48 protein-coding genes are annotated in these 51,950 nt (G+C 51.8%); 13 read left to right on the forward strand and 35 right to left on the reverse strand.

Features of this window, described 5'->3' with window-relative positions; genetic code table 11:
* The 4 genes from D6029_RS18575 to D6029_RS18590 all read left to right on the forward strand — a co-directional run.
* A partial coding sequence (locus D6029_RS18575) for an RHS repeat-associated core domain-containing protein (RefSeq protein WP_147365250.1) occupies positions 1-1,000 on the forward strand: 1,000 nt, incomplete at its 5' end.
* Between the two features lie 30 nt (positions 1,001-1,030).
* Complete coding sequence (locus D6029_RS18580; RefSeq protein ID WP_167456030.1) at positions 1,031-1,720, forward strand: ankyrin repeat domain-containing protein; 690 nt, start codon at positions 1,031-1,033, stop codon at positions 1,718-1,720.
* A gap of 322 nt (positions 1,721-2,042) precedes the next feature.
* Positions 2,043-2,423: a hypothetical protein gene (locus D6029_RS22435; protein ID WP_147365251.1), complete on the forward strand. Its 381-nt coding sequence runs from the start codon at positions 2,043-2,045 to the stop codon at positions 2,421-2,423.
* Between the two features lie 360 nt (positions 2,424-2,783).
* Positions 2,784-3,464, forward strand: a complete 681-nt coding sequence (locus D6029_RS18590; protein ID WP_120066211.1) for an ankyrin repeat domain-containing protein — start codon at positions 2,784-2,786, stop codon at positions 3,462-3,464.
* A gap of 92 nt (positions 3,465-3,556) precedes the next feature.
* On the opposite strand, the gene sucD is transcribed toward D6029_RS18590, so the two are convergent.
* From sucD to sdhC, 8 genes are all read right to left on the reverse strand, one after another.
* Positions 3,557-4,429, reverse strand: coding sequence for a succinate--CoA ligase subunit alpha (gene sucD / locus D6029_RS18595; RefSeq protein ID WP_034458762.1), 873 nt, complete (start codon positions 4,427-4,429; stop codon positions 3,557-3,559).
* Positions 4,429-5,595: an ADP-forming succinate--CoA ligase subunit beta gene (sucC, locus tag D6029_RS18600; protein ID WP_034497176.1), complete on the reverse strand. Its 1,167-nt coding sequence runs from the start codon at positions 5,593-5,595 to the stop codon at positions 4,429-4,431. Before sucC ends, sucD begins: the two co-directional genes overlap by 1 nt.
* 112 nt (positions 5,596-5,707) lie before the next feature.
* Positions 5,708-6,934 carry a 2-oxoglutarate dehydrogenase complex dihydrolipoyllysine-residue succinyltransferase gene (gene odhB / locus D6029_RS18605; protein ID WP_120066212.1) on the reverse strand — a complete coding sequence of 409 codons (1,227 nt, stop codon included), beginning with the start codon at positions 6,932-6,934 and terminating at the stop codon, positions 5,708-5,710.
* A 14-nt stretch (positions 6,935-6,948) separates the two neighbouring features.
* The gene (gene sucA / locus D6029_RS18610; RefSeq protein ID WP_120066213.1) at positions 6,949-9,756 is read right to left on the reverse strand and encodes a 2-oxoglutarate dehydrogenase E1 component; all 2,808 of its coding nucleotides are present in this window, start codon (positions 9,754-9,756) and stop codon (positions 6,949-6,951) included.
* A 206-nt stretch (positions 9,757-9,962) separates the two neighbouring features.
* Positions 9,963-10,679 carry a succinate dehydrogenase iron-sulfur subunit gene (locus tag D6029_RS18615; RefSeq protein ID WP_034458770.1) on the reverse strand — a complete coding sequence of 239 codons (717 nt, stop codon included), beginning with the start codon at positions 10,677-10,679 and terminating at the stop codon, positions 9,963-9,965.
* A gap of 15 nt (positions 10,680-10,694) precedes the next feature.
* Positions 10,695-12,461 (reverse strand): succinate dehydrogenase flavoprotein subunit, encoded by a 1,767-nt coding sequence (gene sdhA, locus D6029_RS18620; RefSeq protein ID WP_120066214.1) that lies wholly within the window; start codon positions 12,459-12,461, stop codon positions 10,695-10,697.
* Complete coding sequence (gene sdhD / locus D6029_RS18625) at positions 12,461-12,808, reverse strand: succinate dehydrogenase membrane anchor subunit (RefSeq protein WP_120066215.1); 348 nt, start codon at positions 12,806-12,808, stop codon at positions 12,461-12,463. Before sdhD ends, sdhA begins: the two co-directional genes overlap by 1 nt.
* Complete coding sequence (sdhC, locus tag D6029_RS18630) at positions 12,802-13,206, reverse strand: succinate dehydrogenase cytochrome b556 subunit (RefSeq protein ID WP_167456031.1); 405 nt, start codon at positions 13,204-13,206, stop codon at positions 12,802-12,804. The genes sdhD and sdhC overlap by 7 nt, the downstream gene beginning before the upstream one ends.
* Before the next feature lie 278 nt (positions 13,207-13,484).
* On the opposite strand from sdhC, the gene D6029_RS22885 reads away from it, so the two are divergent.
* Both D6029_RS22885 and D6029_RS18635 read left to right on the forward strand, forming a co-directional pair.
* On the forward strand, positions 13,485-13,643 hold the full coding sequence (locus tag D6029_RS22885) for a hypothetical protein (RefSeq protein WP_418230277.1): 159 nt from the start codon (positions 13,485-13,487) through the stop codon (positions 13,641-13,643).
* Between the two features lie 209 nt (positions 13,644-13,852).
* Complete coding sequence (locus D6029_RS18635; protein ID WP_120066216.1) at positions 13,853-15,139, forward strand: citrate synthase; 1,287 nt, start codon at positions 13,853-13,855, stop codon at positions 15,137-15,139.
* A gap of 62 nt (positions 15,140-15,201) precedes the next feature.
* On the opposite strand, the gene D6029_RS18640 is transcribed toward D6029_RS18635, so the two are convergent.
* From D6029_RS18640 to lrhA, 20 genes are all read right to left on the reverse strand, one after another.
* A complete protein-coding gene (locus tag D6029_RS18640; RefSeq protein ID WP_244212429.1) occupies positions 15,202-15,825 on the reverse strand; it encodes a hypothetical protein in 624 nt (207 codons plus the stop codon).
* A 92-nt stretch (positions 15,826-15,917) separates the two neighbouring features.
* Positions 15,918-16,709, reverse strand: coding sequence for an endonuclease VIII (nei, locus tag D6029_RS18645; RefSeq protein WP_120066217.1), 792 nt, complete (start codon positions 16,707-16,709; stop codon positions 15,918-15,920).
* A gap of 15 nt (positions 16,710-16,724) precedes the next feature.
* Positions 16,725-17,657, reverse strand: coding sequence for a 5-oxoprolinase subunit PxpC (gene pxpC / locus D6029_RS18650; protein WP_120066218.1), 933 nt, complete (start codon positions 17,655-17,657; stop codon positions 16,725-16,727).
* Positions 17,651-18,307 (reverse strand): 5-oxoprolinase subunit PxpB, encoded by a 657-nt coding sequence (pxpB, locus tag D6029_RS18655; protein ID WP_120066219.1) that lies wholly within the window; start codon positions 18,305-18,307, stop codon positions 17,651-17,653. Before pxpB ends, pxpC begins: the two co-directional genes overlap by 7 nt.
* A gap of 20 nt (positions 18,308-18,327) precedes the next feature.
* Positions 18,328-19,071, reverse strand: coding sequence for a type 2 GTP cyclohydrolase I (locus D6029_RS18660; RefSeq protein ID WP_120066220.1), 744 nt, complete (start codon positions 19,069-19,071; stop codon positions 18,328-18,330).
* A complete protein-coding gene (gene phrB, locus D6029_RS18665) occupies positions 19,061-20,497 on the reverse strand; it encodes a deoxyribodipyrimidine photo-lyase (RefSeq protein ID WP_120066221.1) in 1,437 nt (478 codons plus the stop codon). The genes D6029_RS18660 and phrB overlap by 11 nt, the downstream gene beginning before the upstream one ends.
* A gap of 139 nt (positions 20,498-20,636) precedes the next feature.
* Positions 20,637-22,094: an NADH-quinone oxidoreductase subunit NuoN gene (gene nuoN, locus D6029_RS18670; RefSeq protein ID WP_034497210.1), complete on the reverse strand. Its 1,458-nt coding sequence runs from the start codon at positions 22,092-22,094 to the stop codon at positions 20,637-20,639.
* Positions 22,095-22,100: 6 nt separating this feature from the next.
* Positions 22,101-23,630 carry an NADH-quinone oxidoreductase subunit M gene (gene nuoM / locus D6029_RS18675; RefSeq protein ID WP_120066222.1) on the reverse strand — a complete coding sequence of 510 codons (1,530 nt, stop codon included), beginning with the start codon at positions 23,628-23,630 and terminating at the stop codon, positions 22,101-22,103.
* Positions 23,631-23,847: 217 nt separating this feature from the next.
* The gene (nuoL, locus tag D6029_RS18680; RefSeq protein ID WP_120066223.1) at positions 23,848-25,689 is read right to left on the reverse strand and encodes an NADH-quinone oxidoreductase subunit L; all 1,842 of its coding nucleotides are present in this window, start codon (positions 25,687-25,689) and stop codon (positions 23,848-23,850) included.
* Positions 25,686-25,988 (reverse strand): NADH-quinone oxidoreductase subunit NuoK, encoded by a 303-nt coding sequence (gene nuoK, locus D6029_RS18685; protein WP_034458791.1) that lies wholly within the window; start codon positions 25,986-25,988, stop codon positions 25,686-25,688. The genes nuoL and nuoK overlap by 4 nt, the downstream gene beginning before the upstream one ends.
* A complete protein-coding gene (nuoJ, locus tag D6029_RS18690; protein ID WP_120066224.1) occupies positions 25,985-26,542 on the reverse strand; it encodes an NADH-quinone oxidoreductase subunit J in 558 nt (185 codons plus the stop codon). The genes nuoK and nuoJ overlap by 4 nt, the downstream gene beginning before the upstream one ends.
* A 12-nt stretch (positions 26,543-26,554) precedes the next feature.
* Positions 26,555-27,097, reverse strand: a complete 543-nt coding sequence (gene nuoI, locus D6029_RS18695) for an NADH-quinone oxidoreductase subunit NuoI (protein ID WP_034458795.1) — start codon at positions 27,095-27,097, stop codon at positions 26,555-26,557.
* A 14-nt stretch (positions 27,098-27,111) separates the two neighbouring features.
* The gene (nuoH, locus tag D6029_RS18700) at positions 27,112-28,089 is read right to left on the reverse strand and encodes an NADH-quinone oxidoreductase subunit NuoH (RefSeq protein ID WP_115627735.1); all 978 of its coding nucleotides are present in this window, start codon (positions 28,087-28,089) and stop codon (positions 27,112-27,114) included.
* A complete protein-coding gene (nuoG, locus tag D6029_RS18705) occupies positions 28,086-30,809 on the reverse strand; it encodes an NADH-quinone oxidoreductase subunit NuoG (RefSeq protein WP_120066243.1) in 2,724 nt (907 codons plus the stop codon). Before nuoG ends, nuoH begins: the two co-directional genes overlap by 4 nt.
* A 186-nt stretch (positions 30,810-30,995) precedes the next feature.
* Positions 30,996-32,336, reverse strand: coding sequence for an NADH-quinone oxidoreductase subunit NuoF (gene nuoF, locus D6029_RS18710; protein WP_120066225.1), 1,341 nt, complete (start codon positions 32,334-32,336; stop codon positions 30,996-30,998).
* The gene (nuoE, locus tag D6029_RS18715) at positions 32,333-32,833 is read right to left on the reverse strand and encodes an NADH-quinone oxidoreductase subunit NuoE (protein ID WP_120066226.1); all 501 of its coding nucleotides are present in this window, start codon (positions 32,831-32,833) and stop codon (positions 32,333-32,335) included. Before nuoE ends, nuoF begins: the two co-directional genes overlap by 4 nt.
* 2 nt (positions 32,834-32,835) lie before the next feature.
* On the reverse strand, positions 32,836-34,647 hold the full coding sequence (nuoC, locus tag D6029_RS18720) for an NADH-quinone oxidoreductase subunit C/D (protein WP_120066227.1): 1,812 nt from the start codon (positions 34,645-34,647) through the stop codon (positions 32,836-32,838).
* Positions 34,648-34,737: 90 nt separating this feature from the next.
* Entirely contained in the window at positions 34,738-35,412 is a 675-nt protein-coding gene (nuoB, locus tag D6029_RS18725) for an NADH-quinone oxidoreductase subunit NuoB (RefSeq protein ID WP_034458804.1), read from the reverse strand.
* A gap of 15 nt (positions 35,413-35,427) precedes the next feature.
* On the reverse strand, positions 35,428-35,871 hold the full coding sequence (gene nuoA / locus D6029_RS18730; RefSeq protein WP_034497229.1) for an NADH-quinone oxidoreductase subunit NuoA: 444 nt from the start codon (positions 35,869-35,871) through the stop codon (positions 35,428-35,430).
* A 629-nt stretch (positions 35,872-36,500) separates the two neighbouring features.
* Entirely contained in the window at positions 36,501-37,436 is a 936-nt protein-coding gene (lrhA, locus tag D6029_RS18735; RefSeq protein ID WP_120066228.1) for a transcriptional regulator LrhA, read from the reverse strand.
* A 1,007-nt stretch (positions 37,437-38,443) separates the two neighbouring features.
* Here lrhA and alaA point away from each other — a divergent pair.
* A complete protein-coding gene (gene alaA / locus D6029_RS18740; protein ID WP_034497233.1) occupies positions 38,444-39,658 on the forward strand; it encodes an alanine transaminase AlaA in 1,215 nt (404 codons plus the stop codon).
* Positions 39,659-39,737: 79 nt separating this feature from the next.
* Complete coding sequence (gene yfbR / locus D6029_RS18745; RefSeq protein ID WP_120066229.1) at positions 39,738-40,337, forward strand: 5'-deoxynucleotidase; 600 nt, start codon at positions 39,738-39,740, stop codon at positions 40,335-40,337.
* A 137-nt stretch (positions 40,338-40,474) separates the two neighbouring features.
* Here yfbR and D6029_RS18750 read toward each other — a convergent pair whose 3' ends face one another.
* The 4 genes from D6029_RS18750 to yfbV all read right to left on the reverse strand — a co-directional run bounded on the left by D6029_RS18750 (position 40,475) and on the right by yfbV (position 44,088).
* Positions 40,475-42,307 (reverse strand): SLC13 family permease, encoded by a 1,833-nt coding sequence (locus D6029_RS18750; RefSeq protein WP_120066230.1) that lies wholly within the window; start codon positions 42,305-42,307, stop codon positions 40,475-40,477.
* A gap of 79 nt (positions 42,308-42,386) precedes the next feature.
* Positions 42,387-43,067 carry a sugar phosphatase gene (locus D6029_RS18755; protein ID WP_120066231.1) on the reverse strand — a complete coding sequence of 227 codons (681 nt, stop codon included), beginning with the start codon at positions 43,065-43,067 and terminating at the stop codon, positions 42,387-42,389.
* Positions 43,060-43,554: a YfbU family protein gene (locus D6029_RS18760; RefSeq protein WP_120066232.1), complete on the reverse strand. Its 495-nt coding sequence runs from the start codon at positions 43,552-43,554 to the stop codon at positions 43,060-43,062. The genes D6029_RS18755 and D6029_RS18760 overlap by 8 nt, the downstream gene beginning before the upstream one ends.
* A gap of 78 nt (positions 43,555-43,632) precedes the next feature.
* The gene (yfbV, locus tag D6029_RS18765; protein WP_120066233.1) at positions 43,633-44,088 is read right to left on the reverse strand and encodes a terminus macrodomain insulation protein YfbV; all 456 of its coding nucleotides are present in this window, start codon (positions 44,086-44,088) and stop codon (positions 43,633-43,635) included.
* A gap of 335 nt (positions 44,089-44,423) precedes the next feature.
* Here yfbV and ackA point away from each other — a divergent pair, with 335 nt between their 5' ends.
* The gene (gene ackA, locus D6029_RS18770; protein ID WP_120066234.1) at positions 44,424-45,626 is read left to right on the forward strand and encodes an acetate kinase; all 1,203 of its coding nucleotides are present in this window, start codon (positions 44,424-44,426) and stop codon (positions 45,624-45,626) included.
* Between the two features lie 81 nt (positions 45,627-45,707).
* Positions 45,708-47,849, forward strand: coding sequence for a phosphate acetyltransferase (gene pta / locus D6029_RS18775; RefSeq protein ID WP_120066235.1), 2,142 nt, complete (start codon positions 45,708-45,710; stop codon positions 47,847-47,849).
* 77 nt (positions 47,850-47,926) lie between these two features.
* Here pta and yfcD read toward each other — a convergent pair whose 3' ends face one another.
* The 3 genes from yfcD to yfcF are packed head-to-tail and all read right to left on the reverse strand — an operon-like array spanning position 47,927 to position 49,782.
* Positions 47,927-48,472, reverse strand: a complete 546-nt coding sequence (yfcD, locus tag D6029_RS18780) for an NUDIX hydrolase YfcD (protein WP_120066236.1) — start codon at positions 48,470-48,472, stop codon at positions 47,927-47,929.
* A 57-nt stretch (positions 48,473-48,529) separates the two neighbouring features.
* Positions 48,530-49,081 carry a phosphodiesterase gene (gene yfcE, locus D6029_RS18785; protein WP_120066237.1) on the reverse strand — a complete coding sequence of 184 codons (552 nt, stop codon included), beginning with the start codon at positions 49,079-49,081 and terminating at the stop codon, positions 48,530-48,532.
* Between the two features lie 56 nt (positions 49,082-49,137).
* Complete coding sequence (gene yfcF / locus D6029_RS18790) at positions 49,138-49,782, reverse strand: glutathione transferase (RefSeq protein ID WP_120066238.1); 645 nt, start codon at positions 49,780-49,782, stop codon at positions 49,138-49,140.
* A 151-nt stretch (positions 49,783-49,933) separates the two neighbouring features.
* On the opposite strand from yfcF, the gene yfcG reads away from it, so the two are divergent.
* From yfcG to D6029_RS18805, 3 genes are all read left to right on the forward strand, one after another.
* Positions 49,934-50,563 (forward strand): GSH-dependent disulfide bond oxidoreductase, encoded by a 630-nt coding sequence (gene yfcG / locus D6029_RS18795; protein ID WP_120066239.1) that lies wholly within the window; start codon positions 49,934-49,936, stop codon positions 50,561-50,563.
* A gap of 80 nt (positions 50,564-50,643) precedes the next feature.
* Complete coding sequence (folX, locus tag D6029_RS18800) at positions 50,644-51,012, forward strand: dihydroneopterin triphosphate 2'-epimerase (RefSeq protein ID WP_120066240.1); 369 nt, start codon at positions 50,644-50,646, stop codon at positions 51,010-51,012.
* A 22-nt stretch (positions 51,013-51,034) separates the two neighbouring features.
* A complete protein-coding gene (locus D6029_RS18805) occupies positions 51,035-51,928 on the forward strand; it encodes a TIGR01777 family oxidoreductase (protein ID WP_120066241.1) in 894 nt (297 codons plus the stop codon).
* The last annotated feature ends 22 nt before the right edge of the window (positions 51,929-51,950 follow it).

The raw sequence follows: 51,950 nt of genomic DNA on the forward strand, positions 1-51,950 counted from the left end.
CGGCAGCTTTGTGCCGCTGTTGCGGGTGGAGCAGATGAGAGCCGAAGACCGCCACAGCCCACTGGCCGAAAAGCTCGAACGTGACGCGGAAGTCACCTTCCCGCCGGTATTGCATCAGCGGCTGAACGTCATTGAACAGGAGTTGCGCAAAAACCAGCTCAGTGACGACACGCTACAGTTCCTCAACTCCACCGGTCTGAAGGCGGAAAACCTCGCCCTGTGGCTGGAGCCGGAGCCGGAAAGTGACCGCCAAATCCATCTGTACCACTGCGACCATCTTGGCACGCCGCTGGCACTGGTCAGCACCGCAGGCAGCGTCGACTGGCACATCACCCTCGACCCGTGGGGTAATGTGCTCAGTGAACACAATCCGCAGAAACTGCACCAGCCGCTGAGAATGCAGGGCCAGCAGTATGATGAAGAGTCGGGGCTGCACTACAACCGCCACCGTTATTATGATCCGCTGCAGGGAAGATATATTACGCAGGATCCGATTGGGTTGGCAGGGGGGTGGAATGTTTATAGTTATCCACTAAATCCTTTACAAGGATTCGATCCAAGAGGATTAAATGGGTTAGGTATATTTGTTAGTCAGCCCGGAATCCAGACTTCAGCTTCTGGTGTAATGTCCGACTCCATGGATAATATCGATCCTCCGGTATCTCTGCGCCCTGATGGTAAACCTTGGGGAGCCGGCTGTGGTGACGTAAAAACAGATGCATATGTCCCTGATGTTCTTTATGGCGTTGACTTCGCGGCAGCCTGTCAAACTCATGATGAATGCTATGGAGAACTAGGTAAGAATAAAGCAATCTGTGATACCCAATTAGGAAATAACATTGCACTAGCATGTGATAATCAACTCCACGGAATACCCCACTCCGAAGAGGTGCTACCAAGTTGTCATATGGCGGCAGGCATTTATCAGTCCGCAGTAAAAAATTTAGGTGGTCCGGCTTATGAAGCGGCACAGAAGGCAGCTACAGTAAGCACCAAATAATCTCAACTTGCCACAACTGAGGTCAGTATTTTGCCAAAATGGATTGTAATACCGTTGCTATTGGTAGCTATTACCATTTCCGTACTTGTCGTAAATGTCGGTAAAAGATATTCGAATTATTTCTTGAGTCCGTGGGCCAGTTCAGCCAAATCGATAAATGGATTAAAAAGAACATGGTATTTTTGTGAGCGATGTCTGAGTACTGGAAAATGTGAGGATGATGATATCAAACAATGCAAAACTGTAACTCTACCAGACAGAAATAATGCCCTTGATGTAGCAGTAGGAACAGCTAACATTGAAGCTATTTTTTTCCTGGTTAATGTAGCTAAAACGGATGTAAATATTTCCACAGGAGATTCACATAGAACCCCTTTAATGAGTGCAGCTTATTATGGAACTAAAAAACACCAAGAAATTGCTGAGTTTTTACTTCTACACGGAGCAAATATTAATGCAGTAAGAGAAGAGTCCCCGATTAACACTGCATTATTGGTTGCAATTTGGAAAAACAATCTCGAATTTGCAAAGCTCCTCATACAAAAAGGTGCAGACCCTTCGCTAATATCGACAGGAAAAAAAGAACATGCTGCATGTAAGGTTGCATTGGGATATAACCGCCGTGAAATTGCACCCATAATCCCTGGTTGTTGTTCATTGATAGCTCAAAATCCTGAGTTGATGATCGGAGCTAAAAATATATGCCTATACCCTAAATAACTCGAGTTGCAGGAAAACCAACACACATGCAACTTGAAGTATATTTTAAACAGACGCAATGTTAGGACTGAACACGAACGGTATAAGTATTTTGGCCGAAATTAAAGGGGGTAATTTATAGAATAAATAGTAAAACCAGAAGGGTAGTAGCTTAATAATCTAGGGCCAGAAGGTTTATGAAGAATCGGGCCTGCATTAAAACCGCCATCATTATTACAATCCGCTGCAGGGACGGTATCACATAGGATCCAATTAGGGTAGAGGGGGGCATTGATATACAAGCAATCCAATTCGACAGGTCGATCCATTAGGATTGGAGGGTATGGATGGATTCGGAACTGGGTTTGGGGATTATTGTCGTGGAATTGAGAGTGCAGGTTCTTATTTGCCACGCGAAGATGCAGAGGGTTATATACACAATGCTGAAACAATGCACAATGTATATAACCTTCTCGGGGGAATTTATCTTGAAGGGGGCAAGGGATTCCCACAGGATTATCAACAATCTTATGCCTGGTATGCAGTGGCAGTAGCAAATGGATCGCATAAGGCAAAGGAAATGCGAGAACGTGTTGTGAAAAAATTAACAGATGAAGAACTCAAGCAAGCTAAGTTAATTGCAGAAACATATATTAAAAAATACCCATCACCTTTAGATGAAAATGATACAAATAAATCAAATACTGACTGTAAATATCCATAAGTATTATCAGCGATCTTGGCACATCATTGCCTCAGCTCTGCCAGTATTGGGTAGGGCTGGATGCGTGGGTAAAACGGTGGACGGTAGTATACCGATGCAGATTAATCGGCTTCAGAAAATCCACGATAAAGAATCGGGGTTGCACTACAACCACCACCATTATTATGATCCGGTTCAGGCTAGCATGTGATAAAGAACTCAAAGGAATACCCCACTCCAATGAAGTTCTTTCAAGCTGTCATATGGCGGTAGGTATTTAAGAGTCAGCGATACAAAATTGGTTGGTTCAGCTTATGAAGATGCCCAGAAGCAGCTAAAGCTAATCAAAATTAGTTACGGCATACCACATGAGGGGCAAGTATGTTACCAAAATGGATTGTCATCCCATTACTTTTGGCAGCGATCACAATATCCGTGCTTGCCGTATATGGTGGAAAAAGATATTCAAATTATTACTTGAGCCCACTAGCTAGCTCCCCACAATCAATAAATGGATTAAAGCGGACGTGGTATTTTTGTACTAAATGCTTAAATGGAGAAAAATGTGAAGCTGAGGATATCAGGCAATGCAAGACAGTCACGTTCCCAGACCGAAATGATGCTCTGGATGTTGCTGTAGGTACAGCTAATATCGAAGCCGTTTATTTTCTTGTCAACATTGCCAAAACAGATGTCAATGGAGTTAGTGGATATTTTCAACAACCACCACTTATGGCTGCAGCCTATTACGGGACTGAACAACATCAGAAAATTGCTTCTTTTTTAATTTCACATGGAGCAAATATTAATGCCACTGATTTAACTGGAAGCTACACTGCGTTACTCAAAGCCATTTGGAAGAATAATATTGAGTTTGCAAAATTTCTTCTTGAAAATGGAGCAAATCCGAACCAGCTATCTCCACATATAAGGGCTCGAAGCGCCTGCACGTCTGCAATAGTTTATGGTAGGAAAGAAATAATACCGTACATCCCAAATTGCTGCTCAATAGCAAAAAATAGCCCAGAGTTTATCTCCGGCCCAATATTCGAGTGTGAATAGAATTTTTAAGATCTTAAAAACTGAAGGTATTAACAAAAAAAGGCCACCCAAACGGATGGCCAACCATGTCGAACATTTATTATTAGTTCTGCTTACTGAGGCAAAATAGCTTTCAGTGCGTCACCGATGTCAGCCAGGCTGCGTACGGTTTTCACGCCTGCGGCTTCCAGCGCTGCGAATTTCTCGTCCGCAGTTCCTTTACCACCCGCGATGATGGCGCCCGCGTGGCCCATACGTTTGCCTTTCGGCGCGGTAACACCCGCGATATAACCCACAACCGGCTTGGTCACGTGCTCTTTGATGTAGGCTGCCGCTTCTTCTTCTGCGCTACCACCGATCTCACCGATCATCACGATAGCTTCAGTTTTCGGATCTTCCTGGAACATCTTCAGGATATCGATGAAGTTAGAGCCAGGGATCGGGTCACCGCCGATACCAACACATGTCGACTGGCCCAGACCGATATCAGTGGTCTGTTTAACCGCTTCATACGTCAGCGTACCAGAGCGAGAAACGATGCCCACTTTGCCCGGCAGGTGAATATGACCCGGCATGATGCCGATTTTGCACTCGCCTGGGGTGATAACGCCTGGGCAGTTTGGCCCAATCATGCGCACGCCAGCTTCGTCCAGTTTCACTTTCACAGTCAGCATATCCAGTGTCGGGATGCCTTCGGTGATGGTGATAATCAGTTTAATGCCTGCGTCGATTGCTTCCAGAATGGAGTCTTTGCAGAACGGTGCCGGGACGTAGATAACAGACGCCGTTGCGCCCGTCGCTTCTACCGCTTCGCGCACGGTGTTAAATACTGGCAGGCCGAGGTGCTCGGTGCCGCCTTTGCCTGGCGTCACACCGCCAACCATTTGCGTACCGTATGCAATCGCCTGCTCGGAGTGGAAAGTCCCCTGGCTGCCGGTAAAGCCCTGGCAAATCACCTTGGTGTTTTTATCGATCAAAATGGACATTATTTCCCCTCCACGGCAGCAACAACCTGCTGTGCTGCATCCGTCAGACTTTTCGCTGCAATAATATTCAGGCCGCTATCAGCCAGTTTCTTCGCACCCAGTTCCGCGTTGTTACCTTCCAGACGAACAACCACTGGAACGTTAACTCCCACTTCTGCCACCGCGCCGATGATGCCGTCTGCAATCAGGTCGCAACGCACGATGCCGCCGAAGATGTTCACCAGAACCGCTTTCACTTTGTCGTCAGACAAAATGATTTTGAATGCTTCGGTCACGCGCTCTTTGGTTGCGCCGCCGCCCACGTCCAGGAAGTTAGCCGGTTCACCACCGTGCAGTTTAACGATGTCCATGGTGCCCATTGCCAGGCCCGCACCGTTAACCATGCAACCGATGTTGCCATCAAGTGCGACGTAGTTCAGTTCCCACTGTGCAGCCTGAGATTCACGCGCATCTTCCTGGCTTGGGTCACGCATTTCACGCAGCTCTGGCTGGCGGAACAATGCGTTGCCATCAGCGCCCAGTTTGCCATCGAGGCACACCAGGTCACCCTGCTTAGTGATCACCAGCGGGTTGATTTCGATCAGCGCCAGGTCGCGGTCCAGGAAGATGTTCGCCAGACCCATAAAGATCTTGGTGAACTGCTGAACCTGTTTACCTTCCAGACCCAGTTTGAACGCCAGTTCACGGCCTTGATAAGGCATTGGGCCTGCCAACGGATCGAGGGCAACTTTGTGGATCAGGTGTGGGGTTTCTTCCGCCACTTTTTCAATTTCAACGCCACCTTCGGTGGACGCCATAAACACTACGCGACGCGAGCTACGATCAACCACCGCGCCGAGATACAGTTCTTTATCAATGTCAGTGGCAGCTTCAACCAGAATCTGGTGAACCGGCTGGCCATTGGCATCTGTCTGATAGGTCACCAGGCGTTTGCCCAGCCAGTGTTCAGCAAAAGCACGGATGTCTTCTTTGCTGTTAACCACTTTCACGCCGCCCGCTTTACCGCGGCCACCAGCATGAACCTGACATTTTACCACCCACGGACCTGCGCCAATTTTAGAGGCTGCTTCTTCCGCTTCACGTGGAGTGTTGCAGGCGTAACCGACTGGAGCCGGCAGGCCATATCGAGCAAACAACTGTTTCGCCTGATACTCGTGTAAGTTCATGAGTTCTATCCATCCTTCAGGGTAATCGTTATTCAAACCTGTAGACCGGTGCGGTTTTCGTGCCGGATGGCGCTACGCTTATCCGGCCTACAGTGCAGGTGATGCTTTTAAACTAAACGTCCAGCAACAGACGAGTTGGATCTTCGAGCAATTCTTTGATTGCTACCAGATAACCCACTGACTCGCGGCCATCAATCAGACGGTGATCGTAAGAGAGCGCCAGATACATCATCGGCAGGATCTCAACTTTACCGTCAACCGCCATTGGGCGATCTTTAATGGCGTGCATGCCAAGGATCGCGCTCTGCGGCGGGTTGATGATCGGAGTCGACATCAGGGAACCGAACACACCACCGTTGGTGATGGTGAAGTTACCGCCAGTCAAATCTTCAACGGTCAATTTACCGTCACGGCCTTTCACAGCCAGTTCTTTGATGCGTTTTTCGATGTCAGCCATACCGAGGGTATCGACGTCACGCAGGACTGGGGTTACCAGGCCACGTGGAGTAGAAACCGCGATGCTCACGTCGAAGTAGTTGTGGTAAACCACGTCTTCGCCATCAATAGATGCGTTCACTTCCGGGTAACGTTTCAGCGCTTCTACTACCGCTTTAATGTAGAAGGACATGAAGCCCAGACGCACGCCGTGGCGTTTCTCGAAGGATTCGCCGTACTGCTTACGCAGTTCCATGATTGGCTTCATGTTCACTTCGTTAAACGTGGTGAGCATGGCGGTAGAGTTTTTCGCTTCCAGCAGACGCTCAGCAACGCGTTTGCGCAGGCGAGTCATTGGAACGCGTTTTTCGCTACGGCCAGCCAGTGGCGCAACCGGAGCTTTGGTTTCTTCTGCCGCTTTAGCTTGTGCAGGTTGAGTCGCTTTCGCCTGAGTCAGATGTTTATCCACATCTTCACGGGTGATACGACCGCCAACACCGCTGCCTTTGATGGCGTTGGCATCGAGAGAATGTTCTGCAATCAGGCGGCGAATCGCCGGGCTGAGTGCGTCATTGTTCTGCTCTTCCAGAGAAGCCTGCTGGCGCTGCGCCGGGGTAGATTCTTTAGCGTCTGCTTTCGCAGAAGTCTCTTTACCCGCGCTATTACCTTCACGCAGGCGGCCCAAAATTTGACGAGAAGTGACGGTTGTCCCTTCATCTTCCAGTACAGCATCCAGGATACCATCTGCAGACGCCGGTACTTCCAGTACCACTTTGTCAGTTTCGATTTCCACCAGCACTTCGTCACGGGTCACGGTGTCACCCGGTTTTTTATGCCAGGTGGCAACAGTCGCATCGGCAACGGACTCAGGCAGGTCAGGAACTAGAATATCTACGCTACTCATTTTTTATCCTTTAATTAATCGACGTTCAGCGCGTCATTAACCAGATCTTGCTGCTGTTTCTGGTGAACGGACAAGTACCCTACCGCAGGTGATGCGGAGGCTGGACGACCTGCATAACGCAGGGCGGATCCAAATGGAATCACTTCACGGAAATGGTGCTGGCTACAGTACCATGCGCCCTGGTTAAGCGGCTCTTCCTGGCACCACACAAAATCATGTACGTGAGCAAATGGTTTTAATGCTTCCTGCATCGCTTGATGCGGGAAGGGATAAAGCTGTTCGATGCGCACAATCGCGACATCTTTTTGGTCGTTTTTGCGACGCTGTTCCAGCAAATCGTAATAAACCTTACCAGAACACATCACCACACGTTTCACCGCTTTAGGATCCAGCTCGTCAACTTCGCCAATCGCAGGCAGGAAGGTGCCGTTCGCCAGTTCTTCCATCGTGGAAACAGCCAGTGGATGACGCAACAGAGATTTAGGTGACATCACCACCAGCGGGCGACGCATACCGCGCAGCGCCTGGCGACGCAGCATGTGGTAAACCTGCGCTGGCGTTGAAGGCACACATACCTGCATGTTCTGTTCAGCACACAGCTGGAGGTAACGCTCCAGACGCGCGGAGGAGTGCTCTGGGCCCTGGCCTTCGTAACCGTGCGGCAGCAGCATTACCAGGCCACACATACGGCCCCATTTCTGCTCGCCGGAGCTGATGAACTGGTCGATAACAACCTGAGCGCCGTTGGCGAAGTCGCCGAACTGAGCTTCCCAGATAGTCAGCGTACGAGGTTCCGCAGTGGCATAACCGTATTCAAACGCCAGAACCGCTTCTTCAGACAGCACGGAGTCCCAAACTTTGAACTCGCCCTGGCTGTTGTGAACGTGTTGCAGCGGGGTGTAAGTCGAACCGTTGGTCTGGTTGTGAATCACAGCGTGGCGGTGGAAGAAGGTGCCACGGCCCACATCTTCACCAGAAAGACGCACAGAAACGCCTTCATCAACCAGCGTTGCGTACGCCAGATTTTCTGCCGCGCCCCAGTCGAATTTCTTCGCGCCATTCGCCATTTCCATACGGTCGCTGTAGATTTTCGCTACGCGTGACTGCATTTCAACGGTATCAGGTGCGCCGCTGATGCGTTTCGCCAGTTCCTGCAAACGCTTCATTTCGACCTTGTTCGGGTAGCTCTCATCCCACTCGTGGTTGAGGTACGGCGACCAGGTGAAGGAATGCATGTTCATTGGGCGGTATTCTTTCACCACACATTCGCCAGCATCGAGCGCGTCACGGTAGAGGTTCACCATTTCGGTGGCATCTTCCAGCGTGGCGATTTTTTCCTGCTCCAGACGGTCGGCGTAAATTTTACGCGGCGTCGGGTGCTTTTTGATTTTCTGGTACATCACTGGCTGAGTGGCACTTGGCTCATCAGCTTCGTTATGACCGTGGCGACGGTAGCAAACCAGGTCGATAAACACGTCGCGCTTAAAGGTGTTACGGAAGTCCAGCGCCAGACGAGTCACAAACGCCACCGCTTCCGGGTCATCTGCATTGACGTGGAAAATCGGAGCCATCACCATCTTACCGATATCGGTACAGTACGGCGTGGAACGCGCATCCAGCGGGTTGGAGGTGGTGAAACCAATCTGGTTGTTGATCACGATACGAACCGTACCGCCCACTTCGTAACCGCGCGCTTTGGACATGTTCAGGGTTTCCTGAACCACGCCCTGCCCGGCAACCGCTGCGTCACCGTGAATGGTGATTGGCAGAACCTGGTTGCTGCCTGGTTTATCCAGACGATCTAAACGAGCGCGTACAGAACCGATAACCACCGGGCTAACGATTTCGAGGTGCGACGGGTTAAACGCCAGCGCCAGGTGAACCAGGCCGCCTTCAGTTTCCACGTCAGATGAGAAGCCCATGTGGTACTTCACATCACCGGTGCCAAGGTGTTCTTTATGTTTACCGGCAAATTCGTCGAACAACTCCTGCGGTTTTTTACCCAGGACGTTGATCAGCACGTTCAGGCGGCCACGGTGCGCCATGCCCAGAACCACTTCGCGCGTGCCGCTCTTACCCGCATGGCGAATCATCTCTTTGAGCATTGGCACCAGTGCATCACCGCCTTCCAGCGAGAAGCGTTTCGCGCCCGGGAATTTCGCACCCAGGTAACGCTCAAGGCCTTCTGCTGCGGTCAGTTCACTCAGGAAGCGCTTTTTCTCATCCAACGTAAAGGTTGAATGCCCCACCACCGATTCGATGCGCTGCTGAATCCAGCGTTTTTCTTCGGTGTTGGTGATGTGCATATATTCCGCACCGATCGAACCACCGTAAGTCTGCTTCAGCGCACTGATCAAATCAGACAACTTCATGGTTTCTTTGCCGCTGGCAAAAGAACCCACGTTGAAGGTTTCCTGAAGATCGGCGTCCGTCAGATTGTGGAATGCGGGATCCAGATCGGGAACCGCGTCCTGTTTCCACAGGCCAAGTGGATCAAGGTTTGCAGCCTGATGCCCACGGAAACGCCAGGCGTTGATCAGCTGCAATACTTTGACTTGCTTGACGTCGGTGTCAGGGTCGGTGATTGCGGTGGAATAACGTGAGGCATCCTTCGCCAGACGACGGAAATAATCACGTGTTTTGGAATGGAATTGATCCGGTCTGGCCCCGGTTCCAGGTAATTGCTGGAACATTGAGCGCCAGTGCGCATCAACAGAGTCAGGATCGGTTAAGAAGTCTTCATAGAGCTGCTCTATCCAGGACTGGTTTGCACCTGCCAGGTAAGAGGAATCCAGCCAGGCTTTCATTTCGCCGTTCTGCATCGTGATCCCTTAAGCATTTATATGCTTATTTCGCCGTGAATAACTATTGCGTACACATCTGGTACACATTACCGGGGTTCACAACTACGAGCCTTTTTCCTTTCCAGGCGGCTCGAGAAGGAACCTTTAAAAACTGTCGCAACAGGGCAGTTTTTAAAGGTTTCCTGCATTGAATCCCCTCTCCCATCGGGAGAGGGAACGAAAAGCTAGGCACTCTTTTGCAGCAGCATCGACTTAATGTGGCCGATGGCTTTCGTCGGGTTCAATCCCTTAGGACAAACACTGACGCAATTCATGATGCTATGGCAGCGGAATACGCTGAAAGCATCACTCATACCGTCCAGACGACTTGCCGTTTCGGTATCACGGCTGTCAATCAGGAAGCGATACGCCGCCAGTAAACCTGCCGGGCCGATGAATTTGTCCGGGTTCCACCAGAACGACGGGCAGGAGGTCGAGCAACACGCACAAAGAATGCACTCGTACAGACCATCCAATTTCTCACGCTGCTCAGGAGATTGTAAATGCTCGCGAGCCGGTGGATTTTGCCCATTATTCAACAGGTAAGGCTTAATCTTCTCATATTGGGCATAGAATTGTCCCATGTCTACCACCAGATCCCGCACAACCGGCAATCCAGGCAGTGGACGGATCACAATCTTCTGCTTTCCGTTACCCAACGCGGAGATTGGCGTGATGCAAGCCAGGCCGTTTTTACCGTTCATGTTCACGCCATCGGAGCCACAAACCCCTTCACGGCATGAGCGACGGAAAGAGAGCGTCGGGTCTTTTTCTTTCAGTTGCATCAGCGCGTCAAGCAACATCATGTCGCGCCCTTCTTCCCCTTCCAGGGTGTACTCCTGCATACGCGGAGCATCGTCAACATCCGGGTTGTAGCGATAAATAGAGAATTCGAGTTTCATCACTTTGCTCCGCTATTAATAAGAACGCACTTTCGGTGGGAATGCCGGACGCAGTTTCGGCTGCATGTTCACCTCACGGCGCGTCATGCTTTCCGACTCAGGCAGATACAGGCTGTGGCACAGCCAGTTGGCATCGTCACGTTCCGGATAGTCGAAGCGGCTATGCGCGCCACGGCTTTCGGTGCGGAAGTTAGCGGAAACAGCGGTTGCGTAAGCGGTTTCCATCAGGTTATCAAGCTCCAGGCACTCAACACGCTGGGTGTTGAACTCGCTTGAAGTGTCATCCAGACGGGCGTTTTTCAGGCGTTCGCGGATTTGCTTCAGCTGCTCAAGGCCTTTCGCCATCGCATCACCTTCACGGAATACCGAGAAGTTGTGCTGCATACATTCCTGAAGCGCTTTACGGATTTGCACCGGATCTTCGCCGTTACGGTTGCCGTTCCAGCGGTTCAGGCGCTCCAGAGCGGCATTAATTTCGTCTTCGGTTGCGTCACGCAGCTCGCCCTGTTCCTGGATAGACTCCAGCAAATGCATGCCCGCAGCACGGCCAAACACCACTAAATCCAGCAGCGAGTTGCCGCCCAGGCGGTTGGCTCCGTGGACAGATACACAGGCGATTTCACCGACGGCAAACAGGCCAGGAATCAGAACGTCTTCGCCCTGCTCATTGACTGTCAGCGCTTGACCAGTCACTTTGGTCGGAATACCGCCCATCATGTAATGGCAAGTTGGGATAACCGGAATAGGCTCTTTAATCGGGTCAACGTGAGCAAAGGTACGAGACAGCTCAAGGATGCCCGGTAGACGGGATTCCAGAACTTCTTTACCTAAGTGGTCAAGTTTCAGTTTGGCGTGTGGACCCCATGGGCCATCGCAACCGCGACCTTCACGGATTTCAATCATGATGGAACGCGCAACAACGTCACGACCCGCCAGATCTTTCGCGTTCGGCGCGTAGCGCTCCATGAAACGCTCACCGTGTTTGTTCAGCAGATAACCGCCTTCACCACGGCAACCTTCTGTGACCAGAACGCCCGCGCCAGCAATGCCGGTTGGGTGGAACTGCCACATTTCCATATCCTGAACTGGCACGCCAGCACGCAGCGCCATGCCAACACCGTCGCCGGTATTAATGTGGGCGTTGGTGGTGGATTGATAAATACGGCCCGCACCACCGGTTGCCAGAATGGTCGCTTTCGCTTTGAAGTAAACCACTTCGCCGGTTTCGATACACAGCGCGGTGGTACCGACTACTGCGCCATCGGCGTTTTTCACCAGATCGAGTGCATACCACTCGGAGAAAATGGTGGTTTTGTTTTTCAGGTTTTGTTGATACAGCGTGTGCAACAACGCGTGACCGGTACGGTCAGCCGCTGCCGCAGTACGTGCCGCTTGCTCGCCGCCGAAGTTCTTCGACTGGCCGCCAAACGGACGCTGATAAATAGTGCCATCTTCAAGACGGGAGAACGGCAGACCCATGTGTTCCAGTTCCAGAATCGCTTCCGGGCCGGTTTTACACATATATTCAATGGCGTCCTGGTCACCGATGTAATCGGAGCCTTTTACCGTGTCATACATATGCCATTCCCAGTTGTCTTCGTGGGTGTTACCGAGTGCTACGGTAATACCACCCTGCGCAGACACGGTATGGGAACGGGTTGGGAAAACTTTAGACAGCAAGGCGCAAGTCTGGCCGCCTTGTGAAATTTGCAGTGCGGCGCGCATACCTGCACCACCCGCACCGATGACGACTGCATCAAACTCTCTGACTGGTAAACTCATTACACACCCCACACCACAACGAATCCATAAATGACGTAAACCAGCAGTGCCACAACAATCACGAGTTGCAGGCCAAGGCGAATCGCCACTGGTTTAACGTAGTCGGTCAACACCTGCCACATGCCAATCCAGGCATGGATCAAAATTGAGAACAGTGTCAGCAGGGTGAATACTTTGGTGAAGGCAGAGCCGAAGAAACCACTCCAGATCTCATAGGTTAACTCGCCGGAGGTGGCGAAGAACCCAATCATATAAATGATGTACAGGGTGATTACGATGGCGGAGGCACGAACCAGAATATAGTCATGCACACCATTGCGACCTAATGCGGAGGCATTGCTTACCATACGAGGACTCCTGCGAGAATTGAAAGCACGACAGTAATAACAAAGGAAATCATTGCGGATCGTTTGCCCGCTATAAAGGTTTCTTCCAGCAAACCGGTGTCCATCATGATGTGGCGGATACCCACAACAACGTGATAAGCCAGCGCGGTGAGGATGCCCCACATAATGAATTTAACAAAGAAGCCACTCATTATGGAGTGAGCAACGAGGAAGCCTTCTGGAGAGGAGAGTGACTGGCCTAACAACCACAATAGAATGCCAACAGCCACAAAGGTGATCACGCCGGATACACGATGGAGGATGGAAGCGATTGCAGTGACGGGGAACCTCATCGTTGTGAGATCGAGGTTTACAGGCCTTTGTTTTTTCGCATTTTTTATCATGAATAGCGCCCACATGCTGTTTTTATTGTTTCCTTCCTCCGGGTCTGCAGGCGGGGTCAGACAGCGTGAACTTTCTATAACTGTGCGTCATGCAAAAACAGCTACATCCAGATGCCAAAAAACTGGCTACAACGCTGGGTGGCTCCCGGTGGCAGGGTATTCCGGAGACCTGGCGGCAGTATAGGCGCTTCACAAATTCATTACAATTAACCTACATATAGTTTGAAGGGTTTTGTCCGGAACAGTGAGCAGGATCACGATAACAACATTATTTTAAATTTTAATCATCTGATTTGACAAAACTTAAACATTCTTGTTACAAACAAGGCCAGAAAAGCCGTATAATTCGTAAAAGTTATAGGGTCAGCCTTTCACCTGAGAATAAGTTATGTAACAGTGTGATGGTATTGACCCAGCCGATAAGGGCAAGTATTAGTGGTACACAGGTTTGAATGATATGGACTGCTAACACCTTGATTTGCTAATTTTTCGTCTGCATGACTTGAGTTACCTGCAAGCGCCCATTGCTCTGTACCCTGCTTTACATTGATATCCAAACAGAGCTGAGAGCCAAATAAAAAACTGGTAGAGAGTCGCGGTTGGTTTAAAAGCAAATCGGGCATCCCGCAGTCTGATGAATAAGGCGCTAAGGAGACCGTAAATGTCTGATAAAAAAGCAACCCTCACCTACAATGGTGATGATGCTCTGGAACTGAATGTGCTAAAAGGCACGCTCGGTCAGGATGTAATTGATATCCGTAGTCTTGGTTCTAAGGGTGTATTTACTTTTGACCCGGGTTTCACCTCTACCGCATCATGCGAATCAAAAATCACTTTTATCGACGGTGATGAAGGTGTTTTATTGCACCGTGGTTTCCCGATTGATCAACTGGCGACACACTCCAATTATCTCGAAGTCTGCTACATCCTGCTGAATGGCGAAAAGCCCACTCAGGAGCAGTACGAAGAATTCAAAACTACTGTCACTCGCCACACCATGATCCACGAACAAATTACCCGTTTGTTCCACGGTTTCCGTCGTGACTCTCACCCGATGGCAGTAATGTGCGGCGTGACCGGTGCTCTGGCAGCGTTTTATCATGACTCCATGGACGTGAATAACCCACGTCACCGCGAGATTGCCGCGTTCCGTCTGCTGTCCAAAATGCCAACCATGGCGGCGATGTGTTACAAATATTCCATCGGCCAGCCGTTCGTTTACCCACGTAACGACCTGTCTTATGCCGGTAACTTCCTGAATATGATGTTCTCCACACCGTGCGAAGAGTACGTGGTGAACCCAATTCTGGAACGCGCAATGGACCGTATTCTGATCCTGCACGCCGACCACGAACAAAACGCTTCCACTTCCACAGTGCGTACCGCTGGTTCTTCCGGCGCTAACCCGTTCGCCTGTATCGCAGCTGGTATCGCATCCCTTTGGGGACCTGCACACGGCGGCGCAAACGAAGCTGCACTGAAAATGCTGGAAGAAATCAGCAGCGTTGAGCACATCCCTGAATTTGTCCGTCGTGCGAAAGACAAGAATGACTCTTTCCGCCTGATGGGCTTCGGTCACCGCGTCTACAAAAACTACGACCCGCGTGCCACTGTAATGCGTGAAACCTGCCATGAAGTGCTGAAAGAGCTGAATCTGAAAGATAACAGCCTGCTGGAAGTGGCGATGGAACTTGAGCACATTGCGCTTAACGACCCGTACTTCATCGAGAAGAAACTCTACCCGAACGTGGACTTCTACTCCGGTATCATCCTGAAAGCGATGGGCATCCCATCTTCCATGTTTACCGTGATCTTCGCGATGGCGCGTACCGTGGGCTGGATTGCACACTGGAACGAAATGCACGACGACGGCATCAAAATTGCCCGTCCACGTCAGTTGTATACCGGCTACGAGCAGCGTGATTTCAAATCAGATTTGAAAAAATAAGTTCGTTTATGGAAACAAAAAACGCGCCAAATGGCGCGTTTTTTTATGCTTAATTTTTGACGCTATGCCTGCGGGTTTTCCGTCAAATTAGTAATGCTCACGCCCTGCGGTGCCGGTGTTTGCGTGTCAGTCTGCGGCGGAGTCGTTGGCGACAACTCGGTGACTGTTGGCGTTTCCTGCGTGGCGACTGGCGCAGCAGGTGCTTCAGCCTGCGTCTGTTCGGTTACGGCAGGCGTTTCAATTTGATTAGGCATAACCGGAACGGGTTCTGCCGGAATCGATTCTGCCTTCGGTTTCGGAACCGGGGTTGACGCGCGGACCATAAACGTCGGTTTGCCGCTCGTCACCGAATAGGTCACATGGCTGATAACATCGCGCGATGTCGACACTTCAACAGGCGCTATCGTCACGCGGCCAATCAGCGTGCGGGCATAACCGCCAACTTTATGTTTGCCTTCTGGCAGTTGTACCTCAAGGTTCCCTCCCGTCCCCAACGTACCGGCATCCTTGCTATCAATAGTCACGTAAATTGCAGTGCCATCGTCGGTTTTCGTCGGGATATGCGTCACGGTCACTCGCGAGGAACCGAAATCGAAAGCGGGTGCCGGCTCGGCAGTTTTCGAATTTGTGCATCCTGTGAGGGCCAGAACGGCTGCCACGGCAGCAAGGGCGAAACGATAACTCATAGTGCAACGTCTTCCTGTAAGATTTTTTTGTGATCTGCGTCCCAATATACCCGATCTCTGCCCGGTGAGATAAACGCATTCTTCGGGATTATTTAATGCTGGCAGCCAGGGCACCAGTAAAACGGCCTCGATGAAAGCATCGTTTTCTCGATTATCCCGCCGCAGCGCTCGCACTTCTCCCCTGCCCGATGAAAGACTTTGAAGCTAAAAATCGCCCCGTGATGTCTGTTTTCATCCACGTGTCCACGCGTATTGTAGGAATGTCGCGGAATATCCAGCAGCGCGTGAGACAGGTTTTCGAGCTGTTCCGGCGTTAAATCCTGTGCTTTATGCTGCGCCAACAACCCCATCGCCCAAAGAATTTCAACGCGCAGATAGTTTCCTAATCCTGCCAGAAATGCCTGGTCCAGTAACAGCCCGCTGAACTGGCGCTTGCGAAATCTCGTCGACAATAAACGCTCTTTCACCTGTTCAGCGCTCAGTGTGAGATCTAAAACATCCGGCCCGACACGCAACAAAAATGGATGTTTCGCCAGGCCGTCTGCGTCGAGCATTTCAATATCCGAAGCGCTATACAGCAAAATGGCTTTATCGGCTGTCTGCAATTTCACGCGCAACACTCGCGTGGTTTCTGGCACTTTCCCTGCGTTTACTACGCGCCACACGCCATAAAGCTGGTTGTGGCTATACAGGGTTAAACCGCCAGAAAAATGCGTCAGCAGCGCTTTGCCGCGCGTTTCGATACGCTCAATTTTTTGCCCCACAAGCGCTTGTTCAAACACTTTTAATTCAGGGAAAGCGAACCACGCCGCAGTTAAAGGTTTATCTAAAACTGCGGCCTCAAGTTTATCTGCGGCTCGTCTTATTTCTGGGCCTTCTGGCATCCCTTTTCCCTAAGATCAATCTTCGTTATTGAGTCGCCAGGCCAGCTGCTCGAGATAGATATGCTGTTCGCGACGCGCTTTGAGCGCCTCTTCCAGCGTACATTGCACAAAATGCACCGCTTCGCCGAGTCGGATTTGCGCGAGGTTAAACATATCGGCTTCAATCACGCAGGCAATTCTTGGATAACCACCGGTAGTCTGGGCGTCGTTCATTAGCACGATAGGCTGCCCATTGTGCGGCACCTGCACCACGCCAGGTAATAAACCATGGGACAGCAGCTCGCGGTCGGTGGTGCGCTCAAGGCGTTGCCCCTGCATGCGATAGCCCATGCGGTTACTCTGCGGGCTTAACTGCCACGGCAAACGCCAGAATTCATCTTGTGAGGTTTGCGTAAATTCATGGTATTCCGGCCCCGCCAGTGCGCGAATACGATTTCCCCATAACAACTGTTTCACGCCTCGTGCTTCGCGGAACTGGCGTGTTGCCGGCAACATCGAGATTTCATCGCCATCTTTTAGTAAACGCCCTTCAAGGCCACCGACTTGTGCTTTAAGGTCGGTGCTGTACGAGCCTAAAACTTCAGGCACATCCAGGCCACCCGCCACCGCAAGATAACTACGCATACCGCGTTCAGGGTTTTTAAGCTTCAGTTGCTGGCCTGCTTTCACCGGCAAGCGCCAGCCTGTCCACACTGCGCGGCCATCCAGTTCGGCATGGCAACCCGCACCGGTTAAGGCAAACCAACCATCTTGCGTAAACTCAACGACGCAATGGCCCAGTGTGATTTCCAGCGCCGCACTTTCCGGGGAATTACCCACCAGCAAATTGGCAATCTGTAATGCGGGTGCATCAAGCGCACCGCAACGGCTAACACCCAACTGGCGATAGCCATAGCGCCCGGTGTCCTGCACTGACATGTGCATTCCAGCACGAATAATTTTCAGCACACGCCCTCCTTTTGAGGCACAAAGCGCACGGTATCACCCGGTGTCAATAATGTTGGTTTCTCTGCGGTCGGGTTGAATAATTTCAATGATGTCTGGCCGATGATTTGCCAGCCGCCCGGCGTTGCCAGCGGATAAATTCCGGTCTGACTACCGCCAATTCCCACCGATCCAGCGGGAACCATCAAACGCGGTTCCGCACGGCGCGGGGTAACAAGCGTTGGCGCAAGCCCTGCGAGATAAGCAAAGCCCGGCTGGAAGCCGAGGAAATAGACTATGTATTCCGCCGCTGAATGTTGCTCCACTACCTGGCTTACGGATAGGCCGCAGTGTTCAGCGACTTCCGCCAAATCCGGGCCGTGGATGCCGCCGTAAATCACCGGAATTTCCACGGATCGCGACGCAGGAACCATGGCTTCGCTCTCTTCCCACCAGCGTTGAATCCGTTCGATGCCATCCAGTGCCAAGCTCTGCGGCTCGCGCAGCACCACGGTGATGTTGTTCATCCCAGGAATGACTTCCGAAACAGCAGGCGATTCCAGCAGGCGTTGGGTTAATCCCCAGATACGTTGCTGACTTTCTAACGATAAAGGCGGTTCCAGCTCGAGAACAACTGCGCTTTCGCCTAACAGGTAACACCGTGCTCTTTGCACTTTTTCTCCTCGGTCTTGCGTTATGCCGGGTTCGGAATATCAATAAAGGTGACGTCTAAATCAGTTTCGCTGTTCAGCCAGTCACTCAGTGCCTGGATGCCGCCGCGCTCTGTGGCGTGATGCCCTGCCGCATAAAAATGCAGGCCTTGTTCACGCGCAGAATGAATAGTTTGTTCGGAAACTTCGCCGCTAATAAACGCATCCACGCCAAAGCGTGCTGCGCTATCAATAAAACTTTGCCCACCGCCAGTACACCAGGCCACGCGACGAATCTGATCCGGGCCGGTATCGCCAGACCACAATGGTGTGCGCCCAAGGCGCATTTCAATCCACGAAGCCAGCTCAACGCCAGAAAGCGGTGTTGGGAACTCGCCCCACGGCACCAGCGGCTCAATTTCACCTTTGGTTTCAATGCCCAGCAGCGCGCCTAATTGCGCGTTATTACCCAGTTGCGGATGCGCATCCAGCGGCAAATGCCAGCCAAAGAGGTTGATATCGTTAGCCAGCAGCGCTTTCAGGCGGTTGCGTTTCATGCCGCGGATCACCGGCGACTCACCTTTCCAGAAATAACCGTGGTGAACAATAATCGCATCGGCCTGTTGGCGTATTGCTTCATCAATCAGCGCCTGGCTTGCCGTCACACCCGTGACAATTTTGCGGATTTCTTCGCGGCCTTCGACCTGCAAACCGTTCGGTGCGTAGTCGCTTATCGCAGCACTGTTGAGTTTCTCGTTAATCAGGCGTTCGAGTTCACTATTTTTCATTTTCTTTCTCTTCAGATTTACGTGCCGCTTCATAGGCGGCGAGTGTCGCGATACGTGCTTGTTTATGTTCGACAATCGGGCGCGGATAGTCCAGCGGCAATTGTTCTTTATCTGCCCACAGCCATGGGGTGTGAACATATTTATCAGGCACATCGCCAAGCTCTGGCAACCACTGGCGTATAAACGCCCCTTTCGCATCAAAACGCTCACCCTGAGTGGTCGGGTTGAAGATACGGAAATAAGGCGCGGCGTCAGTGCCTGTCGACGCTGCCCATTGCCAGCCGCCGTTGTTAGCCGCCAAATCGCCATCTATCAGCTGTGACATAAAGTAGCGTTCACCCGCGCGCCAGTCGATAAGCAGATCTTTTACCAGAAAACTGGCGACAACCATACGCAAGCGGTTATGCATCCAGCCCGTCGTATTCAGTTGGCGCATTGCCGCATCAACAATCGGATACCCCGTTTTCCCTTGCTGCCACGCATCCAGTAGCGCTTCATCTTGTTGCCAGCGCACGTTGTCTGTCCATAGGATAAACGGCTGATGGCGGCAAAGTTTCGGGTACGCCACCAGCAAATGACGATAGAACTCTCGCCAGATTAATTCGTTTAACCACACGCTTCCGCTCCCTCCGTCCAGTACCTGCGGATGCTCTTTCAATAAACGGTGTAAACACTGGCGCGGCGAAAGCACGCCAAGTGCCAGATACGGCGACAAACGGCTGGTGCCTTCGATCGCCGGGAAATCACGCTGCTCGGGGTAATCCGCAGCAGGATGCTGGCAAAACTCACGTAATTTCGCGATAGCGGCCCGTTCACCGATGGGAAACAGCGAGGAGTCGATCTCCACACAGGGATAATCAAACGGTTCTACTGGCATCACTGAAAGTGCCTCACCACGCGGACGTGGAGCCACAACGCATTCCGGTAAGCCTTCGCGCAGCCTCTTAATAAACGCTTTGCTGAACGGGGTAAACACTTTGTACATTTCGTGATTACCCGTCGTCACGCTGCCAGGCGGCAGCAAAACGCTGTCATCAAAACCCTGGCAAATCACTTTTTTACCGAGACCACGTTCAACCGTAAGGTCGCGTTGGCGTTCGTTCAGTTCGTATTGATAGTTGTAAAACAGCGCGTCGATATTTTCGTTCTCACAGAACTGCACGAGGCATTCTACGGAAGCGGCAAAATCAGGCACCTGCCTGATACAAAGTTCGATGCCGCGCTCCGCCAGCGACGCTTGTAGCGCGTCTAAATGGCTATGAAGAAACTGCGCCTGGCGTGGCGACATATCGTGTTGCCGCCATTGTTCAGGTGTGGCGATAAACAGCCCCACCACCCGAGCGCCAGGGTCACGACAGGCTGCCGCCAGCGCCAGATTGTCATTGATACGGAGATCATTACGAAACCAGACCAGATGCGTGGTCATACAACTCCATTTTTATTTGCCGAAGCTAAAAGTTTTCTTAAGTGTAGCAATTCATTGAAATAAAAAAGGCTACCCATTTGAGTAGCCTTCAAAATGGTGGATGACGCTTGCGCTTATCCACCCGACCTACAAAACCCACTTACATCATCGGTGTCGCCATTCGCACCAGCGTAATCAGCGGTTGTGGGTAAACACCCAGCAACAGCACCAGCACGGCGGAGATCAGAACCACCACGCCGCCCGCTGTGAACGCCCAGTTAGTTGGCGCATCACGGCCCGGCTGTTGCGGTGCGTTCAGATACAAACTCACCGTCACACGCAGGTAGTAGTAAAGACCAATCGCACTACCCAGCACCACAGCGCCCGTCAACCACCACAGGTGAGACTGCACGCCGACGGCGATGATATAGAACTTGCCGATGAAGCCCAGCGTCATTGGAATACCCGCCAGAGACAGCATCATCACGGTCATTACCGCCGACAGAATCGGCTTGTGCCAGAACAGGCCACGGTACGAGTACAGTGAATCTGCATCCGGGCCACGGTACGGGCTGGACATCAGGCTAACCACACCGAACGCGCCGAGGCTGCTGAACAGATAACCGGCCAGGTAAACGCCAACGGATTCCATCGACATATCGCCGCTTTGCAGCGCAATCAGCGCCACCAGCAAATAACCGAGGTGCGCGATGGACGAGTAACCGAGCAGACGCTTGATGTTGGTCTGGCTCAACGCCATCAGGTTACCGACGATGATCGAGGCGAAGGCGATAATGCCCAGCACCACACGCACTGCTTCGCTATCGCCGACTGGCGCGTAGAGGAACAGACGCATCACCACACCAAAGATGGCGATTTTGCTGGCGGTCGCCAGGAAAGTGGAAACCGGAGCAGGTGCGCCCTGGTAAACATCTGGCGTCCACAGGTGGAATGGAACCAGTGACAGTTTAAAGCCGAGGCCAACAATCATCAGGCCCAGACCCGCCAGCAGCAGCGGCTCGTGCAGCATGTTGTCTGCCAGGCTCTTACCGAGGCTCACAAACGACAGGTCGCCAGATTCCGCATACACCAGCGCCATACCGAACAGCAGGAACGAAGACGCTGCGGCAGACAAAATAGTGTACTTGATGCTGGCTTCCAGCGAGCGTTTCTGGCGGAAAGCGTAACCAATCAAGCCAAACAGCGGCAGAGAAATCAGTTCGATACCGAGGAACAACGCCGCCAGGTGGTTAGCGTTTGCCAGCAGAATACCGCCCAGTGCCGCAATCAGCACCAGCAGGTAAAACTCTTCGCGGTTGTCGGTGTAACCCTGTAACCACGGATAAGCAAACGTACAGGTTGCCAGGCTCGCCAGCAAAACCAAACCGGTGTACAGCATCGCGTAGCCGTCAACGCGCATCAGCGGCGTGACATCCATCGCGCCCGCCTGGCCGACAAACCACAGTGAAACCAAGGCGGCGTTAAGGCCGATTACTGCCAGTGTTGCATTGACAAAATGGTCGCGTCGCCACGCTATGGAGAGCATCACAACCACCACCGTCAATCCGACGACGAGCAGCGGTAGCAGCGCGATCAATTGTTGAGGAGTTATAGTCATGGCGAATTACGGCCTTGTAGTTGGAATTGAACTGGTAAACCACTGCTGAATATTGCTCATCGCGGAATGCGAAGTATCCAGAATTGGCTGCGGGTAGAAGCCCAACAGGACTAACAACACCACCAGCAACAGGATGATAAAGAACTCGCGCAGCGACATGCCTGGCAGTTGTTTATCACTGATTTCACTTTTCGCTTTCCCGAAGTAAGCACGATGCAGCATCGCCAGGGAATAAACCGAGGCAAACACCAGACCGAAGGTCGAGATAATCGTGATCACCGGCACCACATGGAAGCTGCCGAACAGAATCATAAATTCGCCAACGAAGTTACCGGTGCCCGGCATACCCAGTGTTGCCACTGCGAAGAACATCGACAAACCTGGCAGCCATTTGATTTTGTTCCACAGGCCGCCCATCAGGCGCATATCACGCGTGTGCAGACGCTCGTAAATCTGACCACAGATGATGAACATACCGGCCGCAGACAGACCGTGAGCAATCATCTGAATCACCGCGCCCTGGTACGCCAGTTGGCTGCCGGTATAAATGGCAATCAACACGAAGCCCATGTGGGAAACGGAAGTGTAAGCAATCAGGCGTTTGATATCGGTTTGTGCGAAGGCCATCCACGCGCCGTAGAAGATACCGATCACACCCAGCCACATGGCGATTGGGGCAAATTCAGCGGAAGCTTCCGGGAACAGCGGCAGTGCGAAACGCAGCAGGCCGTAAGCCGCGGTTTTCAGCAAGATACCGGCGAGGTCAACAGAACCCGCGGTTGGTGCCTGCGAGTGCGCATCTGGCAGCCAACCGTGCAATGGAACCACTGGCATTTTCACCGCAAACGCAATGAAGAAGCCCAGCATCAACAGCCATTGAACACTGCTCGACATTTCAGTGTGCAGCAGTTGCTCGTAGTTGAACGTCCAGACGCCGGTTGAGTTGTAATGCACGAACACCAGGCCAAGAATCGCAATCAACATCACCAGGCCACTTGCCTGGGTGTAGATGAAGAACTTGGTGGCAGCGGTGATACGCGTCTTCCCGTCGGAGGCTTTGTGGCCCCACAGTGCAATCAGGAAGTACATCGGCACCAGCATCATTTCCCAGAAGAAGAAGAACAGGAACATGTCGATGGCAAGGAACACGCCGATAACGCCACCGAGGATCCACATCAGGTTGAGGTGGAAGAAGCCCTGATATTTTTCGATTTCATTCCAGGAACAGAGTACCGCCAGCACGCCGAGCAGACCGGTGAGCACCACCATCAGCAATGACAGACCGTCAATGGCTAAATGGATTTCAATCCCAAAGCGTGGGATCCACGGCAGGATAAATTCAGACTGCCACTGCGGCAAACCTGCGGATTGCGTCAGCGTGTAGCCACCCTGCAACCACAGTTGCAGCGAGAGCGCCAGTGTCAGTCCCATCGTTACCAGCGCAATCCAACGCGGCACTTTTACGCCGAAGCGTTCAGTCTGCCAGCAGAAGAAGCCGCCAATAAAGGGGATCAGTATCAGCCAAGGTAATAACATAGCTCAGTATGTTCCTTATCTTTGCTCCTGCTCAGGCTATCTTGCTCGCCATACTGAACCCCGGCTGTGCTCGCAATCCTCACGTACTTGAGTACGCTCCGGTTGCTGTGCGCAGGCGGTGTCCAGTCTGGCTTCGCCGATGACGCCTGTCCTTCAGGAACAGTTACTTAAAATTCATTTTTATTGTGAAACGATCTTCACTCAAAAATTACAATACTCAACGCAAGACCAGCAGCAAGCCCAGAACAACCACCGCGCCGATGCTCATTGATGCCACATACCAGCGCAGATAACCGTTCTCGCTCACCAGCAGGCCACGACCTGCGAAGCGGGAAAGCACTGCTGGAATGTTCATCAGTGAGTTCAGCGGGTCGCTCTTAATCAACCAGGCGATACCCAGGAATGGCTTCACGAACACTTTGTCATACAGCCAATCGAAGCCCCAGGCATGGAACCACCAGGTGCCGAAGAAGCGGCCCGGCGCGCTGTTCGCAATGGCAGTAACCAGAGTGCGCTTGCCAAGCCACAGCCAGGCGGCAATCAGGATACCGGCGATAGCAACAACGCCTGAGGTAATCTCAAGAGTCAACACGCTACCGTGCGCAAGCTCAGTGGTGGCTGGCAGAACGCCCGCTAATGGCGGAACAATCATTGCGCCCACGAAGGTGGACAGCACCAGCAGCACAATCAGCGGTAAGTGGTGAGTAATGCCTTTCAGCGCATGGGCGTGAATCTGCTCTTTACCGTGGAAGACGATGAAGATCATGCGGAAAGTATACAGCGAGGTCATAAACGCACCGACCAGACCTGCAACCATCAAATTCACATGACCATTCGCCATCGCACCGGCCAGAATCTCATCTTTACTGAAGAAGCCCGCAGTAATGAGTGGCAGCGCAGACAACGCGGCACCGCCGACCAGGAAGCAGATATACACCAGCGGAATGGACTTACGCAGGCCACCCATTTTGAAGATGTTTTGTTCGTGGTGGCAGGCAAGAATCACCGAACCAGACGACAGGAACAGCAGCGCTTTGAAGAACGCGTGTGTCATCAGGTGGAAGATTGCCGCATCCCACGCTTGCACGCCGAGTGCCAGGAACATGTAACCAATCTGGCTCATGGTCGAGTACGCGAGTACACGTTTGATATCGGTTTGAACCAGTGCCGCAAAGCCTGCCATCACCAGCGTAACCGCACCCACGATGCCGACTAAATGCAGCACTTCCGGCGTTAACAGGAACAAACCGTGAGTACGTGCAATCAGGTAGACACCCGCAGTAACCATGGTGGCTGCGTGGATCAGCGCTGAAACTGGCGTTGGGCCAGCCATCGCATCCGCAAGCCATGTTTGCAATGGCAACTGTGCAGATTTACCGACCGCACCGCCTAACAGCATCAGGGTTGCCCACATTAGCATCTGGTTGCCCGCCGCAAAGTGCTGCGGAGCCAGTTCAACCATTTCGCGGAAGTTCAGCGTGCCCAGTTCGTTGTAAAGAATGAACAGTGCAAAAGCGAGGAACACGTCGCCCACACGGGTCACCACAAAGGCTTTCATGGCAGCCGCGCCGTTCTTCGGATCGGTGTAGTAGAAACCAATCAGCAGATACGAGCACAGGCCCACGCCTTCCCAACCGAGGTACATCAGCAACAAGTTGTCGCCGAGCACCAGAACCACCATGCTGGCGATAAACAGGTTGGTGTAGGCGAAGAAGCGCGAATAGCCCTCTTCCCCACGCATATACCAGGACGCGTACATGTGGATCAAGAAGCCAACGCCGGTCACCACTGACAGCATGGTCAGTGACAAGCCGTCGAGGATCAGGTTGAAGCCGATATTAAAATCGCCAACCGACATCCACGTCCACAGCGGTTGAGTGAACGCCTGTTGCCCGTTGTTGAAGAAATCAACACCGACAATCGCCGTCACTAACGCGGTAAGGCCAATCGAGCCCACGCCAACCGTGGCAGAAAGGTTTTCTGACCAACGGCCACGAGAGAACGCCAACAATAAAAAGCCAATAAACGGCAAAAGAATGGTTAACCAGAGAAGGTTCATCCACGCATCTCACTTACTGAATCGATATTCAGGCTCTGGCGACGACGATGGAGCTGCAATAACAGCGCGAGGCCAATACTGGCTTCGGCGGCAGCTAAGCTAATCGCGAGAATATACATCACCTGGCCGTCAGCCTGGCCCCAATAACTCCCGGCGACCACGAACGCGAGCGCCGCGGCGTTGATCATCACTTCCAGGCTAATCAGCATGAAAAGCAGGTTGCGACGAATCACCAGCCCGGTCAGCCCGAGGACGAACAAAATGGCAGCAAGGATTAGTCCATGTTGCAGCGGAATCATACGTGCTCCTCCGTTTTTCTTTTCGCAGCCTGGTCAGCCTGGCGATTGCTCAGCACTTCACCCGGACGGTCTTCACGACCCAGGTGGAAGGCTACAACCAGACCCGCCAACAGCAGCATTGAGGCTAATTCCACTGCCAGAACGTAAGGTCCGAACAGCGCGATACCCACTTGTTTAGCACTGACGGAAGTGCCGTCGATTCCCTGGTCATTCAGACCCAGAATCGCGTAAACCAGCACCGCCAGCAGGACAGCAGACAAAACGCCAGGGCCAATCCACAGTTGTGGTTTCAGCCATTGGCGCTCTTGTTCAACAACCGAGCCACCAAGGTTAAGCATCATGACCACGAAGACGAACAGCACCATGATGGCACCGGCGTAAACGATAATCTCAAGCGCTGCGGCGAAGTAAGCCCCCAGGGAGAAGAACACCCCGGAGATCGCCAGCAGCGAGATGATCAGATACAGCAAGGCATGCACCGGGTTGGTATGGGTGATCACTCGAAGAGTGGTCCCGACCGCGATGATTGCGCAAATATAAAAAGCGAATTCCATTGCCTTGCTCCTTTAAGGTAATAGGCCTTTGACGTCGATAGGCTTGGCTTCGTTTTCCGCTTCGCCCTTATCTTTGCCGTCGATTGCCATACCTGCCATCCGGTAGAAGTTATATTCCGGGTATTTGCCCGGACCGGAGATCAACAGGTCCTCTTTTTCGTACACCAAATCCTGGCGCTTAAACTCACCCAGCTCGAAGTCTGGAGTCAGCTGAATTGCCGTGGTTGGGCACGCTTCTTCGCACAGGCCACAGAAGATGCAGCGCGAGAAGTTAATGCGGAAGAATTCTGGATACCAGCGGCCATCTTTTGTTTCTGCTTTTTGCAAAGAGATACAGGCCACCGGGCAGGCTACCGCACACAGGTTACAGGCTACGCAGCGCTCGGAGCCGTCCGGATCGCGCGTTAACACGATGCGGCCACGGTAGCGCGGCGGTAAATAGACTGGCTCTTCCGGATACATCTGCGTTTCGCGTTTGGCAAACGCATGCAAACCGATCATCCAGATACTGCGTACCTGGGTGCCGAAACCAACCGCTAACTCTTTCAATGTCATGGTTTTTTCACCCCTTATGGTGCCTGATACAGAATGACCGCGGCGGTCACCAGCAGATTGACCAGTGTCAACGGCAGGCAAATTTTCCAGCCGAAGGACATCACCTGGTCATAACGCGGACGAGGCAATGAAGCACGAATCAAAATGAACATCATCATGAAGAACGCAGTTTTCAGTGCGAACCAGATGAACGGCGGTAACCACGGGCCATGCCAGCCACCAAAGAACAGGGTCACGATCATCGCTGAAACGGTGACGATACCGATGTATTCACCAACGAAGAACAGGCCGAATTTCATGCCTGAATATTCGATGTGATAACCATCGGCCAGCTCTTGCTCTGCTTCCGGTTGGTCAAACGGGTGACGGTGACAAACCGCAACGCCTGCGATAGCGAATGTGATAAAGCCAAAGAACTGCGGAATCACGTTCCACAAGTTCGCCTGGTTATCGACGATATCGCCCATATTGAACGAACCCGCTTGCGCCACAACGCCCATCAGCGACAGACCGAGGAACACTTCATAGCTCAGCGTTTGTGCCGAAGCACGCATCGCGCCGAGCAGTGAGTATTTGTTGTTACTTGACCAGCCAGCGAACAGCACGGCGTAAACCGCCAGACCCGCCAGCATCAGGAAGAACAAGATACCAATGTTCAGGTCGGCAACCACCCAGCTCGGGCTGACTGGCACAATCGCAAAGGCCAGCAGCATCGAGGTGAAGGCAATCATCGGTGCCAGGGTAAAGATGACGCGGTCCGCAAAGCGCGGCGTCCAGTCTTCTTTAAAGAACATCTTGATCATGTCTGCGACTAACTGGAGCGAACCGCCCCAGCCAACACGGTTAGGCCCGTAACGGTTCTGGAACAGGCCCAGCAAACGGCGCTCACCAAAACTCATGAACGCGCCGCAAGTCACCACGACCAACAGGATCACGACCGCTTTGAGAATGCTCAGCAGAATGTCGATAACATCCGGTGTTAACCAACTCATTGGCCAGCCTCCTGGAGATTTTCAAGACGCGCACCCGCCAGTACCGGAGCAATGCCAGGCATACCCATCGGTAAACCGACCTGCCCTGCTGCCAGACCTTCGGAAAGTTGCAGCGGCAGACTCAACGTCTGGCCTTCGTAACTAAACGAAATCAGGCTTCCTGCATTCACGCCCAGTTTTGCGGCGTCTGCCGGATTGAGCTTGATGTACGGATCTGCCATGCGGCTCTGGAAGATGGGTGAACGCTGGGACATTTCATCGCTGCCAAACAGATGGTAGTAAGGCGCAATACGCCATTTCCCTTCTTCGGCATGGAAGATTTCCGGCACCTCGGTGAAGTAATCAATACCCGTTTCTGAGGCTTCAATCAGACGCACGCCAGGGTCGCCGTGACGCAGTTTGCCACCCACTTCAGCCTGGAATTTGTTCCATGCCTGCGGTGAGTTCCAACCTGGCGCCCATGCAAATGGAATTTGCTGACGGTTTGCCGACGGGCTGTTGTTCCCTTCCATAGAGAAGGCGAACATGGTGTCTTTATCCTGCGGCTGACGCGGTTCGTGCACGCTGATGTTGGCACGCATTGCCGTACGACCACTGGAGCGGATTGGAGAACGCGACAGTTTCTGACCACGAATACGGAAGCTGGCATCAGGTGCCGCATCTTTAATTCCGGCCAGTTGTGGCAGCGCTTTCACACACGCGTCGATCACATGGTCAAGCTGCGTCCAGTCCACTTCACGGCTTTGAACCGTGCTGTGCAGGGAGTGCAACCAGCGCCAGCTTTCAAGCATCACAACGGAATGGTCGTAATACGCCGGGTCATAAACCTGGAAGAAACGCTGTGCGCGGCCTTCGTTGTTGATAACCGTACCGTCGCTTTCAGCGAAGCTTGCAGTGGACAGCACCAGATGGGCTTTGTCCATAATCGCACTGCGCTGATGGTCAATCACCATCACCAGCGGCGCTTTAGAAAGTGCCGCGTCAACGCGCGCTGCGGAAGCATGGCGATGCAGATCGTTTTCCAGCACCACTACCGCATCGGCAGCACCGCTTTCCAGTTCACTTAACGCTTCTTCCAGCGAGCCGCCGCCAATCAGGCCGAGGCCAACGCTGTTAACGGCGCGAGCCACCATCGTGATACCGACATCAGCACCACGGCCTTTCAGCGCTTTCGCCACGTTGGCAGCCGCCTGAATCACCGCTTCGCTACCGGCGTTAGTACCGGAAACGATCAATGGTTTTTTCGCACCCGCCAGAGCTTGAACGATCACGTCGACTTTGTTTTTCAGGTCACGATCTAATTCAACGGCTGGGGAATTGCTGTCCAGCGCATTGGCAATCGCGAAGCCCAGACGCGCCTGATCTTCAACCGGCGCACGGTAAGTCCATGCGGCGATGTCGTCCAGACGAGTGCTGTCGATGTTAGTGACAAAAAGCGGATGTTTAGCGTGCTGGCCGATGTTCAGGATGGCCGCAATCTGCCAGTCAGCCACTTTCTGTGCTGCTGCCATTTCACGTGCTTTACCTTTCACCGCCTGACGCACAGACAGCGCAACGCGCGCGCCGGTCTGGGTAATGTCTTCGCCTAGCACCAGAACCGCATCGTAAGATTCGATTTCACGCAGTGCCGGAGTGTGAACGCCGCTTTCTTGCAGCACTTTGAGCATCAGTTGCAGACGTGCTTGCTCACCGGTTGCGATACCAGTGTAGAAGTTATCCGCACCCACCAGTTCACGCAGCGCGAAGTTGCTTTCAACGCTGGCGCGTGGGGAGCCGATACCGATCACTTTCTTCGACTGGCGCAGAATATCTGCCGCGCCCTGCATCGCTTGTTCAGCGTTCAGTGTGATCAGATCGTCGCCACGGCGTTGGACCGGCTGGCGTGGACGATCCTTCAGGTTCACGTAGCCATAACCGAAGCGGCCACGGTCACACAAGAAGTAGTGGTTCACGGTGCCGTTATAGCGGTTTTCAATACGACGCAATTCGCCGTAGCGCTCGCCTGGGCTGGTGTTACAGCCGATGCTGCACTGCTGGCAAATGCTTGGCGCGAACTGCATGTCCCACTTACGGTTATAACGCTCGGAGTGCGTTTTGTCCGTGAACACGCCGGTCGGGCAGACTTCTACCAGGTTACCGGAGAATTCGCTCTCAAGCGTACCGTCTTCCGGGCGACCGAAGTAGACGTTATCGTGCGCGCCGTACACACCCAAATCGGTGCCGTCAGCGTAGTCTTTGTAGTAACGCACACAGCGGTAACAGGCGATACAGCGGTTCATTTCGTGAGAGATGAACGGGCCGAGATCCTGATTACGGTGAGTACGTTTAGTGAAGCGATAACGGCGGAAGCTATGACCGGTCATGACCGTCATATCCTGCAAGTGGCAGTTGCCGCCTTCTTCACAAACCGGGCAGTCGTGCGGGTGGTTAGTCATTAACCATTCCACAACGCTTTCACGGAATTCTTTTGCTTCGCCATCTTCAATCGAGATGAATGTGCCGTCAGAGGCCGGTGTCATACAAGACATCACCAGGCGGCCGCGAAGATCTTCTGCGTTTTGATATTGCTTCACCGCGCACTGGCGGCAAGCACCGACGCTGCCTAGCGCCGGGTGCCAGCAAAAATAAGGAATATCGAGGCCGAGTGACAAACATGCTTGCAGCAGGTTGTCTGACCCGTTTACCTCATATTCTTTGCCGTCTACATGAATCGTAGCCATAGTCAGCATGCTTCCAGTTGGCCTGAGTTATCCCAGGCATTAATCAAAAATTCTTGTGCGAAACCACCCTCACCCTAACCCTCTCCCTGAGGGAGAGGGGACCTTCAGGTTTTCCCTCTCCTTGGTGAGGGGACCGTCAGCTTTTCCCCCTCTCCTTGGGGAGAGGGCCGGGGTGAGGGAGTCAAATCACCAGCGTGCTTTTAACAAGTTCGGCTGAATACCGCTAATCGCGCGGGTGTTACCGAAATCTTGTTTGGCAATGCCTGCTTCGAATTCTTCGCGGAAATACTTAATCGCACTCTGCAATGGCTCAACCGCACCTGGCGCATGCGCACAGAAGGTTTTACCTGGACCGAGGAAACGACACAGTTGCTCAAGTGTCTCGATATCCCCAGGTTGGCCTTCGCCACGTTCCAGCGCACGCAGAATTTTCACGCTCCACGGCAAACCATCACGGCACGGTGTACACCAGCCGCAAGATTCACGGGCAAAGAACTCTTCCAGGTTGCGAACTAGCGGGACCATACCAATCTCGTGGTCTACGGCCATCGCCAGTGCGGTGCCTAAACGGCTGCCTGCTTTGCCGATGCTTTCAAATTCCATCGGTAAATCAAGGTGTGATTCGGTCAGGAAGTCAGTCCCTGCCCCACCCGGCTGCCAGGCTTTGAATTTCAGGCCATCGCGCATACCGCCCGCGTAATCTTCGAGGATTTCACGTGCGGTGGTGCCGAACGGTAATTCCCAAACGCCAGGGTTTTTCACACGACCGGAGAAGCCCATCAGTTTAGTACCGGCATCTTTGCTGGTAGAAATGCCCTGATACCACTCCACGCCATCAGCCAGAATCGCCGGGACGTTACACAGCGTTTCGACGTTGTTAACGCAGGTCGGTTTACCCCAGACACCGCTTGATGCAGGAAATGGTGGTTTTGAACGCGGGTTCGCGCGGCGGCCTTCGAGGGAGTTAATCAGCGCGGTTTCTTCACCGCAGATATAACGCCCGGCACCGGTGTGCACGATCAGTTCAAAATCAAAACCAGAACCGAGAATGTTTTTGCCAAGCAGGCCCGCTTCGGTAGCTTCAGCAATCGCGCGGCGCAGATGTACAGCCGCTTCGATGTATTCGCCACGCAGGAAGATGTAGCCGCGATACGCTTTGAGCGCAAACGCAGAAATCAACATGCCTTCCACCAAAAGGTGCGGCAGTTGCTCCATCAGCAAACGGTCTTTATAAGTGCCCGGTTCCATTTCATCAGCGTTACACAGCAGGTAACGGATGTTCATGGACTCGTCTTTTGGCATCAGGCTCCACTTCAAACCGGTGGAGAAGCCCGCACCGCCGCGCCCTTTCAGGCCAGCGTCTTTAACACGGTTAACGACTTCATCTGGTGCAAGGCCAGTCAACGCCAGACGTGCACCTTCGTAGCCGTTTTTGCTGCGATATTCATCCAGCCAGACCGGCTGTTTGTCATCACGCAACCGCCAGGTCAGCGGATGAGTTTCGGCAGTACGAATAATGGTTTTCATTTGTACTGCTCCAGCAAATCAGGGATCGCTTCCGGCGTCAGATAGCTGTGAGTGTCCTCATCAATCATCATGGTCGGCCCTTTGTCGCAATTGCCCAGACAGCAAGTTGGCAGCAGGGTAAAGCGACCATCAAACGTGGTTTGACCCGGTTTGATGTTCAGTTTTGCTTCGATAGCCGATTGAATGCCCTGGTAGCCCGTAATGTGGCAAACCACGCTATCGCAGTAGCGAATTACGTGGCGGCCAACCGGCTGGCGGAAAATCTGGCTATAGAATGTGGCAACGCCTTCGACGTCACTGGCCGGAATACCCAGCACCTCAGCGATGGCGTAAATAGCGCCGTCTGGCACCCAGCCACGCTGTTTCTGTACGATTTTCAGCGCTTCGATAGACGCTGCGCGAGCATCTTCGTAATGATGTTTTTCGTGCTCAATCGCATCACGCTCGAATTGACTCAGCTCAAAGGCTTCTGCCTGGGGTTGTTGTTTATCGTGCATAGTTAGCGATCCACATCGGACATTACAAAATCGATACTACCCAGATAGACAATCAGGTCAGAGACCAGGCTGCCACGAATCGCTGCCGGGATTTGCTGCAAGTGCGCAAAGCTCGGAGTACGAATACGGGTACGGTAGCTCATGGTGCTGCCGTCGCTGGTCAGGTAGTAACTGTTAATCCCTTTCGTCGCTTCAATCATCTGGAAGGATTCGTTAGCCGGCATCACCGGGCCCCACGAAACTTGCAGGAAGTGAGTGATCAGGGTTTCGATATGTTGCAGCGTGCGCTCTTTCGGCGGCGGCGTTGTCAGCGGATGGTCAGCTTTGAACGGGCCAGCAGGCATGTTTTTCAGGCACTGATCAAGAATGCGCAAGCTCTGGCGAAGCTCTTCTACTTTCAGCATCACGCGGGTGTAGCAGTCACTGATGCCACCGCCAACCGGGATTTCGAAGTCAAAGTTTTCATAGCCAGAGTAAGGGCGAGCTTTACGGATATCGAAATCGACACCGGTAGCACGCAGGCCAGCACCGGTCGTGCCCCACTCCAGCGCTTCTTTCTTACCGTAAGCGGCAACGCCCTGAGAACGGCCTTTCAGGATGGTGTTGCGCAGTGCCGCTTTCTCGTAGGAATCCAGACGTTTCGGCATCCAGTCGAGGAATTCTTTAAGCAGACGTTCCCAACCGTTTGGCAGGTCGTGCGCCACACCGCCGATACGGAACCAGGCTGGGTGCATACGGAAACCGGTAATCGCTTCGACGAGGTCATAGATTTTCTGACGGTCGGTAAAGGCGAAGAACACCGGAGTCATCGCGCCCACGTCCTGAATAAACGTGGAGATGTACAGCAAGTGGCTGTTGATACGGAACAGTTCAGATAGCATGACGCGAATCACGTCTACGCGTTCAGGAACCTTGATACCCGCCAGTTTTTCAACCGCCAGCACGTATGGCATTTCGTTCACGCAGCCGCCGAGGTACTCGATACGGTCGGTGTACGGAATGTAGCTGTGCCAGGACTGACGCTCGCCCATTTTCTCAGCGCCACGGTGGTGGTAACCGATGTCCGGTACGCAATCGACAATTTCTTCACCGTCGAGTTGCAGAACAATTCGGAATGCACCGTGCGCGGATGGGTGGTTTGGACCGAGGTTCAGGAACATGAAATCTTCATGCTCGCTGCTGCGCTTCATGCCCCAATCTTCAGGCTTGAAGGTCAGCGCTTCCATCTCGAGGTCTTCTTTCTGTTTGGTCAATTCAAACGGATCAAACTCGGTGGCACGCGCCGGATAGTCTTTACGCAGCGGATGGCCTTCCCACGTTGGCGGCATCATGATACGCGTCAGGTGCGGGTGACCATTAAAGGTGATGCCAAACATTTCCCAGGTTTCGCGCTCATACCAGTTCGCGTTCGGGAACAGTTTGGTGACCGTTGGCACGTTGAGATCGTTTTCGGACAGCGCAACCTTGAGCATGATGTCGCGGTTACGGTCGATAGAAATCAGGTGGTAGAAAACGGAAAAATCCGCGGCCGGTAAACCGTCGCGGTGGGTACGAAGACGCTCATCCATACCATGCAAATCAAATAGCATGACGTAAGGTTTTGGCAGTCTTTTCAGGAAATCGACAACTTCCAGTAATTGTTCACGCTTAACCCAGGCCACTGGAACACCAGTGCGGGTTGGCTGAACGGTAAAGGCATCCGGCCCAAAACGGTTACGCAGTTCGCCAATAACCGGATCATCAAGATGGTCACGGGTTTGCCAGGCTGGCTGGTTGGCATCATGCGCAGTTAAATCGGTCATAATTCTCACCATTGCAAATGGTACTGTGGTGACTGTTGGTCAGCGGCTTCGCGCTAATATTATTGATATGCGAAGTAAACTCACGCCGACCACAGGCGCAAATTAAATCTCGTCTGGTGTGCGCAAGTTGGTGACAGCAATACGCTCACCACGTTTACGCTCGCGCTCGGATTGCATATTGGCGCGATACACACCTTGATCGCCAACTACCCACGAGAGCGGACGACGTTCTTTACCGATAGATTCTTGCAGCAGCATCAGAGCCTGCATGTAAGCTTCCGGACGCGGCGGGCAGCCTGGGATGTAAACATCAACCGGCAGGAATTTATCCACGCCCTGCACCACGGAATAGATGTCGTACATGCCGCCGGAGTTGGCGCAAGCACCCATCGAAATAACCCATTTTGGCTCGAGCATTTGGTCATACAGACGCTGAATGACCGGAGCCATTTTGGTAAAGCAGGTTCCTGCAATTACCATCAGGTCAGCCTGACGCGGAGAAGCACGCAATACTTCGGCACCAAAACGTGCCACGTCGTGCACGGCGGTAAACGAGGTCACCATCTCAACGTAGCAGCAAGAAAGGCCAAAGTTATAAGGCCAAATTGAGTTTTTACGACCCCAGTTCACCATATCGTGCATGGCATGTTCGAGCTTGCCCATGTACACGCTACGGTTGATTTCTTGGTCAAGAGGATCGGTCACGATCTCCTGTTTTTGCAGGGGGTAACGGTCGTTCTCACCGTCGGGGTCTATGCGGGTGAGCGTATAGTCCATCTTATTGCCTCGCTGTTACTGCTGACGGTTAGTGATACTGTCGGTTTCCGGGTTGATTTGGGCACGGCGCGAACGCGCAGGTGTCCAGTCAAGCGCGCCAATACGCACCAGATACACCAGGCCTGCCAGTAGCACTAAAATGAAAATTGCGGCCTCGACGAAGCCTACCCATCCACTTTCACGGATGGAAACTGACCACGCATAGAGATACAAGGCTTCCACGTCGAAGATAACGAAGAACATAGCAACCAGGTAAAACTTGGCGGATAGACGTAAGCGCGCTGTACCAACTGAGTCGATACCTGACTCGAAGGGAGTGTTTTTGTGCCGACCCTTAGCTCTCCCGCCAAGGAACCAGGCCCCGAGAAGCATTACGCAACACAGGCCTATGGCAACAATAAGAAAAACTGCGAACGCCCAATGGTGAGCGATAACTTCAGTGGATGTTGACATACTCATTGCTTACTCATCAAAAGTGGCGCCAAAGTCTCTGCTCTTGCTGGCAGATGAACACCACATCGATTCATGGGGAGGAACAATTAACCTTACAATTTCTGCCGGAATCAAAACTTTTCCTGCAAATTGATGGGGTTTTTTACTCCTTTCTATAACCTTTTGTCAACTTTAACAAAAGTATCCACACATTAATTTACATGACTCCACTTTCATTAACATTTAGTGCCCTAAACGTTAGTTCCGCCGAGTGATTAACTCGGTATTAGTGAAGGTGAATCGTGTCCGTTAAGGTGGGAAAAAATAACTACTGTTCTATTTTGGCAGGAATTCTCAACTATTCATCCCCCCTATAGGGAGTATTTTCTTGATCTGAGACACGCTTTTGTTAATCCATCTCAAAAACCAACAACATTGCGGCCTATTTTTTAACATTTAACCGTGAGTTGATTCGTAGGTATAGGGAAGAAGGTAGAGGTTGAGGGAGGTACGGAGTGGTTTGTTTTAAAACATGTTTTTACAAAACAGCAATAAACATAACTTGCGCTGATTAAAAAACGAGCCACTGAGCGAAAAATCTCCCCCAGTGACCTGTTTTCGAATTTCATATTTTGTTACCAACTACCCTTCACGTGTTACTCGAAATCGCGTTCCATTAACACAGTGTCATCATCTTCATCTGAAGAAGCTAAATAGCGATAAGGATTAGGGTTGGATTCCAGCGCACTAAAAATAGCCTGCGCTAAATCATTGGTCGTATGCATATTACGGCACAGCAGATACTGGGTTTCTGGCATCGCGGGTAAACCATCTGCACTACCCAGCACACGCAATTCCGGGCTCATCATTTCTACAGGGCGGGCTGTCACGCCCAAACCGGCTTTAACGGCAGCACGAACGGCTGAAAGTGTTGAAGCAACATAGGCAATACGCCATGGAATGCGCTCTGCATTCAAATGCTCCAGCATCATATCGCGGTAAGGACTAGGATCGTCGAGCATTACCAGAGGCACCGTTTCACCTTTCTGGAACACATAATCTGCCGCGCAATACCATAATGTCGGTGAAGTCCGTAAAACAATAGACTCAAAATGCGCAGGCTTCGAGGTAGTCACCACCAAATCGACTTCCTGCTGGTTTAGCATTTCAGCCATAAATGGATTGCGCTTAACACGCACATCCAACGCCAGCTTTGGATAAACAGAACTTATCCGATTAAGCAGGAATGGCAGAATGGTATCTGCGGTTTCATCAGAGGCACCAATGGTCAGCACACCTTGCAAATTGCTAAACATCAGCGAAGTACAAGCTTCATCATTAAAACGCAGAATTTTTCGTGCGTAGCCCAGAAGCTGAATTCCATGCTCTGTCAGCAGTTTATTACGGCCATGGCGTGCAAAAAGCTCTTTCCCTACTAACTGTTCAAGGCGCTGCATCTGCTGGCTAACTGCCGATTGAGTCCGGCAAACCGCAACTGCTGCCGCTGCGAACGTATTGAGATCCGCTACGGCAACAAAAGTCCTTAGCAGATCGAGGTCGAGATTTAATATCGGACGATTTGCGTTAATCATAATTTTTTCACTAGTAGGTTGCTCTTACGAGTCTGCCTTAGTTTTATTGCTGTGATTTATCAAAAAGATAAAGCAATTCCCTTTTACAGAACGTCCCCGTAGGGCTACACCGTCATCCTGACAGTCGCTCTGACTTTTATTTTCACTCACCCTGACTGGCGCGAATCATTAATGTGATTGGCGTATTCCGGGAGATATTATACTGACGTATCCAACATACAAACATTCGTCTTAACGTACTAGTCGCTTAAATTAAAACTGAGTAATTATTGTAAATCCACTTCAATAATGAGTTTTATTTATTCAACACACAAGATCTATGAGTGTTTGACGGATGAAAACCTTCGTAAGATTACTATCCAACTTGAGTATTTCATTGCGCAGAATGACGAAATGCGAATCTACAATAAAACATAGAGTTGCGTAATATTCAACAAGTCACACTAACCATAAACTGTTAGATATCTTACCGCAAATCCTCCCTACCCATAACTTTTGTTGCGAATTATCTGATCTCATTCTCTTTTTTAATTAATTCTTCAACCGATTATTACCAAAAATGGACAAGTTCATTGCAGATGAATGAGAAGAAACTCAAATCTATTAACTGGTTATATTAATGAGATCATCTGTTATTTTTTATACATATTATTAACTCGCACTAATGTATTCATTTTAACCTTAAGCATGAATATTCAATTTTCCTTAACTATTACTCAATTTAATTCGCAACTAACACAGCATCACCGACTACGATTACCCGTATTGATGTAGCGAATGAACTTGAAAATCGACTGATTATCTATATTTTAAATTGAAAATGCTTCTTTATACAAAATATAACACCATAAAAATCCCATTCACCTGGCGTTCTCTCTTTCTCAGAAATCGAAAGATTAATTACTGTTAGCCGCTTCGCCCACCTTCAAATCTGGGCGCGGCAGGAGTACATTGATGCCTGGTCGCTTCCACGGCAGGAAGTGACGCTAACATTTAAGGTCAGGTTCATGTCCCCTATCGAAAAATCCAGCAAACTTGATAACGTCTGTTATGACATCCGTGGCCCCGTGCTCAAAGAGGCCAAGCGCCTTGAAGAAGAAGGGAATAAAGTTCTCAAACTGAATATTGGCAACCCTGCGCCATTTGGTTTCGATGCACCGGATGAAATTCTTGTCGATGTGATTCGTAACCTGCCAACCGCGCAAGGTTACTGCGACTCAAAAGGACTTTACTCCGCACGCAAAGCCATCATGCAGCATTATCAAGCACGTGACATGCGGGATGTTACGGTTGAGGACATCTACATCGGTAACGGTGTCTCCGAGCTCATCGTGCAATCAATGCAAGCTTTGCTTAATAGCGGCGACGAAATGCTGGTTCCTGCTCCGGATTATCCTTTATGGACGGCGGCGGTATCACTTTCCAGCGGTAAAGCAGTGCATTACTTATGTGATGAGTCTTCCGATTGGTTCCCGGATCTTGACGATATTCGCGCTAAAATCACCCCGCGCACTCGCGGTATTGTGATTATTAACCCGAACAACCCAACCGGCGCGGTCTACTCTAAAGAGCTGCTGCTGGAAATCGTCGAAATTGCGCGTCAGCATAATTTGATTATTTTTGCTGATGAGATTTACGACAAGATTCTGTACGACGAAGCCCAGCATCACTCCATTGCTGCGCTGGCACCGGATTTGCTGACTGTCACTTTTAACGGTTTATCTAAAACTTACCGTGTTGCCGGTTTCCGTCAGGGCTGGATGGTTTTGAACGGGCCGAAAAAACACGCTAAAGGTTATATTGAAGGTCTGGAAATGCTGGCCTCCATGCGCCTGTGTGCCAATGTTCCGGCGCAACATGCAATTCAGACGGCGCTGGGCGGTTATCAGAGCATCAGTGAATTTATTGCACCTGGCGGGCGTCTGTATGAGCAACGTAATCGTGCATGGGAACTGATTAACGATATTCCTGGTGTGTCATGTGTGAAGCCACGCGGCGCGCTGTACATGTTCCCGAAAATCGATGCTAAACGCTTCAACATCCATGACGACCAAAAAATGGTGCTGGATTTCTTGCTGCAAGAAAAAGTGCTGTTGGTTCAGGGTACGGCGTTTAACTGGCCGTGGCCGGATCACGTGCGCATCGTGACTTTACCGCGCGTTGATGAACTGGAAATGGCTATCAACAAGTTTGGCCGTTTCCTCGGACACTACCACCAGTAAACCTTCAGGGGGAGATGTTTGCATCTTCCCCTGCCCCCCTGCACAATGGTTTTCTTTGCAGTAGACACCGAGTGTACCTATGAGCCAGAGCCATTTCTTCGCCCACCTTTCACGTCTGAAATTAATCAATCGTTGGCCGCTGATGCGTAATGTGCGTACCGAAAATGTTTCGGAGCATAGTTTGCAAGTTGCGATGGTCGCTCACGCTTTGGCCGTCATTAAAAACCGTAAATTTAACGGGCAGATTAATGCCGAGCACGTTGCGCTGTTGGCGATGTATCACGATGCCAGCGAAGTGCTGACCGGGGATTTGCCCACGCCGGTGAAATATTTTAACTCGCAGATTGCCCACGAATACAAAGCCATCGAAAAAATTGCCCAGCAGAAATTGATTGATATGGTGCCGGAAGAGTTACGCGATATCTGGGCGCCGCTGATTGATGAGCATCAGAGCAGCGATGAAGAAAGAGCCATCGTGAAGCAGGCCGATGCGCTATGCGCCTATCTGAAATGTCTGGAAGAGTTGTCTGCCGGGAATAACGAGTTTTTGCTGGCGAAAAGCCGCCTCGAGAAAACGCTGGCTGACCGTCACAGCGAAGAAATGGATTACTTCATGAATGTGTTTGTGCCAAGTTTCCAGTTGTCGCTGGATGAGATTAGCCAGGATTCACCATTATAGTTATATGCCCTCACCCTAACCCTCTCCCCCAGGAGAGGGAATTATCCGGTTTTCCCCCTCTCATGGGGTGTGGGAATTCTCCGGTTTTCTCCCTCTCCATCAGGGAGAGGGCCGGGGTGAGGGTTGTTTTTAGCTAGTTAAAACGGAAATAGCATCGGCACCATCACCACACTTACCACCATCACAATCACCGTAAATGGCACACCCATCTTCACAAAATCGCTGAACTTATAATTCCCCGGCCCAAGAACCAATGTATTCACCGGAGAAGATACTGGCGTCATAAACGCGGCAGAGGCAGCGAGCGCAACGATCATGGCAAATGGATAAGGCGAAACGCCCATTGATTTTGCCGCCGCCAGCGCTATCGGAGCCATCAAAACAGCAGTCGCGGTATTTGAGATAAACAGCCCAATCGCGGCACACATAACGAACAGGCAAATCAACATCAGATGCGGCCCGTAGCCGCCGCCCATGCGCATCAATCCGTCCACAATCAAATTCACCCCGCCGGTTTTTTGCAGCGCAAGGGCAAATGGCATCATGCCGACAATCAAGATAATGCTCGGCCAATGCACCGCTTTATACGCGCTCTCCATGTCGATACAGCGGAATTTACCCATCAGCAAACAGGCGATAATCGCGGCAATCGGATTGGGAATTTCATCGGTCAGCATCAGGGCGACCATTAATGCGAGGCAGAAAATCGCGTGGGGGGCCTGGCTATGGGCAGGCGAGGCTTCGCCCTCTTCCACCGGCAAATTCAGCACCAGAAAATCGCGGCCTTTAAGCTGCAACTGGCTAATCAGTTTCCAGTCGCCCACCACCAGCAGAATATCGCCAAGCTGCAAAAATTCATCGACCAACAAACCTTCCATCGCTTCACCGTTGCGACGCAACCCGACGACATTCAGGCCGTAGCGCGTGCGAAAGCCGATTTCGCGCAGCGTTTGCCCGATGAGCTCAGACTCAGGGATCAGCGACACTTCCGCCATGCCGACGTCCAGCGCCTGGTCGGAAAAATACTCGCCGCGCAGCACCATCGGCTCGAGCATCTGCTCGCTACAAAACTCGCGTAAATCGACTTCAGAGGCGGACATATCAATCAGCAAAACGTCGCGGGCGCGAAATTCTGTTACGCCGGTGACATTAACAATGACGCGGCGGAATTTGCGCCAGCGTTCAAGGCCAATGACGTTTGCGCCATAACGTTCACGCAGCTTTAAATCATCAAGACGACGACCCACCATTGGCGAACCCGGGCGAATCGTCAGGCGGCGCGCGCGCCCCGTCAGCCGGTAATCTTTGATCAAGTCGCGGAAAGTACGGCGTCGCCAGTCCTGTTTGCCGTCATCTTTTTTCTGCCCGTTGAGCGCAAAACGCATCACCAGCATGTAGCCGATACCCAGCAGTAAAATGACCAGCCCGATTGGCGTCACGCTAAAGAAGTGAAAACCCTGTAAACCTTCGCGCAGCAGTTCGCTGTTCACCACCAGGTTTGGCGGCGTGGCGACCAGCGTCATCATGCCGCTGATCAGCCCGGCAAAACTGAGCGGCATCATCAGGCGCGAGGGCGAGGTTTTCATTCGCATAGAAACACTGAGAACAACGGGGATAAATATCGCGACAACGCCCGTCGAGCTCATAAACGCGCCCAGGCCCGCCACGGTTAACATCAGCAAAACCAGCATTTTGGTTTCGCTACTTCCCGCCACGTCCACCAGCCAGGAGCCCATTTTGGTGGCAACGCCAGTTCGCACGAGTCCATCGCCAATGATAAACAGCGCGGCAATCAGGATAACGTTGGGATCGCTAAAGCCAGAAAAGGCTTCACTAAGAGTGAGCGTGCCGCTGAGGACAAACGCAATGATGACAAGAAGTGCAACCGCATCCATACGTACTTTTCCAGTGGCGAACAACACCACCGCTATCGCTAGCAGCGATAAAACCCAAATGAGTTCCGAGTTCAAAACAAGTCCCTGTAAGTTGTCTCTGGGCCAAAAATCATGCCATAAAAAAGCCCCGCAAGAGCGGGGCTAAATCATGTGTTTAGTGTTTTCTGAACACTTCAACAGTGCCATCAGGCAACTTCTGCACCAGCAATTCGGTTAACGAATGCAGCGCATAATCGACATGTTCAAGGCGTGGCGTGTCAGCCGGAGCGTTAACTGCAATCACATGGCAACCCGCCGCAAGGCCAGAAAGCACGCCCGCTGGCGCATCTTCCACCACCACGCATTCTTCAGGCTCAAGCCCGAGTAACTGCGCGCCGAGCAGGTAAGCATCCGGCTCAGGTTTACCACGAGCTACACGTTCCGCAGTCACCAGTACTTCTGGCGCGGGCAATCCACCCGCCGCGCGGCGCGCAGAAGCTACCGGCAGCGAACCCGACGTGACGATGGCCCACGGAATACCGGCTTCGTTCAAATGAGCCAATAACTCAACGGCACCCGGCAAAGCCACGATACCGTCAGTGTCTTCTGACTCGATTTTTTCGAGACGCAAGAATTCCTGTTGGATTTCTTCTTCAGAAGCACCCGCCATAAAGTGACGCAGCGAAGTTATCGCCTGTTTGCCATGAATGAAGCCCAGTACTTCCTGTGGCGAAATATCGAAACGCTTTGCCCAGTTAATCCATGCACGCTCAACTGCTGGCAGGGAATCAACCAGAGTCCCATCCAAATCAAACAAGAAACCTTTGCACTTCACTACGCATCTCCCCTCAGGCATTAATAATTTGCGCGATCTCGTTCGCACTTAAATGATACTGACGCGGGCATGACTGCCACGCACTCATCATTCGCTGGTATTTTTCCCACATTGGGGTCTGAGCGTTAAAGCCGTGTGTACCCGCATCAAAATGTGCGTAACGGCCTTCGATGTTCACCATGAAACGAACATAACCAAGGAAGCGTGCTTCGGTCGCCGCATCGAAGCCGAGGAAGGTGACTCGACGTTCGTCAATTTGCTGTTTGTCTTTCAGGTTCGTCCAGGAAACATGCAGCGCGTGGTACATTTCCATAATGTCGATAACCGTACGGCAGGTTTCTTCCTTAAGCTCACCGAAATCACGATCCAGTTCGCGCATTTGCAAGCCGTAGCCACGTTCGATGATTGTTTGCAGGCGACGATAACGCTCGGCGTTGTCCGGATCGAGCATGGTCATCATCTTGTACTGATTTGATAAAATCAGACGCTGGGCGTTAGTCATTTCCATTTCTTAGCTCCTGTTACGCAGGGTGGATTAGCCCCTACGAAAAATAATCCTTTCTATATATGCGAAACGGCAGGGATTTTACAAATCATCAAGAAAAGTTTTATCCAACTGCTTAAACGCACGTTTCAGAACTTCGGCCAATGCCTGGTAATCTGGCTTGCCTTCAATCGGCGCTAACGCCTGCCCGGATTCCTGTAATTTGCCGCGCACTTCGTAAAACCAATTCAGAATGGATGGCGGCAATGGCGTTACGGAACGTTTACCTAACCACCATAAACCTTGCATCGGCAGGCTACAGGCGAATAACGCGGTGGCGACAGCGGGGCCAAGTTGGCCACCAAGGGCAATTTGCCAGGTCAGCGTAAACACAGCGAGTGGAGGCATAAAGCGGATGGCGAAACGCGTGGCGCGGATGACGCGGTTTTCAACGAAGATCGGCGCGAGGCGTTTATCGACAGGCCAGGTCTTAGAATATTGCTGCCCGCGACTGAACATACTGAACCAGCTTGCGTGGCTGTTTAGGGGTGTCGACATGACGTTACCTCAACTTCACATATAAAAAATAAAATTTTTGTGCAATTTAACAACTCTAAATTACATGGTTCAAAATCTTTTGTCTTTAACCATCGCAATCGGGTATCCTGTGCCGGCCTTGATGGCCGTAGAAGGGAAACCGCAGGTTGTCAATTTTTTGCTCAGTCCGCCATTGCCAGGAAAACACGCAATATGGCGTAAACTCTAGAGTATTTATTCGTTGTGCCAAAAAAACACTTCTGGCATGACGTTAATCATAAATGTCAGGCTCATCATGCGCTACGCTGAGAGACTATCTGACGTTTTTTTAGCCACAATTAAAAGTAGGTACTTCCATGTCGAGTAAGTTAGTACTGGTTCTGAACTGCGGTAGCTCTTCACTGAAATTCGCAATTATCGATGCTGTTAACGGTGACGAGTACCTCTCTGGTTTAGCCGAATGTTTCCATCTTCCAGAAGCACGTATCAAGTGGAAAATGGATGGCGGTAAACAAGAAGCGGCTTTGGGTGCAGGCGCCGCTCACAGCGAAGCTCTTAACTTTATGGTTAATACCATTCTGGCACAAAAACCTGAATTGTCCGAGCAGCTGACCGCTATCGGCCACCGTGTTGTTCACGGCGGCGAGAAGTACACCAGCTCCGTTGTTATCGACGAGACCGTGATTCAGGGTATCAAAGATACCGCTTCTTTTGCACCTCTGCATAACCCGGCACACCTGATTGGTATTGCTGAAGCGCTGAAATCTTTCCCTAAACTGGCTGATAAAAACGTTGCTGTGTTTGACACCGCGTTCCACCAGACCATGCCAGAAGAATCTTATCTCTATGCTCTGCCGTACAAACTGTACAGAGAGCACGGCGTTCGTCGCTACGGCGCACACGGCACCAGCCACTACTATGTGACTCAAGAAGCCGCGAAAATGCTGAACAAGCCAGTGGAAGAAGTGAACATCATCACTTGCCACCTGGGCAACGGCGGTTCTGTTTCTGCCATCCGTAACGGCAAGTGCGTTGACACCTCTATGGGTCTGACTCCGCTGGAAGGCCTGGTCATGGGCACCCGTTCTGGTGACATCGATCCAGCTATCATCTTCCACCTGCACGATTCCCTGGGCATGAGCGTTGATGACATCAACAAAATGCTGACTAAAGAATCTGGCCTGTTGGGTCTGACTGAAGTCACCAGCGACTGCCGTTATGTTGAAGACAACTACACCACTAAAGAAGATGCTAAACGTGCTATGGACGTGTTCTGTCACCGTCTGGCTAAGTACATCGGCTCTTACACTGCGCTGATGGAAGGTCGTCTGGACGCAGTAGTGTTCACTGGTGGTATCGGTGAAAACGCAGCAATGGTACGTGAACTGTCTCTGGGCAAACTGGGTGTTCTGGGCTTCGAAGTTGACCACGAACGCAACCTGGCTGCACGCTTTGGCAAATCAGGCTTCATCAACAAAGAGGGTACCCGTGCTGCGGTGGTCATTCCGACCAACGAAGAACTGGTTATCGCTCAGGATGCATCTCGCCTGACCGCTTGATTCTCCTTACCGCCAGCCTTCGCTGGCGGTGTTGTTTTCTGAGTCTCACAAGCTCCGCTTGTGCAACAAAGAGGTTATACCGTGTCCCGTACAATTATGTTGATTCCTACCGGAACTAGCGTCGGCCTGACTAGCGTCAGCCTGGGTGTTATCCGTGCTATGGAACAAAAAGGCGTTCGCCTAAGCGTTTTCAAACCTATCGCTCAACCACGCACTGGTGACGATACTCCAGATCAAACCACCAGCATCGTTCGTGCAAACTCCAGCATCCCTACTGCTGAGCCGCTGCACATGCACCACGTTGAGTCGCTGCTTTCCAGCAACCAACAAGATGTGCTGATGGAAGAGATCATCGCCAACTTCCACGCCAGCAGCAAAGATGCTGAAGTGGTTCTGGTAGAAGGTCTGGTTCCGACTCGTAAACACCAGTTTGCTCAGTCTCTGAACTACGAAATCGCTAAAACGCTGAACGCTGAAATCGTCTTCGTGATGTCTTTGGGTAACAACTCCCCAGAGCAGATGAAAGAACGTATTGAACTGGCTCGTAGCAGCTTCGGTGGCAGCAAAAACACCAACATCACTGGCGTTATCATTAACAAACTGAATGCCCCAGTTGATGACCAGGGCCGCACTCGCCCTGACCTGTCCGAAATTTTCGATGACTCCACTAAAGCGAGCATCGCAAACATCGATCCTAAAGAACTGTTTGCTGACAGCCCGCTGCCAGTTCTGGGTTGTGTGCCGTGGAGTTTCGACCTGATCGCTACTCGCGCGATTGATATGGCGCGTCACCTGAACGCCACCATCATCAACGAAGGCGACATCAAAACCCGCCGCGTGAAGTCTGTGACCTTCTGCGCGCGTAGCATTCCGCACATGCTGGAACACTTCCGCCCAGGTTCACTGCTGGTGACTTCAGCAGACCGTCCAGACGTGCTGGTTGCAGCGTGCCTGGCCGCGATGAACGGCGTAGATATCGGTGCGGTTCTGTTGACCGGTGGTTACGAAATGGACCCACGCGTCAGCAAACTGTGTGAGCGTGCATTCGCCACCGGCCTGCCGCTGTTCATGGTTGATACCAACACCTGGCAGACTTCTTTGAGCCTGCAAAGCTTCAACCTGGAAGTCCCAACTGACGACCATCAGCGTATCGAGAAAGTGCAGGAATATGTGGCAAGCCACATTGATGCCAACTGGATCGAATCCCTGACTGCAACTTCCGAGCGCAGCCGTCGTCTGTCTCCTCCAGCATTCCGTTACCAGTTGACTGAGCTGGCGCGTAAAGCCGGTAAACGTGTTGTTCTGCCAGAAGGCGAAGAACCGCGTACTGTTAAAGCTGCGTCTATCTGTGCTGAACGTGGTATCGCAACTTGCGTACTGTTGGGTAACCCGGATGAAATCACCCGTGTTGCTGCTGCACAAGGCGTTGAGCTGAGTGCCGGTATCGAAATCGTGGATCCAGAAGTGGTTCGCGAGAGCTACGTTGCGCGTCTGGTTGAGCTGCGTAAGAGCAAAGGCATGACCGAAGCCGTTGCCCGTGAGCAACTGGAAGACAACGTGGTGCTGGGTACTTTGATGCTTGAGCAAGACGAAGTTGACGGCCTGGTTTCCGGTGCGGTTCACACCACAGCGAACACCATTCGTCCTCCGTTGCAGCTGATCAAAACCGCTCCAGGCAGCTCTCTGGTTTCTTCTGTGTTCTTCATGCTGCTGCCAGAACAGGTTTATGTTTACGGCGACTGCGCGATCAACCCGGATCCAACTGCTGAGCAACTGGCAGAAATCGCAATCCAGTCTGCGGATTCCGCTGCTGCATTCGGTATCGAACCACGCGTTGCGATGCTGTCCTACTCCACCGGGACTTCTGGTGCGGGTAGCGACGTTGAGAAAGTACGTGAAGCGACTCGTCTGGCACAGGAAAAACGTCCTGACCTGATTATCGATGGTCCGTTGCAGTATGACGCCGCGGTTATGGCTGACGTTGCGAAGTCCAAAGCGCCTAACTCCCCTGTTGCAGGTCGTGCGACCGTGTTCATCTTCCCAGACCTGAACACCGGTAACACCACTTACAAAGCGGTACAGCGTTCAGCAGACCTGATCTCTATCGGGCCAATGCTGCAAGGTATGCGTAAACCTGTCAACGACCTGTCTCGTGGCGCACTGGTAGACGATATCGTGTACACCATCGCTCTGACTGCGATTCAGTCTTCTCAACAAGACTAAGTCTTTTAGAGAAGCAAAAAGGCCGCATTGAAATGCGGCCTTTTTTTATGGGTGCCCGGAAAGAAAGAGCTTAGAAATTATTCAGCCGCAGCAGCGTGCTGGGATTCATTCTTCGCGTTGCGGGTCATCCACAGAGCCAGGGCTTTCAAAGAATCAGGGGTGAAGTCGTCACAACGCGCGGTAATTTCCTCAGGAGACATCCAGCAGACTTCGCTGACTTCTTCTTCCTGTAAGGCAAACGGGCCGTGTGAAACGCAGCTGAACAGGCTTCCCCATACTCGGCAGTTGGTGTCCTCAAAATAGAACTGACCGTGCTCCGCAAAGGGTACTCCCGCGATGCCCAACTCTTCTTCCGCTTCGCGACGTGCGGAGTCCAACAGTTGTTCATCAGCCTGAACCACACCACCGGCAGTGGCGTCTAACATGCCCGGCATGAAATCTTTGGTTTCGGTACGGCGCTGTACCAAAATTTTACCCATACCATCATGAACCACGATATAAGTCGCGCGGTGACGTAAGCGCTGTGCACGCATTTGCTCGCGGCTTGCCTGCGCGATGACTTCATTGTCTTCATTGACAATGTCTACCCATTCCGTGCCAACAAAATGACTCTGTTCCGCCATTGGGGAAACCTTATTCAGGGCGCTCTTTGGCGCGTTATCGGTTTAACTAACGGTAAGTTACGGGGTAATCTCTACCTGTGCAATAACCCCTGCGTTATTCAGTGCGTGAACGCTCAGAACACCATCGTTTAGCATGCCGTAACTCGCTTCAAAGCCACCTTTTGGGATGCTCACCGAGCCTGGATTAAACAAATAAATCGAGTCTTGCTTCTCTGCCAAAGGCAGATGAGTGTGGCCAAAAACCAGCACGTCGTTTTCTGCCAGCGGCGGCAATTTATCGGGGTTATATAAATGGCCATGCGTGACAAATAAACGCTGCTCATCCATCAAAATTTGTTGCCAGGGAGAGGTAATCGGAAAATGTAGCAGCATCTGATCCACTTCGCTGTCGCAGTTGCCGCGAACGGCAATAATTTTATCCGCAATACTGTTAAAACGCTCCGCCACGGCACCGGGGTTGTAACCCGCCGGTAAGGCGTTACGTGGCCCGTGATTTAACACGTCACCCAGCAATATCAGCCATTTAGCACCGCTACGTTCAAATTGATCCAGCACTTGATCGGTTGCGGGTAGCGAACCGTGAATATCCGAGGCAAACATCAGCTTCATAAAACCACATTCCTGTTAGTGATAAGCAAAATTATCATAACGAATTATGGGGACTGTCAGCCAGAATGCTTTGCGGAAAGTGCCAGAAAACGCTGCACGGATGCGCGCTGCCACTGGAATGCAGCATATTCTTGCAGGCGTTCAGGAACCTCATCGCCATTGAGTATCAGGCGATTAAGCATCAGTGCCAGATCGGTATCCGCAAGCGACCATTCACCAAAAAGATTCTGCTGGCCGTCTGGCAATAAGCTTTCGACGGTCGTGATAAGTTTTTGCGCCGCGGCTTGCCCTTTCTCGCTTAATGGCGGTTTCTTCACACCAGCGAAAATCACATCGGTTGAGCGTTCTTCGCGAATCGGCATTAAATCGCTGCGAACCCACGCCTGAATCTGGCGGGCACGGGCGCGTTTTTCGAGGTCATGGGGATAAATACGCTCCCACGTTGGAGGCGCGAAACGATCTTCAAGAAACTCGGTAATGGCGGAAGATTCCGTCAGTAAAAAGTCATCCACCGCAAGCACCGGAACACGGCGCGTAAGATCATATCCTTTCCAGCCGGGTTGCAGATGCTGCCCGCTGTTCAAATCAACCGTTTGCAGAGTAAAGCTCAGACCTTTTTCTTTAAGAGCAACATAAACGGACATCACGTACGGACTAAAAAAGTTAGCGTCGGACCACAGTGTTATTGTTGGCTGGCTCATAGTATTCCCATCATTCATTTACCCAGGTTATTGAACATATAGCGGAAATTAACGCCTGTCACTTGAACAAAACTCATCCACCCGGCAAGTTTTTCAAAAAGTCTATACTCCATAGGTTTACGAAAAATGCTGACATCAGGATGGGCATAACATGATTGACCTTTACTATGCACCGACGCCAAACGGCCACAAAATCACGCTTTTTCTCGAAGAAACGGGTCTGGACTACACCCTTCATCGTATTGATATTGGCAAAGGAGATCAGTTTCAGCCTGCCTTTTTGGCGATTTCCCCCAACAATAAAATCCCGGCAATTATCGACCACAGCCCTGCCGATGGCGGCGGCCCGCTGAGTTTGTTTGAGTCTGGCGAAATCTTGCTTTATCTGGCAGAAAAAACCAACGAATTACTCAGTAAGGATCTGCGCGAGCGCACCCACACGCTGCAATGGTTGTTCTGGCAAGTCGGCGGATTTGGCCCGATGCTCGGCCAGAACCATCACTTCAACCACTTTGCTCCGCAGCCCGTTCCTTACGCGATTGAGCGTTATCAGGTAGAAACCCAGCGTCTGTATGGTGTTCTCAATAAGCAGCTTGAGAAAACCCCGTGGCTGGGCGGCAACGAATACAGTATTGCTGACATCGCCACTTACCCGTGGACGGTTTCCCATGAGCGCCAGCGCATTAATCTGGCTAATTTCCCTGCGGTGCAAAACTGGTTTGAACGTATTCGTTCTCGCCCGGCAACTGAGCGGGCTTACGAACAAGCGCAAAAAAGTTAACACTTATGCGCCCGATATGGGCGCAATGTTCTTCCTCATGTATTCTAAGAGCGAAAATAACAACATGGAGGAAACCTGCAATGTCATCCACACAGCCAGACGCGATTATTCGAATCAAAAACTTACGCCTGCGCACTTTCATCGGCATCAAAGAAGAAGAAATTGCCAACCGTCAGGATATCGTCGTTAACGTCGCGATTCACTATCCGGCAGACAAAGCCCGCGCCAGTGAAGACATCAACGATGCGCTGAATTACCGCACCATCACCAAACAAATCATCCAGTTGGTCGAGAATAATCGCTTCTCGCTGCTGGAAAAATTAACTCAAGATGTGCTCGATATCGCATGCGACCATCCGTGGGTATCTTATGCTGAAGTAGAAATAGACAAACTTCACGCGCTGCGTTACGCCGATTCAGTCTCGATGACCATGAGCTGGCGAAAGTAGCCGCAAACAGCGGGAGACAAGCATGCAGATACTGATTACCGGCGGAACCGGCTTGATTGGCAGCCACCTGATACCGCGCTTGTTGGAACTGGGGCACGGCATAACCGTCGTGACCCGTAACCCAGACAAAGCTCGCGCGTTATTTGCCCCCCAAGTCACGCTCTGGAAAGGGCTAAACGACCATGCCAATCTTGATGGTTTTGACGCGGTAATCAATCTGGCAGGCGAACCGATTGCCGATAAGCGCTGGACGGAGTCGCAAAAACAGCGCTTATGCCAAAGCCGCTGGCAAATCACCGAGCGCCTGGTTGAGATGTTCAAAGCCAGCCAGACGCCGCCTGCGGTGTTTATCTCCGGTTCTGCCGCAGGATATTACGGCGACCTCGGCGAAGTGGTGGTTAACGAAGATGAACCGCCACACAATGAGTTTACCCATAAACTTTGCGCCCGCTGGGAGCAAATCGCCTGCGGCGCACAAAGCGAACAAACCCGTGTTTGCCTGCTACGCACTGGCGTGGTGCTGGCACCCAAAGGGGGGATTCTGGCGAAACTGTTGCCGATTTTCCGTTTAGGGCTGGGTGGCCCGATGGGCGATGGCCGACAATATCTGGCCTGGATTCATATCGACGATATGGTCAATGGCATTCTCTGGCTGTTGGATAATGACCTGCGCGGCCCGTTCAATATGGTTTCGCCCTACCCGGTTCGCAACGAACAATTCTCTCACGCGCTCGGCCATGTGCTGAAACGCCCGGCGTTTATGCGCGCGCCTGCTACTGCGGTCAGACTGATGATGGGTGAATCGTCGGTGCTGGTGTTAGGCGGGCAACGAGCACTGCCGAAGCGGCTTGAAGAGTCCGGGTTTGGGTTCCGTTGGTATGACCTTGAGGAAGCTCTTGGGGATGTGGTGCGGTAGGAAACGCCCTCATCCCAGCCTT

Origin of the sequence: Buttiauxella izardii, from assembly GCF_003601925.1 — a bacterium.
Classification (GTDB): domain Bacteria; phylum Pseudomonadota; class Gammaproteobacteria; order Enterobacterales; family Enterobacteriaceae; genus Buttiauxella; species Buttiauxella izardii.

Excerpts from the sequence above, each read along its gene's own strand:
- yfcD (WP_120066236.1), bottom strand. The coding sequence starts at position 48,472 with ATGGCGGAACAGAGTCATTTTGTTGGCACGGAATGGGTAGACATTGTC.
- nuoK (WP_034458791.1), bottom strand. The coding sequence starts at position 25,988 with ATGATTCCGCTGCAACATGGACTAATCCTTGCTGCCATTTTGTTCGTC.
- nei (WP_120066217.1), bottom strand. The coding sequence starts at position 16,709 with ATGCCAGAAGGCCCAGAAATAAGACGAGCCGCAGATAAACTTGAGGCC.
- D6029_RS22435 (WP_147365251.1), top strand. The coding sequence starts at position 2,043 with ATGGATGGATTCGGAACTGGGTTTGGGGATTATTGTCGTGGAATTGAG.
- D6029_RS18640 (WP_244212429.1), bottom strand. The coding sequence starts at position 15,825 with ATGAGTTATCGTTTCGCCCTTGCTGCCGTGGCAGCCGTTCTGGCCCTC.
- odhB (WP_120066212.1), bottom strand. The coding sequence starts at position 6,934 with ATGAGTAGCGTAGATATTCTAGTTCCTGACCTGCCTGAGTCCGTTGCC.
- nuoL (WP_120066223.1), bottom strand. The coding sequence starts at position 25,689 with ATGAACCTTCTCTGGTTAACCATTCTTTTGCCGTTTATTGGCTTTTTA.
- nuoC (WP_120066227.1), bottom strand. The coding sequence starts at position 34,647 with ATGGTGAGAATTATGACCGATTTAACTGCGCATGATGCCAACCAGCCA.
- nuoB (WP_034458804.1), bottom strand. The coding sequence starts at position 35,412 with ATGGACTATACGCTCACCCGCATAGACCCCGACGGTGAGAACGACCGT.
- nuoH (WP_115627735.1), bottom strand. The coding sequence starts at position 28,089 with ATGAGTTGGTTAACACCGGATGTTATCGACATTCTGCTGAGCATTCTC.
- nuoF (WP_120066225.1), bottom strand. The coding sequence starts at position 32,336 with ATGAAAACCATTATTCGTACTGCCGAAACTCATCCGCTGACCTGGCGG.
- nuoN (WP_034497210.1), bottom strand. The coding sequence starts at position 22,094 with ATGACTATAACTCCTCAACAATTGATCGCGCTGCTACCGCTGCTCGTC.
- sucA (WP_120066213.1), bottom strand. The coding sequence starts at position 9,756 with ATGCAGAACGGCGAAATGAAAGCCTGGCTGGATTCCTCTTACCTGGCA.
- yfbR (WP_120066229.1), top strand. The coding sequence starts at position 39,738 with ATGAGCCAGAGCCATTTCTTCGCCCACCTTTCACGTCTGAAATTAATC.
- yfcF (WP_120066238.1), bottom strand. The coding sequence starts at position 49,782 with ATGAGCCAGCCAACAATAACACTGTGGTCCGACGCTAACTTTTTTAGT.
- ackA (WP_120066234.1), top strand. The coding sequence starts at position 44,424 with ATGTCGAGTAAGTTAGTACTGGTTCTGAACTGCGGTAGCTCTTCACTG.
- D6029_RS18615 (WP_034458770.1), bottom strand. The coding sequence starts at position 10,679 with ATGAAACTCGAATTCTCTATTTATCGCTACAACCCGGATGTTGACGAT.
- sdhD (WP_120066215.1), bottom strand. The coding sequence starts at position 12,808 with ATGGTAAGCAATGCCTCCGCATTAGGTCGCAATGGTGTGCATGACTAT.
- sdhC (WP_167456031.1), bottom strand. The coding sequence starts at position 13,206 with ATGTGGGCGCTATTCATGATAAAAAATGCGAAAAAACAAAGGCCTGTA.
- sucC (WP_034497176.1), bottom strand. The coding sequence starts at position 5,595 with ATGAACTTACACGAGTATCAGGCGAAACAGTTGTTTGCTCGATATGGC.
- D6029_RS18755 (WP_120066231.1), bottom strand. The coding sequence starts at position 43,067 with ATGCCTGAGGGGAGATGCGTAGTGAAGTGCAAAGGTTTCTTGTTTGAT.
- yfcE (WP_120066237.1), bottom strand. The coding sequence starts at position 49,081 with ATGAAGCTGATGTTTGCCTCGGATATTCACGGTTCGCTACCCGCAACC.
- nuoM (WP_120066222.1), bottom strand. The coding sequence starts at position 23,630 with ATGTTATTACCTTGGCTGATACTGATCCCCTTTATTGGCGGCTTCTTC.
- nuoE (WP_120066226.1), bottom strand. The coding sequence starts at position 32,833 with ATGCACGATAAACAACAACCCCAGGCAGAAGCCTTTGAGCTGAGTCAA.
- D6029_RS18635 (WP_120066216.1), top strand. The coding sequence starts at position 13,853 with ATGTCTGATAAAAAAGCAACCCTCACCTACAATGGTGATGATGCTCTG.
- nuoG (WP_120066243.1), bottom strand. The coding sequence starts at position 30,809 with ATGGCTACGATTCATGTAGACGGCAAAGAATATGAGGTAAACGGGTCA.
- lrhA (WP_120066228.1), bottom strand. The coding sequence starts at position 37,436 with ATGATTAACGCAAATCGTCCGATATTAAATCTCGACCTCGATCTGCTA.
- D6029_RS18760 (WP_120066232.1), bottom strand. The coding sequence starts at position 43,554 with ATGGAAATGACTAACGCCCAGCGTCTGATTTTATCAAATCAGTACAAG.
- yfbV (WP_120066233.1), bottom strand. The coding sequence starts at position 44,088 with ATGTCGACACCCCTAAACAGCCACGCAAGCTGGTTCAGTATGTTCAGT.
- D6029_RS18660 (WP_120066220.1), bottom strand. The coding sequence starts at position 19,071 with ATGAAAAATAGTGAACTCGAACGCCTGATTAACGAGAAACTCAACAGT.
- nuoI (WP_034458795.1), bottom strand. The coding sequence starts at position 27,097 with ATGACATTGAAAGAGTTAGCGGTTGGTTTCGGCACCCAGGTACGCAGT.
- D6029_RS18590 (WP_120066211.1), top strand. The coding sequence starts at position 2,784 with ATGTTACCAAAATGGATTGTCATCCCATTACTTTTGGCAGCGATCACA.
- nuoA (WP_034497229.1), bottom strand. The coding sequence starts at position 35,871 with ATGAGTATGTCAACATCCACTGAAGTTATCGCTCACCATTGGGCGTTC.
- sdhA (WP_120066214.1), bottom strand. The coding sequence starts at position 12,461 with ATGAGTTTACCAGTCAGAGAGTTTGATGCAGTCGTCATCGGTGCGGGT.
- D6029_RS18805 (WP_120066241.1), top strand. The coding sequence starts at position 51,035 with ATGCAGATACTGATTACCGGCGGAACCGGCTTGATTGGCAGCCACCTG.
- yfcG (WP_120066239.1), top strand. The coding sequence starts at position 49,934 with ATGATTGACCTTTACTATGCACCGACGCCAAACGGCCACAAAATCACG.
- alaA (WP_034497233.1), top strand. The coding sequence starts at position 38,444 with ATGTCCCCTATCGAAAAATCCAGCAAACTTGATAACGTCTGTTATGAC.
- folX (WP_120066240.1), top strand. The coding sequence starts at position 50,644 with ATGTCATCCACACAGCCAGACGCGATTATTCGAATCAAAAACTTACGC.
- nuoJ (WP_120066224.1), bottom strand. The coding sequence starts at position 26,542 with ATGGAATTCGCTTTTTATATTTGCGCAATCATCGCGGTCGGGACCACT.
- phrB (WP_120066221.1), bottom strand. The coding sequence starts at position 20,497 with ATGACCACGCATCTGGTCTGGTTTCGTAATGATCTCCGTATCAATGAC.
- sucD (WP_034458762.1), bottom strand. The coding sequence starts at position 4,429 with ATGTCCATTTTGATCGATAAAAACACCAAGGTGATTTGCCAGGGCTTT.